Source organism: Phycicoccus sp. Root563, assembly GCF_001427915.1.
Classification (GTDB): Bacteria; Actinomycetota; Actinomycetes; order Actinomycetales; family Dermatophilaceae; genus Pedococcus.
In genome coordinates this window covers 759,763-816,047 of sequence record NZ_LMGM01000001.1, presented here as the reverse complement: position 1 = coordinate 816,047, position 56,285 = coordinate 759,763, and the positions used below count along the sequence as shown (strand labels likewise).

The following is a 56,285-nucleotide window of genomic DNA, read 5'->3' as shown; positions in this document are numbered from 1 at the left end:
CCCTCGACCCGGCGCTCGACGCGACCGAGCTCGACGAGCCGACCGATGCAGCGAACGCCGACGAGTACGGCTCGGCTGACGACGCCGCCGCGGCCCCGGCTGCCAAGGCGGCCCCGGTCGACCGTGAGGGCAACGGCCCGCACGACAGCTCCGAGGTCGACACCACCGACGACGGCAGGCTCGACCTCGGTGCGCTGCGCATCCGCGGCGTCGCCGGCATGGAGCTGCGGCTCGAGGTGGACGAGGCGGCTGACCAGGTCGTCGGTGCCACTGCCGTGATCGGCGACTCGGCCGTCCAGCTGCAGGCCTTCGCCGCACCGAAGACGATGGGCATCTGGGACGAGATCCGTTCGGAGATCGCCGAGTCCATCCTCACCCAGGGCGGCACCGCCGACGAGGTGCACGGCGCCCTCGGCACCGAGCTGCGCACCCGGATGCCGTCCGCCGGACCTGACGGCCGCACGGTCTTCGCCCCCGCCCGGTTCGCCGGCGTCGACGGACCGCGCTGGTTCCTGCGGGCCGTGTTCTCCGGTCGCGCCGCGATCGACGACGAGGCGGCGGCCCCGCTGCTCGAGGTCGTCCGGAGCGTGGTCGTCGTCCGCGGTGACAACGCGATGGCCCCACGGGAGATGCTCACGCTCACGCTGCCGGTCCAGCCCGACGCAGAGTCCGACGGCGACGTCGACCCCGAGGCGTCCGAGGACGCCGACACCACCGTCCACACCGACGACCTCAAGCCGTTCGAGCGTGGCCCCGAGATCACCGAGGTCCGGTAACCACCATGGCCCACGACGTGCAGACCACTCCGCCCCGCGGCACCAAGGGTCCCCAGGGACACCACAAGTCGGCGATCGCGCGGCTCGGTGAGCGCCTCACCAAGTCGGTCACCCAGATGGAGGCCGACGAGCTGCGCGAGGACGCGGCCCGCCTGGGCTGCACCCCGATGTGCGACCTGCTCGACCGTCAGCGGGCCACCGTGTCCGGCACCGTCCGCGCCGTGACGCTGCGCCCGCGCGTCAACGTGCCTGCCCTGGTCATCGACCTCTACGACGGCAGCCGCACCATCAACCTCGTCTGGCTGGGCCGACGGTCGATCGCCGGGATCGAGCCGGGCACCTACCTGCGGGCCCAGGGCCGGGTGACCTACTACCGGGGCATCCCCACGATCTTCAACCCGTCCTACGAGATCGTCCCGCTGCGTGCCCACTGACCGCGAGCTCGGAGCCCACGACGGTGTGACCGGGGTGGACGAACCCGCGCCGACCGGGGCGCCGGTTCCGCCCGCGACCGTCGAGGAGGTCATCCGCCAACGGCTCTCCAAGGCCCTCGGCGGGTGGCGCGGGTCGCTCGAGACGGCCCTGCCGACCGTCGCGTTCGTCGTGGTGTGGACCGCGACCAAGGACGTGCGGACGGCCGTCATCGCTGCCGCGGCCGTCATCGTCGTGCTCGCCGTGGTGCGGCTGGCCCAGCGCCAGAGCCTGCAGTTCGTCGGGTCGGCCGCCCTGGCCACGGCGATCGCCGCGTTCTTCGCGCTGCGCAGCGGCCGGGCCCAGGACGCGTTCCTGCCGGGCATCCTCACGAGCGCGGCATGGGGTGTCGCCGCCCTCGTCTCGGTCGTCAGCCGGTGGCCGCTGGTTGGGTTCATGGTCGGCGCCGGCGACCCCCGCGCTGCCGAGGACCCCTTCTCCTGGCACCGCGACCGGGGCCTGGTCCGCGTCTGCCAGCGCCTGACGATGGTGCTCGTCGTGATGTATGCCGTGCGCGTGGCCATCATGCTCCCGCTCTACTTCGCGGGTGAGGTGGCCTGGCTCGGTGTGGCCAAGGTGGCGCTGGGCTGGCCGTTGTGGCTCGCCGGGCTCGCCGTGATGGGGCTGATGCTCGTGCGCGGCCAGACGCCGCAGGACCTGGAGGGGTCCACCGCCGAGAGCGGCTGAGCTCAGGCCTCGCCGCGGGGGTTGCGGTCGCCGGGGCTGAGCATCGCCTCGAGCTCGTCCTCGAACTCCGGCGTCGAGATGAAGAGCAGCTCGTCGTGCGGCTCCAGCGAGTCGTCGCGGCTGGGGGCGATCGGGTGGTCCTCGCGGATGATGCCGACCAGGACGGTCTCGCCGGGGAAGTCGACGTCGCCGACCCGCTTGCCGGCGTAGGGGCTGTCCGGCGGCAGGGTCAGCTCGACCATCGTCGCCTTGCCCTGCTGGAACTGGAAGATGCGCACGAGGTCGCCGACGCTGACGGCCTCCTCGACGAGGGCGGTCATCAGGCGCGGGGTCGAGACGGCCACGTCGACACCCCAGGCCTCGTCGAACATCCACTCGTTCTTGGGGTTGTTGACGCGGGCCACCGTGCGGGGCACACCGAACTCGGTCTTGGCCAGCAGGGAGACGACGAGGTTGACCTTGTCGTCACCGGTCGCGGCGACGACGACGTCGCACTCGGCCAGGCCGGCCTCGTGCAGGGCCGTGATCTCGCACGCGTCCGCCAGCAGCCAGTTGGCCTCGGGGACGCGGCTGGACTGGATGTCCTTGCGGTCCTTGTCCATGAGGAGGACCTGGTGGCCGTTGTGCAGCAGCTCCCGGGCGATGGAGCGCCCGACGCTCCCGGCCCCGGCGATGACGACGCGCATGTGGTTCCTTCTGCTCAGTGCCCGGACGGGGCGGGCGGGGCGTCGAGGGTGCGCTCCGCGGCCGGGAGCTCGGACGCGAGGGCGGCGACGTGCAGCAGGTCGCCCTCCTGGAACACGGTCTCGGCGGTCGGCAGGATGCCGGAGCCGAGTCGCGTCAGGTAGGCGGTGCGCGTGCCGGTGACGCTCTCGAGCTCGCTGACGAGCCGTCCGACCCACCCGGGGTTCACGGTGACCTCGGCGATGACGACCTTGCCCGACGGGTCCACCAGCTCGGGCACGTGGCCTTGGGGGAGCAGGCGGCGCAGCATCTGGTCGGACGTCCACTTCACGGTGGCGACGGTGGGTATGCCGAGGCGCTGGTAGACCTCGGCGCGGCCGGGGTCGTAGATGCGCGCCACGACGTGCTCGACGCCGAAGGTCTCGCGGGCCACCCGGGCCGCGAGGATGTTGGAGTTGTCACCACTGGACACGGCGGCGAAGGCGTACGCGTCGGAGATGCCGGCCTCGGCCAGGGTGTCGCGGTCGAAACCGACACCGGTGACCCGGCGACCCTCGAACGCGGAGCCCAGGCGTCGGAACGCGGACTCCTCCTGGTCGATCACCGCGACGTCGTGGCCCTGGCTCTCGAGGCTCAGCGCGAGGGACGAGCCCACTCGGCCGCAGCCCATGATCACGAAGTGCACGACGGTGACGCTACACCGCGGCATACCCCCTCGTGCACGCTGCCGCGCAGGTCCGCGGCAGGGTCTCGCACAGCGACCCCGTGCGCCGCCTAGAGTGTTCGCCGTGGCAACTCCCGGACGCGTCCTCAAGCGTGTGCTTGTCGGTCGCGCGATGCGCAGCGACCGCCTCGGCGACACCCTGCTCCCCAAGAAGCTGGCGCTGCCCATCTTCGCCAGCGACGCGTTGTCGTCCGTGGCGTACGCGCCGGACGAGATCTTCCTGACCCTCGGCCTCGCCGGTGGTGCGCTCGCGCTGACGCACTCGTGGCAGATCGGGTTGTGCGTCGTCGCGGTCATGCTCGTCGTCGTCGCGTCCTACCGCCAGAACGTCCACGCCTACCCCTCGGGTGGTGGCGACTACGAGGTGGCCAACACCAACCTCGGTCCCAAGGCCGGCCTGACGGTGGCCTCGGCGCTGCTCGTCGACTACGTCCTCACGGTCGCGGTGTCGATCTCCTCCGGTGTCCAGAACGCCGCTGCTGCACTGCCGTTCATCCGCGGCCACGAGGTGATCGTCGCCGTCGGGCTCGTGGTCCTCCTCACGGCGATGAACCTCCGCGGGGTGCGCGAGTCGGGGCAGGCGTTCGCCGTCCCGGTCTACCTGTTCATGCTCAGCGTCATCGGCATGGGCATCGTCGGCGTCGTCCGCGAGGTCACCGGCAACCTGCCGCAGGCCGAGAGCGCGGGGCTGACCCTCGTGCCGGAGGACGGGTACGGACAGCTCGGCAGCTTCGCGATGCTGTTCCTCCTGCTGCGCGCGTTCTCGTCCGGCTGTGCCGCCCTCACCGGGGTCGAGGCCATCTCCAACGGTGTGCCGGCGTTCAAGAAGCCCAAGAGCCGCAACGCCGCCAGCACGCTGCTGCTCATGGGCGTCATCGCCATCACCATGCTCATGTCGATGCTCACCCTCGCGAAGTGGACCGGCATCAAGTACGCCGAGGACCCGGCGACCCAGCTGCTCCGCGACGGCAAGCCGGTCGGCCCCGGGTACGTGCAGGACACGATCATGGGCCAGGTCGCCAAGGCGGTCTTCCAGGGCTTCCACCCCGGCGTGATCCTCGTGTCGATCGTCGCGGGCCTGATCCTCATCCTCGCCGCCAACACGGCCTTCAACGGCTTCCCGGTGCTCGGCTCGATCCTGGCCAAGGACGGCTACCTCCCGCGCCAGCTGCACACGCGAGGTGACCGGCTCGCCTTCTCCAACGGCATCCTCATCCTCGCCGGGGCGGCTGCCTTCCTCATCGTCCTGTACAACGCCGAGGTCACGAAGCTGATCCAGCTGTACATCGTCGGTGTCTTCGTGTCCTTCACGCTCAGCCAGACGGGGATGATCCGCCACTGGAACCGCCACCTGCGCCTCGAGCGCGACGCCTCCGAGCGGTCGCGGATGAAGCGCAGCCGCGTCATCAACGCCGTCGGCGCCACCATGTCCGGCATCGTCCTGGTCGTCGTGCTGCTGACGAAGTTCACCCACGGCGCCGGTTACGCCATCGCCGCGATGGTCGTCCTGTTCTTCCTCATGCTCGGCATCCACAAGCACTACGAGCGGGTCCGTGCCGAGCTGCGGGTCTCCGACGACGACGTCGACGCGCAGATGCTCCCCAGCCGGGTGCACGCGATCGTGCTGGTCTCCAAGATCCACAAGCCGACGCTGCGGGCCTTGGCCTACGCGCGGGCCACCCGTCCCTCCAAGCTCGAGGCCATCACCGTCAACGTCGAGCCCGACGAGACCAAGGCGCTGCAGGACGAGTGGGACCGCCGCGACATCCCGGTGCCGCTCAAGGCGCTCGACTCGCCCTACCGCGAGATCACCCGTCCCGTCGTCGACTACGTGAAGTCGCTGCGCTCCGGCCACCCCCGCGACGTCGTGGTCGTCTACATCCCCGAGTACGTCCTGGGCAAGTGGTACGAGCAGGTCCTGCACAACCAGAGTGCGTTGCGCCTCAAGGGCCGGCTGTTGTTCACCCCCGGGGTCATGGTCGCGAGCGTGCCGTGGCAGCTCGCGTCCTCCGAGGGCCAGGAGGAGCGGTTCGACGGGCCCACCGCCGGTTCGGTCCGGCTCGGCCAGTGACCGTCACCGAGCAGGCTTCAGGGCAGGCCGACCTGCGGGTCGGCAACGAGGTCGAGGTCGAGGTCGGCCCGATCGCCCACGGCGGCTTCTGCATCGCCCGCCACGAGGGACGCGTCGTCTTCGTCCGGCACGCGCTGCCCGGTGAGCGGGTCCGGGTGCGGGTCACCGAGGCGCGGGACGGCCAGCGGTTCGTCCGCGCCGACTGCGTCGAGGTCCTCGACGCCAGCGAGCACCGCGTCGCCGCCCCCTGCCCGTATGCCGCGCCCGGCCTGTGCGGCGGCTGCGACTTCCAGCACGTCCGGGTCGCGCACCAGCGCGACCTCAAGGCCACCGTGGTCCGCGAACAGTTCTCCCGCATCGCCAAGCTCGACGTCGAGGTCGTCGTCGAGCCGGTGCCCGGGGACCACGACGGGCTCCGGTGGCGCACCCGCGTCGAGTTCGCCGTCGACGAGGTGGGCCGGGCCGGCCTGCGCCAGCACCGGTCCCACGACGTCGTCCCGGTCGACACCTGCCTCATCGCCGACGAGCGCATCCTCGCGACCGAGGTGCTGCGTGGGCACTGGGACGGTGAGGACGCGGTCGACGTCGTCGCCCCCTCGCGAGGGGAGGCCGTCGTCGTCCGCGTGCCGTCCGGCGAGGCCGACGCCCCGACCGTCGTCGAGCACGTCGAGGCCGCGTCGTTCGTCGCCGACTTCGAGGTGTCGGCCCGGGGGTTCTGGCAGGTCCACCCCGGTGCCGCAGCGACCTTCGTCGAGACCGTGCTCGGCATGCTCGGCCCGCGCGAGGGCGAGATCGCCCTCGACCTCTACTCGGGGGTCGGCCTGTTCGCCGCCGCCCTCGGGCGGGCCGTCGGCCCGCAGGGCAAGGTCGTCGCGGTCGAGTCCGACGCGGGTGCCGTCGCCGCCGCGGCCGGCAACCTCGCGGCATACCCGTCGGTCCTGGCGGTGCGGGCGCGGGTCGACGACGCGTTCGGGGTGCCGCGAGCGACGAAGTCGGGTCCCGCCGGCCGTCGCGGCCAGCGGTCACGCAAGCTGCGTCGCCACCCGCTCCTGCCGCTCACCGCCGACCTCGTCGTCCTCGACCCGCCACGGACGGGTGCGGGCAAGGACGTCGTCGGCCAGGTGACCCGGTTGTCCCCGCGCGCCATCGCCTATGTCGCGTGCGACCCGGCGGCGCTGGCCCGGGACACGTCCTACCTGCGCGAGGCCGGCTACGAGCTGAGGGAGCTGCGCGCCTTCGACGCGTTCCCGATGACGCACCACGTCGAGTGCGTCGCCCTGTTCGAACGGTGAGCGGGGGCCCACCTCACGCCACCACGGGGTCGGTGTGGCGGCTGCCGGGCATGCCGGCGCTCGGGATGCTGTCCGTCCTGGGCTTCAGCGGGTACGCCGCCCTGCTCTCCGTCGCCCCGCTGTGGGCCGTCCGCGGCGGCGCCGACGAGGCCGGATCGGGGCTGGTCAACGGTGTCCTGCTCGCAGCCACCGTCCTCACGCAGTTCGCCGTGCCCGCGCTGCTGCGCCGGTTCGGGCACGGCCCGGTCATCGCGGTCGGCGTGGTGCTCATGGGGGTGGCCTCGCCGCTCTACCTGCTGTCGGACGCCCTCTGGTCCGTCCTCGCCCTGTCCGCGGTCCGGGGTGCGGGGTTCGGCATCCTCACGGTCACCGGGTCGGCGGTCGCCGCCCACCTCGTGCCGGCCCACCGGCGGGGCGCGGCCATCGGCGCCTACGGCCTCGCCGTGGCCGTGCCGAACCTCGTGCTCCTGCCCGCCTCCGTCGCCGTCGCCGACCGGTGGGGCTTCGGATGGGTGTTCGCCCTCGGCGGCCTGCCCGTCCTGGCCGCGCCCTTCGCCTTCGCCGTGGCCCGGGCGCTGGGCCCGCTCGACCGGGTCACCGAGCAGGCGCCGCGGCTCGACCGCGCGGGTGTCGTCGCGGTCGCCCGCCCCACCGGCGTGCTGTTCGCCGTGACCATGGCCGGGGGAGGGTTGCTCACCTTCGTGCCCCAGATCGTCCGGTCGGGCACCGCCTCGGCTGCCGTCCTGCTCGTCCTCGGCGTGGGGACGGCCGCCTGCCGCTGGGGCGCCGGTCACCTCTCCGACCGGTATGGCGCCGAGCGCTTCCTCGCGCCGCTGCTCCTCACCGGGGCGGCTGGGCTTGCCGTCTGCGCCTGGGGGGCCGCCAACGGGGGAGACCTGGCGCTCCTGCTCCCCGGTGCCGCACTGGTCGGCGTCGCCTACGGGGCCCTGCAGAACCTCACCCTCGTGGTCGCCTTCGCCCGGGTGGACCCGGCGCACATCCCGGTGGCCAGCGCCGGCTGGAACGTCGGGTTCGACGGTGGGACGGCCGTCGGTGCGGTCCTGGTGGGGGCGATCGCCACGGCGGCCGGGTTCCCGGCCGGGCTGCTGTTCCCCGCAGCCGTCTGTCTCGCCGCGCTCCTGCTCTGCGTGCCGTCCCATCGGTGACGGTCGCAGGGACCCGGCCCGCCGCCACACCTGCCCCTGCGGTGCCGGGCCGTGGGGGTAGGTGACCTAGGCTCGCTCGTCGTGTCGATCCCGCCCGAGCCCCAGACCGAGTCCCAGCGTGAGTCCCAGCGTGAGTCCCACCGCGAGTCCCAGCGTGAGTCCCAGCGTGAGTCCCAGGCCCAACCCCTGAGCGAGCCCCAGGGCGAGCCCCCGACCCAACCTGCGAGCGGGTCCCGGGGCGAGCCTGCCGCCTTCACCCACCACGTGGAGGTGCACTTCTACGAGGTGGACCAGGTCGGGGTGGTGTTCAACGCGTGGTACCTCGCGTGGTGCGACGACGCGAGGCTGGCCTACCTCGCCTCCCGTGGGTACGGGTTGGAGCAGGCCCGTGCGGCCGACGCCCTGCCACTCGTGCGGCACGCCGACATCGAGTGGCTGGCGAGCCTGTCGGCGGGGGACCGGGCGGACATCGTCGTGCGGCCGGTGCGGGTGGGCACGACGAGCTTCACCCTGCGGCACGAGATCCACCGTGCCTCCGACGGCATGCTCTGCGCCGTCCTGACGATCACGTACGTCGCGGCCGGTCTCGCCGAGCGGACCAAACGGGAGCTGCCACTTTCGCTGCGCAGCGCATTGGACGAGGATCGAGTCCGAGCCTGACCACGCGACCACGCACGGCCGACGTGATATCTTGACGTCAAGATAAATCGAGATCGACATCAGAGTGCAACGACGCACACAACTGAGCATCGAAGGAGCAGGCAGTGGCCAGCACGAACAGCTTCAACGCCCACGGTGAACTCACGGTCGGCGACCAGTCCTACGAGGTCTACCGACTGTCCACGGTCGAGGGCAGCGAGACCCTCCCGTACAGCCTGAAGGTGCTCCTGGAGAACCTCCTGCGCACCGAGGACGGCGCCAACATCACGGCCGACCACATCCGTGCCCTCGGTGGCTGGGACGCGAACGCCGAGCCCGACACCGAGATCCAGTTCACGCCGGCGCGCGTCCTCATGCAGGACTTCACCGGTGTCCCGTGCATCGTCGACCTCGCGACCATGCGCGAGGCGGTCAGCGACCTCGGTGGCGACCCGGCCAAGATCAACCCGCTCAGCCCTGCCGAGATGGTCATCGACCACTCCGTGATCATCGACGTGTTCGGGCGCAAGGACGCCTTCGAGCGCAACGTCGAGATCGAGTACCAGCGCAACGGCGAGCGCTACCAGTTCCTGCGCTGGGGCCAGACCGCGTTCGAGGACTTCAAGGTCGTGCCCCCGGGCACCGGCATCGTCCACCAGGTCAACATCGAGCACCTCGCCCGCACCGTCATGGTCCGCGACGGTGTGGCGTACCCCGACACCTGCGTCGGCACCGACTCGCACACGACGATGGTCAACGGCCTCGGCGTGCTCGGCTGGGGCGTCGGCGGCATCGAGGCCGAGGCGGCCATGCTCGGCCAGCCCGTGTCGATGCTCATCCCGCGCGTCGTCGGCTTCAAGCTGTCCGGCTCGATCCCGTCCGGTGCCACCGCGACCGACGTGGTCCTGACGATCACCGAGCAGCTGCGCAACCACGGCGTCGTCGGCAAGTTCGTCGAGTTCTACGGCGAGGGCGTCGCCCAGGTGCCGCTGGCCAACCGCGCCACCATCGGCAACATGAGCCCGGAGTTCGGCTCCACCTGCGCGATCTTCCCGATCGACGACGTGACGCTGGAGTACCTGCGCCTCACCGGTCGCTCGGAGCAGTCGGTCGCGCTCGTCGAGGCCTACGCCAAGGAGCAGGGCATGTGGCTCAAGGCCGGCCCCGACCAGCCCGAGGCGCGCTACTCGGAGTACCTCGAGCTCGACCTGTCCACCGTCGTGCCGTCCATCGCCGGGCCGAAGCGCCCGCAGGACCGCATCGCGCTCACCGACGCCAAGACCTCGTTCCGCAAGGTGCTGCCCACCTACGTCTCCCACGACGAGGGTGACGCCGGTGTCGCCAGCAGCTTCCCCGCCAGCGACCCGTCGCCGCAGGGCGCGACCGACGGCACCAACGGTGGCGACAAGCCGGCCGACCAGGGTGACGGCGCCGGTCGCCCGTCCCGCAGGGTCTCGGTGACCTCGGCCGAGGGCACGACCTTCGAGATCGACCACGGCATCGTGTCCATCGCGTCGATCACCTCGTGCACCAACACCTCGAACCCGTCGGTGATGATGGCGGCGGCCATGCTGGCCAAGAACGCCGTCGACCGCGGCCTCGCCGTGGCGCCGTGGGTGAAGACCTCCATGGCCCCTGGCTCCAAGGTCGTCACCGACTACTACGAGAAGGCCGGCATGTGGCCCTACCTCGAGAAGCTCGGCTTCCACCTCGTGGGCTACGGCTGCACCACCTGCATCGGCAACTCCGGCCCGCTGAGCGACGAGATCTCCAAGGCCATCAACGACAACGACCTCGCGGTCGTGTCGGTGCTGTCGGGCAACCGCAACTTCGAGGGGCGCATCAACCCCGACGTGAAGATGAACTACCTGGCGTCGCCGCCCCTCGTCATCGCGTACGCGCTGGCCGGCACGATGGACTTCGACTTCGAGACCCAGGCCCTGGGCACCGACACGTCCGGCAACGAGGTCTTCCTCAAGGACATCTGGCCCACCCCGGACGACGTCGAGCGCACCATCGCCTCCTCGATCAACCAGGAGATGTTCACCTCCGACTACGCCGACGTCTTCGCCGGTGACGAGCGCTGGCAGTCGCTGCCGACGCCCGAGGGCAAGACCTTCGACTGGGACGCCGAGTCGACCTACGTCCGCAAGCCCCCGTACTTCGACGGCATGTCCATGGACACCACGCCCGTCGAGGACATCACGGGAGCGCGCGTCCTGGCCAAGCTGGGTGACTCGGTCACGACCGACCACATCAGCCCGGCAGGTTCGATCAAGGCCGACAGCCCGGCGGGCAAGTACCTCGCCGAGCACGGCGTGGACCGCAAGGACTTCAACTCCTACGGTTCGCGGCGCGGCAACCACGAGGTCATGATCCGTGGCACCTTCGCCAACATCCGCCTGAAGAACCTGCTGCTCGACGGTGTCGAGGGCGGGTTCACCCGGAACTTCCTGTCCGGCGGCGAGCAGACGACGATCTTCGAGGCGTCGGCCGCCTACCAGGAGGCCGGTGTCCCGCTCGTCATCCTGTCGGGCAAGGAGTACGGCTCGGGCTCGTCGCGCGACTGGGCAGCCAAGGGTACGCGGCTGCTGGGTGTGAAGGCCGTCATCGCCGAGTCGTACGAGCGCATCCACCGCTCGAACCTCATCGGCATGGGTGTCATCCCGCTGCAGTACCCGGCCGGCGAGAACGCCGACTCGCTCGGCCTCGACGGCACCGAGACCTTCGCGGTCTCCGGCATCACCGCCCTCAACGAGGGCACGACGCCGAAGACGGTCAAGGTCACCGCCACCCGCGACGGTGCCGACCCGGTCGAGTTCGACGCGGTCGTCCGCATCGACACCCCCGGCGAGGCGGACTACTACCGCAACGGCGGCATCCTCCAGTACGTCCTGAGGTCGCTCGTCAACAGCTGAGTTCGGTTCTCCCGCAACACGACCGAGGGGTATGCCGCGTGGTCACCACGCGGCATACCCCTCGCGTCATGAAGCACTGGGGGGACACGGCTGCGGCCCCGCCGGGGGCGGGGTATGGGGCGGGATCAGGGTCGTTCGGGGTCCGGTGGGCCGGGCAGGGCGCGAGCGCCCGGGCTCGGGAAGCGCCGGGTGTCGTAGGAGCCGGGCGCCAGGTCCCAGACGACGGTCGGTCCGTGTCGGGTGTCGACCACAGCGCCACGCAGCCGTTCCCGGTGGACGACCGTGTGGTGTGCCCGGCAGAGCAGGGCTGCGTTGTCGATGTCGGTGCGTCCGCCGTCGGCCCAGTGCACGAGATGGTGCGCGTCGGTCCACCGGGCGGGCTTGCTGCACCCCGGGAAGGTGCAGTGCCGGTCGCGCAGCCACAGGTGGCGGATCTGGGCGGTCGTGAACAGCCGCACGGCGGTGCCCTGGTCGAGGACCTCTCCGCGACTGCCGAGCACGACCGGGACGACCTCGGCGTCGCACGCCAGTCGCCGGACGGCGTCGGTGGTCAGGACGTCACCCGTGAGGGTGAGGCCGGCGCCCCGAGCCCGCCGCTGCAGCACCTCGAGCGGGACGGTCACGAGCATCGTGGTCCTGGCCTGGCGCGGCAGCCCGTCAGGGGCCGACACGGCGCGGGTCACCAGGTCGACCAGGGCATCGGCGCGTCGCGCGGCAGGAGTCCGGTGGTCGAGCTCGCCGGTGTCCTCGTCGCGGTGGGGCCGGGCAAGGGCCTCGACGGCCGCGTCGACGACAGCGGCGCCCTCGTCGTCGAGCAGGAGGGTGTAGCGGGACAGCCCGACGGGACCGCGGGCCTTGGTGAGGGAGCGATGCGCCCGGACCGTGTCGGCGTCGCGCTCGACGAGCCCATCAGGGCGCAGCAGGTCACCCGTGCGGCGCAGGCAGATGGCCAGGTCGCGCTCGCTCAGGCCACGAGGACCGGTGGCACCGTCCAGGAGCGTGCCGAGGGCCTCGTCGAGCTGGTCGGGATCTGCCAGCCCGGCGACGGACCGGTGGAAGCGGACGAGCTGGGCCGCCTTGCCGACCGGAAGCACCCCGGTCGCCGTGTCGGGGTCACCGATTTCCCTGGCCGCGGCTGCGGTGGCGGCCTCGACGACCGGACCGAGCCGTGGGTCCCGAGCGGCTCGGGCCACGGTGTCGGCGTCGGTCAGCGTGCGCAGCGGCAGCAGCGGGGCCAGGGACCGGGCCCAGTCCACCGGCCCCCAGCCGTCACCCGTGCCGAGGCCGCGGGCCTTGGCTTCGGCGAGCACGGCGACCAGGTGCGCGTCCACGGTGGCCGACAGCTCCCCGAGCGCCCGGACCGCACCGACCACCTCACCCTCGGACAGCGCCCACAGCCGTTCCGGCTGGGAGTCCGTCAACGCGACGAGGGCTGAGGACAGGGCGCCGAGGACCGGCCGGGCGGGGTGGTCCCCGCCCTGCCCGGCATACTCCTGCGGTGCAACTGCCATGAACTCACTGTAGGTGCGACCACTGACAGTGCCGCAGTGCCAGATACCGCTGAAACCGTTGGTGCGCAACAGCATTCGTGTGACGCCCGAGGTCCGTTCCTCGATGCGCAGGGCCTCAGCCCATCGTCTTCTGGCCGTCCAGCGACTCACGGATGATGTCGGCGTGGCCGGCGTGCTGGGAGGTCTCGGCCAGCAAGTGCAGGACGGCACGGCGCACGGACCAGCGTGCTCCCGGCTCGAACCAGGGCGCCTTGGGCAGCTCGTGGTCCGTGTCGAGGTCCAGGGTCTGGACGAGCTCGTCGGTGTGGCGGGCGATCTCGTCGTAGCGCGCGAGCTGCCCCTCGAGGGTCTCGTCGTCCTTGAGCCGGTGGGAGTCGGCGTAGGCGGCGATCTCCGCCGGCGGGTTGCTCCAGTCGATCGACTCCCAGTCGATGTCCGGGGCGCTGCCGGCGCCCTCCGTCATGAAGGTCGCCCACTGGACCTCCGTGTCGGCCACGTGCTTCACGAGGCCGCCAAGGGTGAGCTCGCTGACCGTGGTGCGCTGCCGGGCCTGCTCGTCGTCGATCCCTCGCACGGCGAAGCGCAGGAAGTCGCGGTGCCTGCGCAGTGCCTGCACGAGGTCGGCGCGCTCACGGCTGGAGGCGGACTGCTGGGTGCTGGACTCTGGTGTCGTGGTCATGACACCAGCCTAGGAAGGGAAGCGGTCAGTTCCTGACCGCTGGGACCTCCGAGGTCGACTCGAGCCACACCCGCTCGGAGAATCCACCACGCACGATGCGCTTGAACGAGGCGGCCTGCTCGACCTCGTCGAGGGTGAACCCCAGCTCGGTCACCACCGTGGTCAGCACCTCCCAGACGTCCGCGAGCTCGTCGAGCTGCCCGCGGGTCGGCGCCATGCGCAGCTCCACGCTCTCCTCGACGAGCTTGTCGAGGAGGGCCGGGGTGAACTCGGCCGGCGCGAGCACCGTGGTCTGCGCCTCCTCGCCCTTCGATCGGATGATGGCGGGGACCCGGTCGCGGACGAGCTTCCGGTGGCGCTTCTCGTGCATGGGAACACCCTAGGTCCTGCCCGACGCGCCGCTGCCCACCGGTCGCCCGTACGGTGATCCCATGCCCCCCAACCCCGCTGCCCGTGCCCTCGACTGGGCCATGGACAAGTCCCTGGTCCTCGGCTACACGCGGCTGGGACCACGGATCCGTCGCTCGTGGTGGCCCGCGGACCCGCGTCCCGCCTGCCTCGCCGGCCGGCACGTCCTCGTGACGGGTGCCAGCGGCGGACTCGGCCTGGCCGCGGCCCAACAGCTCGCCGGCCTGGGCGCGACCGTGCACCTGTTGGGGCGCAACGCCGAACGCCTGGAGTCGGCTCGTGCCGAGCTGGTGGCGGCCGAGCCCTCGGCTCGGGTGGAGATCGCGCCCTGCGACCTCAGCGACCTCGACGCGGTGCGCGAGTTCTGCGCTGACTTCACCAAGCGGGTGCCGGAGCTCCACGCCCTCGTGCACAACGCCGGCGTCCTTCCGCCCGAGCGCCGCACGACCGCGCAGGGGCACGAGCTCACCCTCGCCACCCACGTGCTGGGCCCGCACCTGATGACCGCCCTGCTCGCCGACAGCCTGCGCGGGGGACGGGTCGTGGTCGTGTCCTCCGGCGGCGCCTACGGGCAGAAGCTCGCTGTCGACGACCTCGAGTACGCCGAGGGCGACTACTCCGGGGTCACGGCCTACGCGCGCACCAAGCGCATGCAGCTCGTCATCACCGAGCAGTGGGCCGACCGGCTGCGCGGCCGCGTGTCCGTCCACAGCATGCACCCGGGCTGGGCCGACACCCCGGGCGTCACCGAGTCGCTGCCCGGGTTCAACAAGGTCATGGGCCCGCTGCTGCGCTCACCGGCAGAGGGGGCCGACACGGTCACCTGGCTCGTCGCGACCGACGACCCGATCGGCACCGGTGGCTTCTGGCACGACCGCAGCCGTCGGCCCACCCACTACGCACCGGTCGGGGTCGAGACCGCCCCACAGCGCCAACGGTTCTGGGAGTTCGTCGTCCGAGCCACCGGCGAGAACCTGGCCTGAGCGCGGGGGCCGGCCACGCGGCATACGGGCGATCCGCAAAGGGGTATGCAGCAGGGCTGGCCGCGCGCGCCGTGGCCAGCCCTCCTGCTGCCAGAATCATCGCGCTTCAGCGCGGGTGGTGCGACTCCTGCAGCCCGTAGACGGGGGTCTCGAGACCTTCGTACCGCGCCCTGAGCTGGATGGCGAGGAACTGGCTGTAGTGGCGTGACTGGTGCAGGTTGCCGCCGTGGATCCACAGGTGGTCGACGTTGGTCGGCTTCCACATGTTGCGCAGCTCGCCCTCCCAAGGACCCGGGTCCTTGGGGGTGTCCGAACCGAAGCCCCACACCTTGCCGACGCGGTCGGCGACCTCGGGGGAGATGAGCGTCTCGAGCCAGCCGTTCATCGACTGGTAGCCGGTGGCGTAGACGACCACGTCCGCCGGGAGCTCGGTGCCGTCGGCGAGGACGACCGAGCTCTCCGTGAGGTGGTCGACCTGGCCGTTGACCACGGGGATCCGGCCGTCGATGACGAGCTGGGAGGCGCCGACGTCGATGTAGTAGCCAGAGCCCCGTCGCAGGTACTTCATGAAGAGCCCGGACCCGTCGACGCCGAAGTCGAGGTCGAACCCGGCCTCGCGCAACGCGTCGTAGTAGTCCTTGTCGCGCACCTGCATCTCGTCGTACGCCGGCTTCAGGACGCCGGGCATGATCCGGTAGGGGAGTGAGGCGAAGACCAGGTCAGCCTTCTCCGTCGTCACGCCGTTGGCCAGGGCGCGCTCGGAGTAGAGGTCGCCCAGGGCGAGGTCCATGAGCGACTCGCTGCGCACGATGTGGGTGCTCGACCGCTGCACCATCGTCGGCCTCGCGCCGACCTCCCAGAGGGAGGCACAGATGTCGTGCGCGCTGTTGTTGGAACCGATGACGACGACGTCCTTGCCGGCATACGCGTCGCCACCGGGGTGCTGGGAGGAGTGGTGCTGCTCGCCGCGGAACGTGTCCGCGCCGGGGAAGGCGGGGATGAACGGGTACCCGCTCACGCCGAGCGCGATGACGAGGTGCTTCGGCCGCAGCGTGACGTCCTTGCCGTCACGGTTGACCTTCACCTCCCACTCGCCGGCGGCCTCATCCCATTGCGCCCCAAGACATTCCGACCGCGTCCAGTAGTTCAGCTCCATGAGCGCGGTGTAGTGCTCGAGCCAGTCGCCGATCTTGTCCTTGGCCGCGAAGACCGGCCAGTGGTCGGGGAACTTGAGGTAGGGGAGGTGGTCGTACCAGACCGGGTCGTGCAGGTGCAGCGACTTGTACCGCTTGCGCCACGAGTCACCCGGGCGGTCGTTCTTCTCCAGGATCACGGTCGGTATGCCGTGCCGCTTGAGGCGGGCGCCGAGCCCGATGCCGCCCTGGCCGCCGCCGACCACGACGACGTACGGCTGCTCGGTGTCGCCGAGGGCGGCTTCGTCGGCGGTCTTCTTCTCCAGCCAGCTCTGCCGACCCTGGTGGATCTCGTGCTCGACGCCCTTGACCCGCCGCGGACCACCCGGCTCCTCGAAGCCCTTGAGCTCGGTCATCGTCGTGAGCAGCGTGAACGCCTTGCCGTCCACGAGGCGCAGGTGGCCGTGGCCCCGGGCGTCGGCCGTCTCGAAGTCGATCCACGCCTCGACGGTCCCGTCGGCCTCGGTCGCCGGTTCGGCGAGCGCCCAGCCCTTGGGTTGCACGCGGCCGAGCGTCGCCGTCAGCATGTCGGCGATCTGCTCCCGGCCCTCCATGGTCCTGATGTTCCAGGTGAAGGCCACGAGGTCGCGCCAGTAGCACTCGTCCGCGAACAGGTCCGTGACCGCGTCGACGTCCTGGGACTGCAGGGCCTGGTCGAACGACGTGAGCCACGCCTCGGCGGCGTCGCTGGGGGAGGTGCCCATGGTTGCTCCTTTGCATCCGGGGAGGCCAGTCCACGACACGGGGCGTTGCACCGGCGTTGCACGCAGCCCTGGTGAGCCGGTGAGGGGGACGCGCGGGACTCCCGAAACCGGCGTGTGCGTGCGAGAGTGCAGCCATGGGCCGACGCAGCGTCGCGGGGCTCCGCGAGGCGCACGACCGGGTCCTCGCGGGGGAGGACGACGCGCGCGTCAGCGACCAGATCGCCGCCTCGTGGCGGCGGGCGGTGGCGCAGGGCATCGACCCCGAACGCCAACGCCCCCGCCGGTTCCACGAGGTCGACGACACGGTGCGGCTGCGTGCCGAGCACCCGCTCGCGCCATACATCCCCGTCGTCACGGGTCTGCTCGGGGACTCCTCGATCAGCGACGACCACCTCGTCGTGGTCACCGACGTCTCGGGGGAGGTGCTGTGGCGGATCGGTTCGGCGGCAGCGCTGCGGGTGGCGGAGTCGATCGAGTTCGTCGAGGGGGCGAACTGGTCGGAGGGCGGGATCGGCACCAACGCGATCAGCCAGAGCCTCGTGACGGGTTCGGCGGTGGACCTCGTCGGCGGGCAGCACCTCGTGCACTCCCACCACGGCTGGCTCTGCTCGGCTGCCCCGATCACCGACCCCGGCACCGGTGACATGGTCGCCGTGCTCGACGTGTCGGCGCCGGTCGGGCTTGAGCCTGTCGCCGCAGGGGCGTTGGTGCGCACCGCGGCCCGACTGATCGAAGAGATGATGCGCGGCGACGCGCTCCGGCGACGGGCGCAGTCCCAGCCGGCGCTGCGGGCCGTGGCCCAGATCGGGGTGAACCTGCTCGGCGCCCGGCCCACGGTGCGCGTTGGCGGGGTGGTGCACGAGCTGACCCCGCGCCGCGCCGACATCCTCGCCCTGCTGACGTCGCGCGAGCCGGGCTGGAGCGCCGACGAGCTCGCCGGTGCGCTGTACGGCGACCGCGGGGTGCCCTCGTCGGTCCGCGCCGAGGTGCACCGCCTGCGCGAGGTGCTCGGCCCGCGGCTGGAGTCCTCGCCCTACCGCCTCGGCGGTGACGGGGTGTCCGTCGACGTGTGGAGCGTGCGCCGGGCGCTGGCCGCCGGTGACCTGACCCGCGCCCTGGAGCGGTATGCCGGCCCGCTGCGTCCCGGCTCCGGCTCGCTGGAGGTGGCCCTCCTGCGGGCCGAGCTGCACGAGACGCTGCGCGGGGCGGTGCTGCGGTCGGGGGACGCGGGGCTGCTGGCCCGGTGGGTGGACGGTGGGGGAGCGGACGACGTGGCCGCCCTCGAGGCCCTGCTCGCGGCGCTGCCCGTGGGCAGCCTCGCCAGCTCCCTGTATGCCGCGCGGCTGGCCCGGCTCGACGCGACGTTGCGCTGAGGTAGGGCTCGTCCGCACCACCCTTCATGGCCCCGGAGCCAGGAATGGTCGTAGGTCACCCTCGCTGAGCACCATCCGTGGCCGCGGAGCCACGAACGGTCGCGAGTGGCTGTCCGCACAGCCCGGCATGACCTAGACTCGAACACATGTTCGAACGCGGCGACTCCCACACCCGGTCGTCCGCCACGCCGCCCGGAGCTGGTCGTGCCGAGCCGCGCCCGCCGGGCTGAGGTCCTCGGGGCGGTCCCGCCGGGCTGGCCGCCGCTCGTGCCGCCGCCGGAGAGCCCCGGGTGGCAGGTGCCGGCCGTCTCGTGGCTGCTCGACCACTGCCCGTCGGACTACCGCTCGTATGCGGGGTGGCGCCGCCAGCCGGTGGCCCTCGCCTGGGTGGCGACGCGGCACATCGACGCCCAGCTGGTGGCGATGAGACAGGCGTACCGCGAGGTGCGCGTCGAGCTCGGCGACCACCTCACCAGCGAGGGGCTGACCCAGGTGCTCGCGGACCTGGAGGCTGAGGGCGTGCGGCTGTTGGCGGCCCGCCGCAGCGCCGGGCTCGTGTACGACGCCCTCCAGGGCAAGCGCTACGTCCCTCGGTTGTGAGCCAGCCGCGTTCTCGGTTCGGCCTGCAGCACGTCTGAACAAGCGCACTCTCTCGAGAACCTGCCCCATCCCGCCCAGATAGTCGCGGCCACCGCCGGCCCCGCCCTCCTCCTGCCCCTACTGCCCAACGCCCTGGACCTGCTGGCCCTCCGTCGGATGACCCACCGCGCATTCGGCACCCTGACGGCACTAGAGCCCGCCTTCGGAGTCCTCCTCGGATTGCTCGTATTGCACCAAGGCCCCTCGATAGTCCAGGTCGTCGGTGTCAGCCTGGTCGTCGTCGCAGGTACGGCCGCCCAGCGAGGCGGACAGCGCGAGCCTGATGCGGCCGGTAGCGGGCCTCATGTCCATTCTCGAATGGACCTACGGGGATGACCGTCAGGTAGCTCGACTACAAGTCCGGCTAAGCATCGGCCGTACGGCGGAGCCAGCGCGTGGCTACTGCGCCGGAAGGCCGCGGAACTTGTCATAGCGGTTCTCGAGAGCCGGCTTGGTCCCCTCCAACACCCGGACTGCCCTCGCCGCTGTGTCGACCTGTGAGATCGCACCTGCGGCAAGATGGAAGCTGTCGTCTTCGTAGCGGCACTCAACGACTTGGTCCGCGTCGCCGACGACAGCCAGATTGGCGTTGTGAGTAACGGCGATGATTTGTCGCCGCTTGGACGCTTCGCGCAGAGCCGGAACAACCACACTCGCGACAGTGTCGTTGTCGAGATTCTCCTCCGGCTGGTCTAGTAGTAGGGGAGATCTGCCTCGGTCAATCAGTAGATAGAAGAGCAGGAGCACGAGACCGCGTTGGCCGGGCGAAAGCGTGCTCAGCGGAGCGTCGCCGCTGAGCAACTCGACTCGTTGTCTCACCCACGTCATTCCCAAGACGTCAATCAAGAAGCCTTTGGCCGAGAATCCCGACTTGAAGTTGGTATCCGGGTCGAGTGGAGCTTCGGGGGTTCCGACAGTCAGGTCGACCAGCCTAAGAACTTGGGCCTCCAGCGACCCCCAGTCGTCTACATCGCCGCCCGGGAAATCCAAGGTCGTTGGTAGCAGCGCCGTTGAGCGTCTGCGGTCGATTGAGTCCTGGAGCATGGATAGCCGGGAGGCCGTATCTAAGGAGACGTTCGCCCGGATCTCGATCGCACTAAGACTCTCGTTCTCAGCGGCAAAGCGCTCGACGGGGGCGAACAGTTCACTGACCTGTGCTGACGTGCTCAACAGGTTGGCGTGAATCGCTCTTGAGTGGTTCATCAGTTCAGCACGCATGTCAGCGATCTGGCCGGGCGTTGACTCCCTGCGACGCAACAACGCCTCAAGTCCTCTGAGGGATTGGGGGTCCTCGTCTGCGCCGATGAGACCCGTCAAGTGCGCCTCACGGTCGCGCACCAACTGTCTCGCGCTCTCTCTTGCCGCGTCGATTTGCGCCAGCTCTCGCGATACCTCGGTCAGTTGCTGCTGCAACTCCTCGAGCCGCGCGTCGACGTCGGCCTGACTAGCAGCGAGACGCTCGAGCGCTGTGGTCCGGCGACGCTGCGCTACCTCACGCCAGTCTTCACTCGCGATGAGCTGCAGTACCGGCGACGAGGCAGGAACGATATCGAGAACCCTGTAGACGTCGCTCTGGATACGAGTGTTTATGGAGGCTATCTCTCCTTCAACCCCCTGCACTCGAGCGGCAAGAGCCGCCTCTTCGAGTTCCGTCCCACGAATTGCAGCAAGGGAGGCAACGATCGTGGCCCGTTCTCCCAGAAGCCCAGCTCGCTGAGCCTCAAGGGCGTCTGCACGTTCACGGCGCTCGACAACCTCCATGCCTTCCCGCCCAACCGTTTGGGCGGCAGCGAGCTCTGTGCGCGCCTCAGCCAGCGCGCTCTCAGCCTGAGCAACGGCCGCCTTCTGCCGCTCCACTGCCCCGCGGAGGTTGGCCAGCGGGTTGCGTCGGTGGAATTGCACGACGTCGAGCAGAGTCGCAACATCCTGGCCAAGTTCGCCTCGCAAACTCTGCAGCTCCACTTCAAGAGCAGCCGTTCGCCTCTTCTGCAAGTCCTCGAAATTCAGGGCGCCGGCGCGTTCCTCTTCGCCAATGTGCGAGAACAGAACCTTCTTCAGCTCCGTCTCGAAGTCACGCGCTGCGTCGCTATTGGGCCGGGCCGTACAAACGCGCTCGACGAACGCCTGCGGTAGGTACTCGACTCGCACTTCTCCTGCGAACGGCTCTCGGGCCGTCTTCAAGTTCAGCGACGACGTGGTGCCGTTCTGCCAGGCAATCGTCGAAGTGTACGAACTCGCCTCGTCCGAGTTTCGGGGTGCCAAGAACCGATTCTCATTCAGAAACGCAAACTCCTTCCGGCGCGGGCTGCCCCCGGCAAGTGCGATGCAATCCAGCAGGGCCGACTTGCCCTGGCCCTTGTTTCCAACGATGGCCACAAACTGACTATTCAGCGGAAGAGAGTAGTCGAACTTTTGGTCACCCCCGTCTGTTGAGACGGGACGGATCGAGACTGATTCGATGTACCGATCTGGATACCGATTGACGTTCTGGAGGTGCTGGGGTTGTACTCCAACGAAGACTCGCTCTTTAAACTCCGTAAGGGCGTGGCGCAAACCCGAAAACGAACGTTCCGCATTGATCCAATTTAGGCAGTTGCCGAGGCGAGCGTTATCAGTCGAGGATGCCCAGTTGTGCGCATCGCTACAGTCGAAAAGCTTGGACAGGACGTTCTGCGCTCTTAGTGCCTCGACGCTCGGGGCCCACCGTTCCGGATCGTCGAACGCTGTGAACAGTAGGTCGGCTCGCTCGATCGTGTCCCGCTTGAGGGCGGCGGATTGATTCCACCTCATGGCCGACCACTCAGCCTTGCCGAGCGCTTGAAGCGTGCGGCCCTTGAAGTACGAGGACTTCAACACGTCGTCGATTCGCTCACGGGACATCACCAAGTTCGCGAACCCGACCTGCAACGGTGACGCCATCTGCGCACGCGTTTCCTCGGGGGTTAGAGCGAGGATCTTGGTCCCCAAGTCCTGCAGGGACTCGCGAGTGACCACTCCAGACCAACTTCCCCGGTAGTCGTCCTTCGACAAGTCGAAGCCGGAGGTGAGGGCCGCCAGGAACTGCGCGTCGATGACATCCGGCTCAATCGTGGGATCGAACAAGACATGAAGATTCTGCCGACTGAGTTTGGTCTCAGTCCCACCGAGAATGTCCAATCGCATCTCCACGACAGGAACGATCAGCTCGATGTTCGGAAGGCTGCCCGCCAGCCAAGCCGCGCGCACTCTCCGGTATCCGTCGATGAACCAGTAGTCGTTTATCCCAAGCACGCGGATGCTTGCTGGCAAGTCCGCGAGAGCTTGGAGGTACTTGTCCCAGACCTCGACCTGGTCGCCGCCGTAGTTCTGGATTATCGATGCAGGCGTATGCACGTGTAGGTCCCAAATGGACCATTCACTGCCGCGCTCAACGCTCACCCTTCATCCCCCACCCTGCTGAAGACGGAAACCGTAGGCGGATCGTAACGGCAACACACGTGTGGAGCGGGGCACCACCCGGAGTTTCCTGGGGCCCCGCGGCGGCGCCCGGCGCTGAAAGGTCTGAGTCACGTGACCGCCCCAGCCTGTCGCGCCGGTCCGCATCAAGACATCGCTAGTGAGGCCTTGCCCCGTCTGTCATATCGGCTCCCTTCTGTTGTCAACCGGCTGGTACGAGGCTCTTGGCGGCGCGGGTCTTCCGGGGCGTCGAGGCTGGGCGTAGCGTCGGTATTGCGGGTCCGGGAAGTGGCTGATCCGAAGTGTCGATGAGCGGGGGTAGGTCGACCGCGCTGGATCTTGAGTCGCCCCGCAGTGCCCTCCCGGACCCGCGCACGCTCGCTGTGCCGCATCGATCTGCGCATCTGCGAGGAGCTGCCGGAAGATGGCGTCAGAGATCCTTCGCTTCAAACACCTGATCGCTTCGAGGGGTTTCTTGCCCTCGGCTCGTTTGCGTTGGTACTAGGCGCGGCCATCGGTGTCGAGGCGGATCTGGCTGATCGCGGCGATGTGGATCATGTGGTTCATCCGCCGGTTGCCGGCCCGGGACAAGCGGTGCCGGTTCTGCTCACCGGAGGACGCGTCCAGGGGTGCGGTGCCGGTCCAGGACGCGAAGCGGTTGCGGTCAGCGAACCGGGTGACGTCGCCGACGTCGGCCAGGACCCGGGCCGCGACGACGGGGCCGACGCCGGGCAGGTCCATCAGGTGTGAGCCGCGGGCCAGCACGATGGCTTTGAGCTCGGCGGTGGCCTTCTTGATCTTGGCCTCGACCGCGACCAGCTCCGCGAGTTCCTCGGCGGCGATCCGTCGTCGGGTCTTCCCGGCGATGTCACGCGGCCGAACCGAAGCGAGCATGACCTTGGCCTGACCGGTAGTGATGTCCTTCTTCGCCTGTCCTGGAAGGAGTTCGGCCAACAACGCCTGGAGCCGGTCAACGGTCTGGACCCTGCGCCGGGTCAGTGCCTCACGTCGGTCAGTGAGCATCCGCAAGGCTTCAAGCTCCCCGTCGAGCTGCAGCACCCGCAACGTCGTGGTGCGGACCGCGACGACCGCGATCGAGTGCGCGTCACGGGCATCGGTCTTGCGGTTATGACCGGTGTCGAACAACCGGACCCTGGCGGCGAGCTTCGCGGGGACATCCACGACACGCTCGCCGTCCTCGAGTAGTCGCTGCGCCAACGGTCGGCCGGCGCCGTTGCTGCCCTCGACCGCCCACACCCGGTCCGGCCACCCGGCGACGTACTTGCGCATCGCGGCGTAGCCGGCCCGGTCGGTGGTGAACCGTCCCGAGCCGAGCAACTTCTCGTGATGGTCGACGACCTCGATGGTGGCCGACAGCTTGTGGGGATCGACCCCGATGATGATCTGCTCCGTGTGTTGCATGTGCTACTCCCGCCTGCGCTCGTTCCCGGGGTGGACGGCGAGGTGGGCATTGCTACTACGAGCAGGGCAGTCCCTTCTTGAGCCACGCCTCGGCACGGTGACCGGCGGGCCGCTGACCGATAGAGAGCCACACCAGTTCAGCCGGTGGGCAGCCGCATGGAGAGCTGCCCGCCGATCACCTAGACGAAGTCTGGCCAGACACCGGCCCTGGAGGAATCGTCTAGTAGCCGCAAGGGTCGCGACCGGCCAACTCATGAGTGGTCGGTTGGCGATTCAAGCCCGACCTGCCCCTGACATCGTTTGCCGAGGTCAGCGTCCTACGCGCGTCCCTTCGCCCTCTCGGATCCGCCGCAATCTCGCCCCGGTGGGCATTTGTGGCACATGTGCATCGAGCAGAGCGCAACGGAGTCCAGGTCGTCACCGAATAGCCCGGCGTAGACGTCAAGCATCATGGCGGCCGAAACATGCCCCAACATCCGCTGCACAGGCCTTGACGTGCGCTCCTGCCGCGACGGCCATAGTCACTGCTCGGCAGCACCGGATCTACCGAGTATGGATTTGACACCTTCGGGGGAAGGTCTCAGCGTGAGAAGCCGATGGCATCGACGTAGGCATAAGCGCGGGCGGTCGAGACGGGCGAGAGGACCACTTTGACGGTGTGCTTGCCGTACGTGACGGGCGCACTCCAGAGGGTCTGCCGGTACACCGTGCTCGCTGAGTACAGGTCCACGGTGGCCTTCAGCGAACCATCAACGTAGACCTTCAAGCGACCCGAGTTCGCCGCCTTCATACCGATGACGCTGATGCCGGAGGTCCAGACCGCGCTGGATGACAGTGCCGCGCCCGAGGTCGCGGAGCGCCGGACAGTACCGGCCCACGACGAGCTAGACGTTACGTCCGCCCAAGCGCCGGACTTAGTCAGTGAACGGTCATCGGTGGGCCAGAGCATCGAACTGACAGCGGACCATGATCCGATGCGGCCGAAGTTGTCCTTGGCGCGTACCCGGAACTGACGCACCGAACTCGCCGTGGCGACGTAGGGCTTGCTGGCGGCCGTGCCCGAGCTGAACGCAGTCCAGGCGCCGTAAGTCCGCGTCCCGGTTGATGACACGGTCACCACTCGGGCCTGCACCTCGAACGACGTGGTCGTACCCGGAGCGGGGCTCACCGCCTTCCACGTAACGGGAGCGGTCGTCGTCGCTGACACGCTTGAGGCAAGTGCGGCGTTGGTCATGGCCGCGCTTGGAGCCTGTGTGGCCATCCTGAGCGACCCGGCGATGACCGAAGTGCCGTCGATGCCCACCGGAGAACCAGAACCGTCGCTGGCCACACCCGTGAGCGTCCAGGTGTAGGAGCCGTTGGGCTGCAAAACTCCTGCACCGCTCTTGCCGTCCCAGATGGCAGACCGGATCGAAGCGTTCGTGGTGGTGCCGCCCGTCAGGGTGCGTACAGCAGTGCCAGCGGAGTTCTTGATGACCAGCGACCACGAGGACAGGTTCTTGGTGAGGTCGATCTGCGGCGACCAGGTCGTCGACTGACCGGAGACGTTCGGGGCGAACACGCTCGGCAAACCCATCAGGCCCAGCAGCCGAGGCTTCGACTTTCCAGCGTTCAGGGTCGCTGGAAGCGAGCCGACCCGCGCCTGCTGATCGCTGTTCCCGACCCAGGCGACCTTTGCGCCTTCGACATCCCACGCGAAGGGGTCGGAATCGGTCGTGATCACAACCGGGGCGCTGCCACTGACTCCGTTCCACGCCTTGAGCGTGCTGCCTTCGTTGAAGACGACGATGCCGTCGTCAACCTTCAGAGTGTCGGGCTGCGCGGTCAGGGAGCCGGTGACGGTGCCGGTGCGTGCATCCCGGACCTTGATCGCACTGGCCCCGTCGAAGTACGCCAGCCGGTCACCCCACATGCTCACAGCGCCGGCAGTGTCAGACCACATTCCCAGTGACTTCGGGTTGGTGGCACTCGTCGCAGCTGACAGATCACGAATGTAGAGCTTGCCCGAATAGGAGTAGAGCAGCCGCGAGCCAAACAGCGCCACACTCGATGATCCATCGGGAAGAGTTGCCAGGAGCGCTCCATCTGCGCGCCTGATGGTGTACGCCGAGGGACCCGCCCCGTAGTTCAAGAGCCCGACGTACGGACCGCTGGCCGCAATGATTCCCGAACCGTGAGCCATGTACGTCTTGGTCTGTCCATCGAAGAACGTCACGTCGTACGCGTCCGGTGCTGGGCTGCCCAAGCCTGTCTCGAGGTACGTGCGTCCCGCGGTGGCGAAGTCGAAGCCGTACCAGAATGCGGCCTTGGCGGGGAAGACCGACTCGCTGCCGACCGGCGACGTGAGCGCACGACTCCACACGGTCTCGGGCGCAGCGCCCAGACGCACTGCATCCTGCCGCTGGTCAGCCCCCCATAGGCGACCCGCATTCAGATGCAAGAAGGTGGGACCGACGCTCACTGCCGGGCTCGCCACACGCGGCCCGACGGCTCCCGTTGTGCTCACCGCGTACAGCCCGCTTACACCAACACCGGACCCCCACACCTTGAACCCGGAAGGGCCAGCGGCGATGTAACCAAGAGCCACACCCGATGGCACCGGCACGGACGAAACTGTGTTGCCCGTAATGAGATGCGGCAAAGGACTGTTGACGAGGGTCGCGGTGTCGTTCGCCGCCCACACGGGGTAATCCGGGGTTGGCACGGTGACCTTGCTGAGCGCGCCACCTGATCGAGAGAACCGGTACACAGTTGCCGTGGTGGCGTAGTCCCACGCAAGAAGCACGACGGACGAGGGAGTGACATTGATATGTGGCCTAGAGCCAACCATCGGCACAGTACCCAGCACCGTGGCAGCTCCGCCCTTCGGCGGAACCGAGGTGATGGTGAGGGTCCTGCTGCCGTCGGCGAGAGTCTTGTCCTGGCAGAAGATGATGGCCGTCGCGTCAAGTGCGCACGGTGACGTGTCCGTCGCGCGGTCATGCCGGTACACGACACCGCTCTGGACGTACTCCGAGTAGAGCACGTCCTGGACGCTGTCGTACTGGCCCAAGAGGTAACCGTCGTCGCTGACGAAGTCGAGCGCGCCATCGCGCAGCAACTCTGACGTCTTCGCTCCTGTCAGCGGATCGAGACGGGTGAGCTGGTTAGTCGCTCCGTCTACTGAGTACAGCTTCGTGCCCGACGACGCCCACCCCGGGTCACTGGTCGCGAACGAAGTCAAGGGTCCGCCATCCACGCTTCTGTACAGCTGCGACCCCGCAACGATGGTCGTCCCGCCAGAAACGAGTACGGGAATCATGCTCGTCGACGTGGCCGCAGCCTGAGCAACCGCGACCGTGTCCGGTGGGTCCGCCACTGCGGGGGTCGCGACTAGCCCGAGGGCGGCGGCTACCGCCGCCGCCGTAAAGAAAACCGTCGCCCGCCGTGCCCGATTCACAATGACTCCGATCAGAACGCTCGCCCCGCCTCGGGACCAGATCGCGTTCAACTTGGCGAGATATATCAGCACACTGGTCGCGCGCGCCCGCACCTTCGAGAAACCGCAACATAATCTCAAATTGCGGCATCAATCACGCTGCCAGCGACCGGCGCGGACTAGATGCTCTCCTCCGAAATGACGAGATGCTCGACGAGGCCTAGCACCGCGGCGGGGCGCTCCTATGGGGGCAGGCGGTCCATCAAAACGGCAACCATGTCGGGTCCCTTCATCAGACCTGCTCACCTACCCAGGCCACGGGGACATCCTGCCGGAAGAGTGCACAAGCATTTGAGTTGCCTCAGAGGAACTGACGTCTTACCGCCGCGTGCCGCTCAACTCGACGTGCCGCCCTGGAGCCGAATGGTCGGCTTGCCCCGGAGGCCGCTCTGTTCAGCCGCCTTCAATGCCATCACATCGGCTACGATGAAGCGTGAACTGGGCTGGCCTTGGCCAACTGATCGGATGGGCTCCGGGGGCTACTGTTGGCGCCCTAATCGGTGGGCTGGCCGGCGTCTTCTCATTCGATTCCCTATGCCAGGTGTGTAGTTCCATCACGAGTGACACGGTCCTCGGTAAGTCCACGCTCAACTTGCAGTGCGTCCATACCGTCGTAGGCGATTTCTATTCGGGGACAGCCTTTGCTGCCATGACCGCGGTCGTTGGCGCGGTTCTGGGTATAGGGGTCTCTCTCGTTCGAGGGGCGGGCGCCCCAACCACGTAGCTGCCACGGCACGCGGATTCTGAGCGAGGTCCCACCGTTTCGGAGGTGAGTCCCTCCGCCGCCACTGCCCGTCTGCAGGGCTCGTTAGGGCCACGCAAGGACCGTCCCAATCGCGGTGCCGACCATGAGGGCGCTCCATCCCCACGCGTTCCATTGCTCCCGCAGCTTCACTCGCCGCTTCTCGTTGCGAAACTCTGCGCTCGCCAGCTCATCGCGTTCCGTCACGGCCGAATGACGGGCAGCCAGGACGAACTGAATCGAGGAACCAGCTAGAAGAAGGACAGATGAGACGAAGGGCCAATAGCGAGTCACCTGGCTGAGCATTCCACGCATGCATGTCAGAGCCGTGGGGATGGTCGTGACTCAGCACCGGTGTGGTTACGTCAGCAGAGACGGTGCGTCTAACCGCCGCATTCGGCTCTCTACACCTGGGCAGCACAATTGAGACTCGGCGGAAACGGCGACTTAGGTCGTCACCATCTCAACCCGAACTAGTTGGTCAGTAGGATGGCGACCACCAGTAGGAGAGCGGTGGCAACCGTCAGCACGATCAGAATGCCGGGGATAAGGGCCCACGGCTTCTTGCCCGGGTTGTTCACAATCCTTCACGCTACTCCTGCGAGGCCGCTGCCCCGTCGTGCGAGTTGCCTCGCCGCGTTGCTCAAGGCGCCCTTTGTCCGCAGGCCAGCTCGCCCCACCGATCAGGAGCCGCGTCACGTCGCCGCGCTGGGGATTGCGGCTCAAACACCGGGACTTGCCGCCTGCGTTCGCCTGTCGCCCGCTCAGGGTCACGAGAGCGATCGAGCGGCTGCTTTCTCAGCCCTGTTCGGGGCGCTTGCGACTCGGTAACGTGCCGTCGATGAAGATCCGCGAAGTTGGGCGCAGGGCCTATGTGGTGGTCTTGATCGCGGTGGCCTTCGGTTGCGTCTTGTTGGGCATCGCGGTTGCCAACTTGGCCTGGGATTGGTGGGGTGAGCCATGCAACTGCTCGGACCTCGGCCCACTCGGCACATTCTGCATCGATACGTGCATCTCGGTTGGTCCTTTGTCTGTCAGCCACGTCTGGGGTGCCCCTCTGCTTCTGTTCGGACTGCCGGCGTTGGGTTCCGCCCTGGCGGGGGCATTGATGCAAAGGGCTGAACGCGCCAGCGCCCCGGAGGGCTGACCCCCGGCTCCCAAATGTCGGCTGACTCGCTCAGCTGAAGAAATGGGGGGTAGGTGCATAGGGTCCAGAAGCGTGAGCTACTTGGGCGCTGCTGATGGTCCGACGTTCCGCCGCGTCGTGGGCGACTGCGTTTACCGGATCCGCCAATGAGCGGAGGTCCCACACTTCGCTGCGTCGGGGCAAGTTGACGTCCCCTCATAGCCGATGAGCGATCAACGAAAAAGGGGGCGGCACAGAGCCGTTGACATCGTCGGGCAGACCGGAGGCGAACGTACCGTATCGACGTTCGAGATATGGCGCGTGCTCCCACTGTTCCTCTGGGGTTGGCAGCGTGCCGGTGGCTCTGCCCTCGGCCAAATTAGGGCGGCCGGCCTGGGATCCTCACTGCTCTCGCGCCGAGGTTCGCGATTGCTCCTTGACGTGCTACCGGTGCCAGTAGTGGTCCGTTCCGTTCCGTGAACCGCTTTCGTTCGGCCGACCGACCCGAAGGACCTGCTCAGCTGCTCGCTGCCGGCCCTCCGGGTCAGGACCGCGCTGACTACTCATGGCCTAGGGACTCCACTTACCTGCCGTCTCCAGGACGACGAATGCGACGGGTGCCAGGCTGACTCCCACGTAGGTGAGGATGCGACGGGCTCTGCTCATCAGGTTCACCCCCTCCGGGGGGTCTTGAGGCGGTCTTTTCGAGGGGCCGTGGTCCTATGCGAACCAGTCCCGGAATCGGGACCTTCAGGGGCTGTTCTTGCCGGCCGTCTCCAGGATGAGGAACGCGACGGGTGCCAGGCTGACCCCCACGTAGGTGAGGATGCGACGGGCTTTGCTCATGATGTTCACCTCCTTCCTTGCTGCGGGCTGGAATCTGCTGTTCGACCATCGGTGCATGGGACCTTGGGCCGGTCCGTGCGCCCGGCGGCCGCGGTGCCCGCTTCAGCCGGTCCTGATCCTCGGCGCGGTCTCCAGAAGGGCTAGCAGCGCAGCCCCGCACGAAACGGTTGCCACGGCTGCAATCCTGCGGATGCGCTCAGACATGAACATCACCTCCTCCCCCGACTGGGGATGGCGTCGTGGGGTCGGGTATCGACTGCGACCCGCCGCCATGCGAGCACTGCAGCGACCATGCCCACCACGACCGCGATGTCCGCGACGTTGAGCACCACCGGGCCTGCCGGGATGAAGTCCCGCACGGACCCGTTCAGCGCCCGGTCCACCAGGTTCCCCCCGGCACCGCCGAGCACGAGCGCGACCGGCCACCAAGACACGCGGCCCGCTGCAATGGCCCGGCAGCTCACCACTGCGGCAACGCCTACCCCGAGCGCCATCAGCAGGACCAGTACCGCCGCGGCGCCACCAGCTACACCCAGGCTCAGTTCGTCGTTGGTCAGAACCGAAGGCGTTGGCAGGCGCCGCTGGGCGACAGCTTTAGTCAGCAGGTCCATACCGGCGACGGCCCCGCTACCCAGCCCTGCCCACAACAAGGAGGTGCGAAACGTGCGCGGCTGCGTGACAGTTGCGGGCATCGAAGTGGCCTCCCCTGCAGTGGGCTGTGCACACCATCCCAGCGCAGCGCACATGTCCAGCACCCGCGTTTGTCCTACGTCACGTCGGCGGCCATGTAGAGCCCGGACTCCAACTCCGCCAAAGAGCCTGGCCGATCCGATCCGAATCGGATGCACGGGCGGCGCCCCGCTGCTCTCGACCGCAGCCCCTAGGCGGGTGTGCTACTTAAACGCAGGTGCGCGGGCACGCGAAGCCAGCCGGGGCCCAAATCATCCCAGTTGTTTAGCATCTTCTACGTCATACCGCCGCGAACCGGGCTGTCTGCCGCGGGGAGTTCTTGGGGGTCGTCCGGCTGGTGTGAGCGGCCGGGGCGCCGGACGCCGCGTGGGTCCTCAAGGGGCTCAGCCGTCATACCCCGGCTTGGCGACAAGGACGGACTCGAAGTACCGGCCCTCAGGGTCCTCCGCGCTCTCTGGCACCGTCGGGCGCCAGAGAGCGATGTGCAGGCTCGGCGCGGTGACCGAGTGCCCGCCATCGGTGACGTTCACTTCCGCGTGCGGATCCAGAGCCTCGATGACCTCGTCTGCGGGCGTGCCGAAGACATCGATGCCGAGGAAGGTCACGCTCTCGCCGTTGTCGGGACGGCCGAGCTCTACGGCGTTGACCCTGTCGGCGTCATCGAAATAGACGAAAATGGTCGGTCCCGATCTCGCTCGCACCATCAGGGACGGGACGGTCTCATCACCGCGGTGGAAGGTCTCGGGGTCCCCGTGGACGGCGCACTGTCGGGCTGCCTCCGCCCGCCCGACGCCGATGTGGACGCCCGCCGCTGCGGTCGGCGGCTCCAGCACGATGCCCATGCAGGAGTACACCACGCACCGTCGGTTCCCGGCCAGCATCAGCTCACACCGTCTCGGCCTCAACGTCCGAGGCGACTGGGCACCGTTCTGGTGTTGGATGTTGATCGTTAGCACTCGCCTCGAGCAGGTCCATCCCGACGTCGCGGCTCGGTTTCGCAGCCTCTCGCCTGACCGGCAGTCGGAGCTCGTCGGTCGGATCGCACTCGAAGCGGTCAGGAAGACGGACCTGTCACTGCCGCCTCGGGAAACCGACCTCACCGCGTGGTCGGCGGCCGTGGATTCGCAAGGATGGTCTCGGGACGCCGAGGGGGAGCCGCTCCAGGATGAGTCTGATTTCGCTCGTGCGCGTGCGGCCTTCGCCCTACGCGATGCTACTGAGGGCAACTCCCGAGCAGACGCAGCCGAGGACTCCCTCTACGAGAGCATCGCGGCATTGGGGCTCGACGTGGTCCGGGACTTGCTAGGCCCAACAACGTAGCCGCAGCCCAGGGTAAGCGCGGCCGCGATATGTGAGGGCTGCCCGCGACTGCGTCACACCGCCGCCTTCCGACCCTGCCAGTCTTCACGGCTCTGCTGATGGTTTGTCGCCATGAGTACTGGCGTGTTGCTTCGTGTCCTCCTATCTTCGAGTAATGAGCCGATTCAGTTTCGGCAAAGGGCCGCAGGACCCTCACGCCGACGCGGCCGTCGCACCCGAGGACCCCGTGGTGCGCCAGTACCGCTACCTTTTGCGCACGGCCCCGGTCGACGCGCTCGAAGCCGCCCATCTCGAAGCGATACCGCTGCTGTCGGAAGCTGACCAAGAGGCGCTGGTAGCGTCCCTTCGAAGCAGCTTCCTCGTGGGTGATCACCTGACCGCCCGCGACCACTTGAAGATCGCCCACCTGGTGACCAGCGGTGAGCGCCGGTCCCCCGGGCAGCTGCGGATGGGCCTGCCGCCGGACACGCTCCAGAACTTGGCCGCACGCGTGCTGAGGTCCGAGTCCTGCTTCGGGCTGTTCGGCGGCTACGCCTACTGGGACGGTGCCGAGCCGCAGCCCGAAGACGACTCCCTGTGGGCAGACGGGGGTTTCGACCCCAAGGTGGGCCGGTGGGCGGCGAGCAGCGACCCGAGGGTCGCATACGGCCTCGACGGCGAGGGCATCGGCGGAAACCACTGACCAGGACAAGTGGAGCAGCCGCACAGCAAGCAGTTCTGCAGGGAATCGGGACGCCGACGCTGTCCCATGGACTCTAGGAGGACGACATGACGCCATCGAGCAGGTCCCTGTTGTGCAAGACGAATTTCCACCACCACTGGGAGTACGCGCGAACCCCGGATGGAGTGCGCTACGAGCGCTGTGCCCATTGCCTCAAGGAACGGCGTGACGGCATCAGCCCCGGGACGAACGCCGGGATGGGCATTGCTGGTGGCTTCATGGGCGGCGGCGGGGGATAGCCGGCCGACACCGGTATGTCCGTCCGGCGCCGTGTCCCTCAGCCGCCGACGGCGGGCACGATGGCGTCCGCGATCAGACCGCGCACGTGTTCCCAGCGCATGTTGGGGTCGATAGCTTCGGTGGCCATCACGACGACCAGACGCAGGTCGGGGACGACTTCGACCACCTGGCCCCCAAACCCGAAGGCGGCATACGCGGGATGCCCCTTCTCCTGGGTAACCCACCACTGGTACCCGTAGCTCTCGGCGAGGGCGCCATGGGCACTCTGGGTGGCTACCTGGGCGGTGGTGGACGCCTCCACCCATTGCGCCGGGACGACCTGGCGCCCGTTCCACCGGCCGCCGTCGAGGTAGAGCTGGCCCAGCTTGGCCATGTCGCGTGGCGCCATCTTCAACGCGCCGAAGCCGAGCTGGATGCCGCGGGGGTCCTTCGGCCACGCGAAGTCCGCCTTGTCGTATGCGGCGATGGCAGCCTTGTCCGCGGTACGTGGCTCCACCGCGTTGCGGGTGTTGATGCCGAGGGGGTCGAAGAGGTGCGGTCGGGCGTAGTCCAGGGCGGATTTGCCTGTGGCGTGGGTGAGGATGGCCGAGAGCAGGTGCGACCCGGCGCTGGAGTATGCGAAGGACCGGCCCGGAGGTGCAACGGTGCCGGTGCGCAGGATGTTGCCCACCCAGTCCGCTCCCGACAATGATGTTGGTGGGTCGCCGTTGGGCTGGTCCGGGGGTAGGCCGGCGGTCATGGTGAGGAGTTGGCGAAGGGTGATGGAGCCAACCGTGGAGTTCATCTCGCCGGAGTGCTGGGGAAGCATTGTCGCAAGAGTGTCATCGAGCGAGTGCAGCCGACCTTCGGACAGGGCGATCCCGATGAGGGTGGCGATGACGCTCTTGGTGACCGAGTGCACGTCGTGGGCCTCCGCCGGGTTGCTGGAGCGGTAGAGCTGCACGAGCGGTTTGCGATCGACGGTGACCAGGACGGCGCGGACGTTCGAGATCGCCGGCGACAAGATGTTGGACAGGTACTTGTCGGTGGCGGAGGTGACTTGGTCCGCGTTTGGCGGACTCGAAAGGGCCGCGGACGCTTGGTTCGAAGGCGTCGGTCCCGGGTCGCCCGAGCTGTTGTTGCCCGCGCAACCGCCGATCATCATCACTGCAGCCAGCGAAGTAGCCGTGAGGACTCCCACAAGTTGGGATGTGGGTGTGACGTGAGAATCAGAAGACTGTTGGCGCGAACTCATGCGCACCTCCGGGTACGACTCGAGTGTCCCCCAAAGGAAGTCAACTGAGAAGGGTCACGACGTGCGCTTGCCGCTCATGGCTGGACGGGCCACCCCCGTGAGAGGAGCCTTAAGGCACAGGAACGCAGCGCCGCCATCTCGGATTCCACACAACCCGAAAGTCGGGTGCTGCGCCCAGGGAGGAAGCCATGTCCGGTCGTTGGCGGTGCTTGCTGGGCTTGCACAAATGGGCCAGGAAGCGAACCGCGGACAACAAGCCGTACGAGGCATGCCTTCGGTGCGGTAAGGAGAACACCGCCGGAGAGGGACGAACTCCAGGCTTGCCATGAAATGCAGAAGCGCGCACTTGCACTGAAGGAGCACCTGAGCGACATCGGCATGAATGCGACTAGGCCGCGACACCTCGAGGAGGTTGAGGCACATCGCCGCCTGACGACCAAGGCATCGGTTCAGAGCGGTGCTCTGAGGGCAGGCGCCTTGGCGTCATCGTTGCCGAAGCGCTCCGCGTCATCGCTGGCGAGGCGCTCCGCGCTCCCACCAGTCGGCTATCGGACGCTCACGCACGAGGTCCGCAGCGAACTCGGGATCGCCAAAGTTGCAGAACTTCCACGTTCCTTCGCCGCCCGCGAGTATTGAAAGAGGACCTGATCAACCTCGAAGGCGTCGAGCTCGCCGGTGCGGAAGCGTTCGAGCGCAGCTCGCACGCGCTCCTGCAGTGAAGCCAACTGATTCTCGTGGTACTTCACCATCGCTTCTCGCGCGGCTTGTCGGTCGGACTTCGCGGACACAGATCGAGGTTGGCCCGAGACCTCACATCCGCGCGACGAGCGGCATGTGCGGATGATGCCTAGCCTCCTTCGCGGACTGGCAGCGGCGCCCCCTCCAGAAACGCTTCGTAGGCATCACGGGCGTCGTTGTCGATCGTGGGCTTGATGCCGCTGTACCGGGTGTCGCGGCCGTCGCGGTGAGGCCCCGAAATCCAGTACTCCTCCTCCGTCGCCGTGTCGTAGAAGTTGGCGTCAAACATCCCCGTCCAGCGATGCAGGGTCTTGCCGTGCCAGCGCGCGGTCTTCCATGAGCGGTTGAACGAGACGACGCTGATCCACGCGGGGCCCTTGTCCGTGTTATGGCCCGTCTTCAACTGGACGAACATGACGCGATCGGGCATGTGGACAGCATCCCGTGGCCTGGTCACTCCGCGCACCTGGTTTCGCGCAGCGCCGCAGATCCGGTTGTCCTACTCGATGTAGCCGGAGGTGGGATCGACCTGGCTTGGACAGTTGCGAATAGCGTCCGCGAGCTCAACGTCAGTTTGACCCTCACCACCGCAGGTCGACGTCGCGAAACCGTAGTCCGCGTTTGGGCCCGAGACCCATCGAAGCTCGTAGACGCTTGGCTCGCTGACGCGCTCGGTGACGTCGAAGTGCTCCCCGTCAACCGCGATCCGCTTCACGAGGTGAGGCTATCTATCCGCGGCATGAGCGGATGTTTGGCATACGTCGCCCCCGCGCGCCTCAAGGTCAACCGCAGACGTGATTCACGGTGCGCTGGACCACCTACGGGCGTCGCCTCGACTCCGCCGGCGCTGAAGTGCCGAAATCACCGTTGGCCGACTTGACCCAGCTCTACAGTCGACGCATGGGGAACTGGTTGACCACGAGAACCGTGGTCTTGATCTGGATCGTGGCCGCCTGGCTGACAGCCAGCGCGGTGTGGGCGGCGGCGGGCCTCAGCCCAGGCATGACGCACAGCTCTCTGATCGGCGAGATCCTCGCGGCGATCGTCAGCACTGGTGTCGCGGGCTGGGCGACCGCATTTCGCTCCCGCCATCGTGACGCGACCGAGACAATCGAGTCGTAGCTCAGCGGCTCCGGCGAACGCCGACTTGCCGCCGAGCCCGACGCGATGCCCCGGCTGGGCTCACCTCGTCCACCTGTGACCGCGCGGATCGCGGCATGAGCGGACGGTCGTCGATTTCGCCCGCCGACCCCGCACGGCCAAACCGCCAAGCATGTTCAGCGGGACTTGCGGGAAACCCATACGTGGGCAAACCGGGCCATCTAAGGTTTCCGTGTGGTGACTCCTCGGACGATGACTCGGCTCAGCACTGCAGCCGTCTTCGGTAAGGCGCTGATCGCACTCATGGGTGCAGCCGTCGTGCTGAGCGGGTGCACGAAGAGTTCGGAACCGGGCTTCGCGGCTACCTCGATCCCCTCGCTCACCATGGATACGACGGGCGGAGGAATCGTCGAGCCTGGTGCCGACCAACGGACCGGAGACGACCAGGTGACCTTGGCAGCCTGCCTCGCCCTCGTGGACAACATCGCCGCCTTAAGTGAGTTGGCATCAGCGAAGCTGACGGTCCCCGGTGCAACCGACGACGCGGCAAAGCCCGCTCGCGCGGTCTACCCCCACCATCCCGAACTTGCCGAGAGAATCGTCGCCATCGGAGGGAAGTTAAGCGCGGAAGCACTCAGCGCCGAGGAAGAGGCGAAACGCAACGGCCAGCCGTCACAGTCGGTAAGCGCGCGCGTGGAGACGACATCTGCCGCCCCTTGCCGCGCCATCGCGGAAGAGTTCGCCTCGCAGGGCACCAAGTCCGTCACGTCGACGACGAAGTAGCACCTTGGGTAAGGACCCTGCTCGTCGTACGGTGTTTAATCCTTCGTGACACCTGCCCGTGGTGCGTCCCCACATCGGCTGCTTGTTTCATTGACGCAGGATCGGTGCCTGGCAAGGCTCGGTTCCAGGCGTCCGGGCTGTCGCTCTCACATCGGCTGCTCGCCTACGGGTGTGGCTCTCATTTGGCCTGCGCAGTCCCGGGCGTCGCCAGGGCCGGGAGAGGCTCAAGAGGGGTGTGCCCAAGCTCAAAGCAGCGTTGCCCTCCCAGCTCGATAACCGGTTCGGTTCGAGCAGAGGAGAGCACCGTGGAAGAGCAACGAACCAGTCGCGTGGTGATCGGGATGGACCCGCACAAACGCTCGGTCACGATCGAGGTGATGCGCCCGGATGAGTCGGTCGCAGTGGGTGGGCGCTTCGCCACCGATCAGGGCGGCTACGCAGCCATGCTCGAGGTAGCGCGGGCCTGGCCCGAGCGGGTGTGGGCGGTGGAGGGCTGCAACGGGATCGGTCGTCACGTCGCGGTGCGGCTGATCGCTGACGGTGAGCAGGTCATCGACGTTCCGCCGCGGCTGTCCGCGCGGGTGCGGATGTTCGCCACCGGGCAGGGCCGCAAGACCGACGCCACGGACGCGCACTCCATCGCGTTGGTCGGGGTCCGGATGGCTGGGCTGCGCCCAGTTGTGGACGACGAGCAGCTCGCCGTCCTACGGGTGCTGGTGGATCGACGCCGGGCCCTTGGGGAGGACCACACCCGGATGGTTTCGCAACTGCATCACCTTTTGCTGGAGCTGATTCCGGGCGGTGCGAAGAAGGACTTGTCCGCCGCGCAGGCCAAGAAGCTGCTCGCGACGGTGCGCCCTCGCGACCTCGCCGGCAGGGCCCGCCGTCGGGTCGCGGCCGAACTGATCAGCGACCTCGAACGGATCTATGCGCGCAAGAAGGCGGCGAACAAGGAACTGTCGCAGCTGCTCACCGCGACCGGCACGAGCTTGACCGGGCTGCACGGCATCGGACCCTCCGGCGCCGCGCGGCTGCTCGTCGAGGTCGGGGACATCACCCGCTTCCCGGACAACAACCACTTCGCGTCCTGGACCGGCACCGCCCCGATCGACGCCTCGTCCGGGGACCACGTGCGCCACCGGCTATCGCGCGGCGGGAACCGTCAGATCAACCGGGTGCTGCACATCATGGCCACTGTGCAGCTGCGCAATCCGACCGAAGGGCGAGCGTTCTTCGACCGCACCAAGGCGCGCGGCAAGACGTCCAACGAAGCCATGCGACTGCTCAAACGCCGGTTGTCGGACATCGTGTTCCGCACGATGCTGGCCGACGCGGCCCGGCAGATGGCGACGGGCCCGGGAGGGCAACAGGGTGACGACTCTGACTCCAGCGCGGCCGGCTCACAACCCCACACCAGCTCTTCGGACAAGCCACTTCCCGGACCCGCCACCACCCACCCTAGAACCGGGCTTGCCGCCGCGTCTTGACACAGAGGGGAGCCATGAGAGTGCGGATCAGGTGCGTCTTTTCGCCGCGTATGCCGTGAAACGATCGGCGGATTCTTCCTTCCGGTCGGACGATCGGCTTGTGGTGGCCAAGCCCGCCGGATCTGCTTGGGATAGCGTCGCGGGGTGACGCTGAACCATGTTCGACGCGGAAGCGGAAGCCCGTTGCTACTCGTGCACGGTCTGGGCGCAGGGTGGCAGTCCTGGGCTCCGATCATCGACGACCTAGCCGAGCACCGTGAGGTCATCGCCGTCGACCTTCCGGGGTTCGGTGAGACACCTTCGCTGACCGGTGAGGTATCGATCGCGACCTTGACCGACTCCGTCGCGGACTTCATCCGGGAACAGGGGCTTGACGGGGTCTCCACCGTTGGCCAGTCGATGGGCGGTCGCATCGTGCTCGAGCTCGCGCGGCGGGGAGTCGGCGGCGACACCGTGGCGTTGGACCCGGGCGGCTTCTGGAGCGACCGCGAGCTGGTGGCCTTCGGTGCCACCCTGCGGCCGTCGATCGCTCTGGTCAGGGCACTGCGGGGCGTGCTGCCATCACTGCTCGGCAACCCGGTCGCCAGGACCGTGCTGCTGGCGCAGCTGTCGGCGCGGCCCTGGGCGCTCTCGCGCGACACGGTGCTGCCAGACGTGCGCGGCCTGGCCGACTCCCCGGCGACCGCAGCGGCCATGGACGCCCTGACGAAGGGGCCCAAGCAACGGGGCGCCCCGGCTGGCACAGTGCCCGGCCGGGTCACGATCGGGTGGGGGCGCCGTGACTTGGTGACCGTGCCGAGACAAGCCGCACGCGCCACGGAGCTGTTTCCCGACGCGGTGCTGCACTGGTTCGAGCGGTGCGGTCACTTTCCGCAATGGGATGCACCGCACGAAGCGGTGCGACTCATTCTCGACAGCACCAGCTGAGAGCAGTTGCTCTCCCCAGCCAGGCGACATCCGTTGCCGTAGGCGGATGGCGCGGCGGCCATCGCTGTGACTGTGGCACCGCGCCACCGTTCGTCGCACCGGTCAACTCCGTGCCCTGGGGTGTGGTTTGGCTGGGTCGGCCGTGCGACGCTTGTCAGGGCGGGCGAAGGCTGAGGAGAGGGACGTGGCAGCAACCGGTATGGAGGTCATCCGGCAGATGGTCGAGCGGACCAACGCCCACGACCTCGAGGGCATGGCGGCACTGATCCATGAGGACTACCAGAGCGAGCAGCCCTTTCATCCGGCCCGAGGCTTCGGCGGACGGGCGCAGATGAAGGCGAACTGGGGCGCGATTCTCACTGGGGTGCCGGATCTGCGCGCCGAGGTTCCGGCTTCGGTGCAGGACGGCGATGTGGTGTGGAGTGAGTGGCACTGGTGGGGCACGACCGAGCAGGGTGAGCCGTTCGACCTGCGCGCGATCACTCAGTTCACAGTGCGGGAAGGTCTCGTCGTGCGTGGGCGGCTCTTCGCGGAGCTCGTCGAGCAGGGTGGAGCCGACATCAACGACTCGGTGCAGGCCCAGTCGGGCCACCGCCCTCAACTGCAGGACTGAGCCGGAATCCACCTGCAAGGCGATTCAGCTGGGTAGGGCAGCGACTGCCGCGATCGTGCGGTGCGCCATCCCGCCTGAGGCCGAGCGCGCGATGGCCGCCAGGGCAAGGGCGCACACCGTCGAGATCAGAAGCTCGCACGTCGCGATGATCAGCCACCCGGTGGTCGTCACGAACCTCATCCTCAACGCCATCAAGAGCACCCGCTCCTGACTCAGCGACGCAGTCGGTGCCCGATCGGTCGCCCGGTCGGGCACCGACTGCGTCGTTAGCCTGATGGCTAATGCTCCAACACCTGAGCTGGGGCAGCTGCGCCGGGTCATGGCGACCTGGGCGTCCTGGTGACCGCTCAGCGCACGTTCGTATCCAGACTGCGAAGCTCTCTGGCCGACTGGGTCGCATTCGTCGGGGAGGCGGCCATGCTTCGGCTAGGAGGTCGAGAAATGCCCCGCCAAACCGGTCGAAATGAGCACGGCGCCACCGGCACGGTGGGGGGACGCCCCTTCGTGGGCGCTCCAAACCGCAAGGACCGCTGGAGCGTCGGTCCTCAGACCCGGGGGCCCGGGGCGCTCGCTCGGTGAGGAGCCCGAACCACAACGGAGGCAGAACGCACCATGAGGTCGACCCAGGACAGCCTTCCTGCCTCAGCCCAACCGGTCGACCCAGCCGCTCTTCAGGCGCTGATGTGCCGCTCCGGGCTTGCTGTCGCAGTCCTCGGCGGGTCCGGATGGTTGTCGATGCTGAGTCCGGGCCTCGAGCACCTGCTGCATCAGCCGTTCGCAGCCGTGCGGGCCGAGTCGTTGGCGGAGGTGTTCCACCTCTACACCGAGGGCGGTGACCGGGTCCTCCAACCGCATGAGGTGCCGATCGTGCGGGCCTCGAGAGGAGAGGTGGTCGAAGACGCCACCGTCACGGTGAGGGCTCCGGGGCAGCCGGTCCGTCACCTTCGGGTCAACGCCACGCCGATAGTGGGGCTCGACGGCGAGCAGCAGGGCGCTTGGGCGGTCATCACCGACGTCACCAGCCTGGTGGCGGCCGCCCGCGGAGAGCTGAACCGGTCCATGGCCGAGACCGTGAACCACAACCTTCGGACACCACTGACCACGATCCTGGGTCACGCCGAGTTGCTGATCGACCAGCAGGACGAATTCCCCCCGGGAGCCGCTCGTTCCCTTGAGGCGGTGTGGCGGGCGGGTCACCACCTCAAAGACGTGGTGACCTCGATCTCCGAATGGATCGACCTCGCCTACCCATCTGAGGGCGAGGGCGAAGCAGTCGACTTCGCCGAGTACGTGGATCGAAAGGTGCACCCGTAGTCCCGACACCCGCGCCATCGACACTCAGGCGAGACCCGACGGACATGGCTCGTCATCGAGAGAAATGATGGCTCCCCACCGGCCGTGTCGCGGGTACGTCAAGGCCGCTCCCACCATCCCACCCCCCGCGCGATGTCGTGGTCGCATTAGCAAGGAAGGCTGCACAGTGACGACGTTGGAGCAGGACCACGCCCGAGTCGCCGAACTCGCGAACTACCAGGTGATCGAGCAGCCAGCTCGCAGCGACCTGGTCGCCGTCGAGGTGGCGGCGCAGATGGCCGACATGCCGATGGCGGCAATCAACCTGTTCACCGACATCGAGGAACATCCGGTCGCGACGCACGGCTACGCCGCCGGGGCCGGCGCCCGGGAGAACTCGATGTGCAACGTGCTGCTGGATCTCGAGCACCCGGTGGTCGTGCCGGATGCCAGTAAGGACGAGCGTTTCAAGAACAGTCCCAACGTCGACGGCACCACCGGTGCAGTCCGGTTCTATGCCGCCCATCCGCTGATCACCCCGCAGGGGGTCACGATCGGGGCGTTGTGCGTCTTCGATACGAAGCCGCGCACCATGAGCGGCGAGCAGGCGCAGGCCCTGGGAGGCTTGGCTGAGCGGGTGGTCGACCTGCTCGAACTGGATTTGCGCACCCGCAGGCTGAGCGAAACGGTGGCAGAGCTCGAGTCGGCTCAGGCGGAACTGCGCCGCTCGAACGAGCGGCTGACCGCCTTCGCGGGCCAGGTGAGCCACGACCTGCGCAATCCGTTGACAGCGGTGTCGATGGCGCTGCGAATGATCGATGAGGCAATCGGCAGCGATGGGCTTGCAGGCGACGCCCTTCAAGACATCGGGTGGTTACTGCATCGCGCGATCAGCGGCTCGAACAGGATGCAGCGCCTGATCGACGACCTGCTGGCCTTCGCTCGTCTGGGGGGTGAACTCGTCCGGGTCCCGGTCGATCTTTCTGCGGTGGCGAGGGGGGTGGTCGAAGACCTGGCGGTCGCCTTGATGGGCGCTACGGTCGAGGTGCGTGACCTCCCCAGGGTCACCGGTGACCCTGTTCAGTTGGGGGCCGTGGTACAGAATCTGGTGGCGAACGCGGCCAAGTTCACCCGGCCTGGGGAGAAGGCGAACGTGGAGGTCGCTGCCCATCGAATCGCCGGTGGGTGGCGGGTCGAGGTGTCCGATCGTGGACCGGGGATCGCGGAGGCAGATCGCGAACGGGTCTTCGAGCCGCTGGCGCGGGTCGATCCTGACGTTGAGGGTTCGGGGATCGGTCTGACGACGTGTCGGCGCATCGTCGAGGCGCACGGAGGTCGGATCGGTGTGAAGCCTTCTCCGTGGGGTGGCACCACGGCGTGGTTCGAGCTGCCGGACTAGCTGGTCAGCGTTTGAGGGCGCGAGGGGAGCCCCCCGGCAGCTCGGTCACCGGCACCTTGTCGGCGTTGATGACGTCGGGATCGATCGCTTCGCTCGAGATGCGCCTGCGCCGGGGTGCTGGAGCGGTACAGCTGCACCAGCGGCTTCCCTTCGACGGTGACCAGAACGGCTCGGACGTTCGTGATCGCCGGCGACAAGAGGTTGGACAGATACCTGTCGGTGACGGAGGTGAGTGTGCTTGCGGCTGGTGGACTGGTCGCGCGGCAGATGCCGGTTCGGCGTCGACGCGCGACCGCTGGAAGGGTCGTTCCCTGCGCAACCGCTGACCATCATCACAGCAGCCAGCGCGGCAGCCATGACCACAGCCCGACGCCGGGTCACCTCACACGTGTCTGTAGGGACGTCAGGAGCAGAAGGCTGCGGGCGCGAGATCATGCGCACCTCCGGGGTACGACCCGAGATTCCCCCGAGCAGGCCGACTGGGAAGGGCCACGAGCCCGCGATGACAGGGTCCATTCGTTTCGATTCGCACGATGAACTGATCGGGGGAAGAGAAGATCCGATTCCCAAGGAGGGACGGTCATGCTCAGGAACGAGCTCGGCGAGAACCACGGCAGCAGGTCAGCCAAGGAAGTGGTGTCGCCCGCCTCTTGACGGATCACCCGGGTACGAGAAGCGTTGGTATCTCACCAGCGAGGCATCAGTGTCTGCGGTGTGAAGGGGGGCCCGCGCCGACAGAGTGGGCGGACGCGTCGTACCAGCGCAGCACCCGCAGCGCCCTCAAGGTGTTCCACCGGCTAGGTCCGCCGTCGGGTTCCTCGAACCGGAAGTGGACTTCGCCGGGATGGGTGTTCTCGAGCAGCCAACGTCCGTCGGGCTGGCGCTTGGCGCGGACGTGTTCGACCGCTTCGTCCACCCGCGGATCCGGAGTGCCCCCACGCCGCGCGAAGTACTCCGTGGCCTTGAGCAGGTCGTAGTACCAGCGTGGGGGGTAGGAGAACAGTCCCCACTGCGGGTTGACCACCTCGCCCGTGCGCAATGACCGGAGGAGGTTGCGCCGGAGCAGGTACTCCTCTCCCGCCTGGCGAGCTCGACGGACCTCTTCGGATCCGCCCGTCTGGCGCTCCCACCGCAGCAGAGCGTCGATCACATCCAGGGTGCTGGCGAAAGATGACGGCGATGGGCGTGTCGTGGCCCAGCAGTTCCAGCCACCATCAGGCATCTGGTCAGCCACGAGCCGATGCACCGGCCGGTCGACGTTGACGCGCAGGTAGGTACCGATCAGGATCGTGCCCGCGTTGATGCAGCAGTCCACCTCACCGTCGAAGAACGGCAGCCCGTCATACTCCCAGCGGCAGTTACGAGCCACCAAGCGCGCGGTCTCCTGCATCACCGGACTGCTGGGTGGTGCGCCCAGGTGGCACAGGTCGAGAAGCACCGGGTACGTCGCGGTCCAAGGCTGGCCCGGCTCGGCACCAGACCCGTCGCTCGGTACCTCGGCCGGCTCCGCGTCGGTGGACGGGAAGGGCGGCGGCGGCTCACCGGCAGCCAGGGCCTGCGCGGTGGCCTCTGCGAATGTCGCGGTACCGGGAAAGCATGCCCCGTTCGCCCACTGGCCATCAGGTGCCCGCAAGGCCAGCAGCCGGGCGCCCCAGCCCTCGTGCCCGACACGCGCGCGCTCGGTCGCCACCACGGTCTCGGAGGCATCCACGAGGTCACGCAGCACCTGCCAGCGGATCGCTGGATCTCCCCGCAGCAGCCACTGCACCACCGGATCGTCCTCGGACAGCGGCGCCGCTCGCGGTTGATAAGAGCGTTGGTGCTCCATCGGCCCCATCCCGCAACCCCTCCTACGTGACGTCTGTCCTTCGGAAGATAGCAATGCGTCAACGCGGGAGACATCCACTCAGACCACTACTAGTGCGGCGGGTGAACAGTCAGCGCACAGATACCGGATCGTGCAGCATGTGGGGATGGCTTTGGATCCGAGTCGCTTCCTGACCGCCCACGACGAACGCAGCACCTACGCGACGGCGCTGGCTGAACTGCGCGCGGGGCGCAAGCTCAGTCATTGGATGTGGTTCGTCTTTCCACAGGTCGCCGGGCTCGGCCACAGCCCGACGTCGCAGTTCTACGCGATCTCAGGACTCGACCAGGCCCGGGCCTACCTCGATCACGCGGTCCTGGGCCCACGGCTGGTCGAGTGCGCCAACGCGCTGCGGGACCTACCCGGCGACGATCCCTCAGTGGTCCTGGGCGACGTCGACGCCCAGAAGCTCCGTTCATCGATGACCCTCTTCAAGCATGCAGCGGAAAGCGACGAGGAACGCGCGGTGTTCTGCGCTGTCCTCGAGCAGTACTTCGGTGGCCACGAAGACCCGGAAACGGTCAGCCGACTTTGAGGTTCGTTGGTTCAGCATGAAACCCATTGCGTCGCAGAGCAATCCAGGTCGACTCGGAGCCTGGTTCGGACACTTGAAGCAGGTGGTCGGCAGGTTGAATCTGTCGAGCACCGCCACGTTGTCTGACTTCGCCTGATGCTCGACATTGGTCTCGAGTCAAAGCCTGACAGTTCGGGTGATGGTCGACAGTTACTTCGACCGATACCCGTCACTCATCCCGACCACGGACCGAGCCATCCACGGAGCCGCGCCAGGTGATCAACTCAGGGGACCCACGCTCCCGAGGCGACCGTGCGTCTTACCGCCGCGAGCGGACCGTCCTGGGCCAAGTGGGCGGTGCATTTCCCATCACCCACCTGGCCGCCTCCCGGTTCGCCATCTGAGCGACTCAGGTGTCGGCGGACGCGGCTAGCGTGTTGCGCATGGCAACCCTGCTGCCCGAGCTGCTCGTGACTGACCGGGCCGCGTTGCGAGCATGGCTGGAAGAACACCACGCGACTTCGCTCGGCGTGCGGTTGGTGCTGACCAAGAAGGGCGGCTCGGACACCACGATCACGTGGGCGAGCGCGGTCGAGGAGTTGCTCTGCTTTGGCTGGATCGATGGCCAGACTGGCAAGCGCGACGAGCACAGCTACACCGTGCGCATCACTCCGCGCCGGTCCAAGGGCAGCTGGTCCCAGCGAAACGTCGCGCTCGTGACGAAGCTCGAGGAGCAGGGACGGATGACCGACGCCGGTCGCGCGGTGGTCGAGGCCGCGCGCACCGATGGGCGGTGGGACGCGGCGTACGCCGGACCGGCGACCCGCCAGGCGCCAGACGACCTAGTGAAGGCGATAGCGGCGGCGCCGGACGCGCAGGCGATGTTCGACGTGCTCACGAGCGCCAACCGGTTCGCGCTGATCCATCGCGTCGAGAGCATGAAGCGCCCTGAGAGCCGCACCCGCAAGATCACCGAGATGGTGGAGATGCTGGCGCGCGGCGAGACGCTCCATCCGCAGAAGGCAGGTCACCCCGGGCGGGCAGGCCAACACGTGACGCCCGTCAATGGGGTCGCCCATGACCGAGCGGAAGTTCCTGACGACGTCGATTCGAGGTAGCTGGCGGAAGCCGCGGCGAGTGAGTTCAGGTCGGCCTGCGTCACGTCGCCGCTAGGGGGGTACGCCTGGGGGGCGGACCCTCCAGCGTCGATGTCTGCTGCTGACTCAGGTGGTCGTTGCACTGAGGGATTCGGCGTTCCACCATCGGAGTGTGAGCGATGAGGTGCAGGACCCGGCCCTCGAAGCTGAGAGGGCGCTCATGGGTGCGCTCTTCAGCCCGGACGGACGGAGCGACCCGGCGGCCACGGCGCGTTCGGTGCCGGTGGCCGGATGCAGTTATGCCTTCGTGACGGAGGCACTCCACGACCGGCGACTGATGGCGACACCCATACCCCCGTCGGACGATCTGATGTTCCAGGTCGCCGCACGGTTCATGTCGCGCGTCGACGGCGAGCGTCACACGGCGTCTCGAAAGGCGTTCAGCGGCCTGTTCTCGCCACGACGAGTTGAGCGGTACCGCGCACAGATCCAAGCCACCGCCGCCGAGCTGCTCGAGGCTCTGCCAGCCACCGGGCCAGTGGACATCGTGACCACGTTCGCTCACCCCCTCCCGTTCGCCGTCATCTGTCAGGTCCTTGGCGTGCCGAAAAGCCAGCAGCCCTGGCTGGCCGAACGCATGGACACGTTCGGTCGGGGAGTGGCGGGCCAACGCGACCGGGCCAACATCGACGCCGGAAATGCGGCGGCATCAGAGATGCTCGCCTTCTTCGACGACCTCCTGGGCCACCGCCAACTTCATCCCGAAGGCGACTTGCTCACCCTGCTCGGGGCCAGCGCAGCATCGGACGGGGCCCACGAGTACCTGCTCGCCAACTGCATCTTCTTCGTCCTCGCCGGACACGCAACCACCACAAGCCTGCTGACTGCCGGGGTTCACGTCCTGTCGTCGCACCCCCACCACGTCACTGACCTCCAAGAAGACCCTGCGGGCTGGATGCCGGCGGTCGAAGAGCTCCTGCGCCTCGTCTCACCAACGACCTTGACAGGTGTCACCGCAACTGCCGACGTGCAGATCGCCAGCTGTGAGGTCCCCGCCGGCGCCAACCGTGCCGTGGTCTTCGCCGCCGCCAACCGAGATCCGAGCACGTTCACAGACCCCGACACCTTCGACCCGACACGAACCCCGAACCCGCACGTGTCGTTCTCCGCCGGCGTCCACTACTGCTTGGGCGCACCGCTGGCTCGCCTCCACGCAGAAGTCGCCCTCCCCATGCTGTTCGGCTGCCTCCCAGGCCTGCGCACGATCGGCGACCCGACATGGTTGGGCAGCGTGCCCATCCGACAGGTTGCCAGCCTCGAGATCGACTGGGACGCGCACCGACAGGCACCGGCTGCTAGCCCGCTGCGTCCCGGATGACCTCCTGCAGGGCCTGGCGCACTTCCTGGGGATCGACGGTCATGGCGTTCTCACCGACGGTGACCTCGAACCGGCTGCACCTCGGCGACGTGGTGGGCCGCGGGTAGAGGAAGAGCTCGAGTCCCCGGCGCTCGACGAATCGCTGGTGTGCTGCCGCCAGTGCCTCGGGCGGCACTGGAACGATGACGTGGAAAAGAGGGGTCTGCGGCGGGTCAGGGACGACCTCGACGCCGGGGATGTCCTGGAGTGCCGCAGCGAGCTCGGCGGCTCGCTCCCAGAAGGCAGGCATCCTGGACACGAGCGTGTCGAGTCCGATTTCCGCGGACACCGCCAGCGGCCACGCGTGGTGGAGCTGCCCGCCCAGCCGAGCCCGCCACTGCCGAGCCTGGTCGATGAGGTCTGACCGCCCCGCGAGCACCGCCCCGGAAAGACCTTCAAGCCCCTTGTACAGGGAGACGTAGACCGTGTCGAAGAGGTCGGCGATCTCGGCGTGCGGACGCCCGTAGTACGGCTGCGCCTCCCACAGCCGCGCGCCGTCGAGATGGGCCGCGATGCCTCGGGCACGCAGCCAGGACGTCTGGGCGGTCAGCTCCTCCCACGAGGGGAGGCGCCCGCCGAGGTCGCGCTGGGGCAGCTCGAGGAGCACGGCGGCCAACGGCTCGCGGACAGCCTCCAGATCCTGCACGGTGACGAGGCGGTCGTGATCGCCGAGCAGCATTCCGTGCAGCTGGTGGACGATCTCGTACCCCTTGTGCTCGTGCACCTCGATGTGCGCCCTGGGGTGGAACCCGATCGTGCGACACGTGCGGGCGTCGGCGTGCAGCCTGAGGGCGACCTGCGAGGCCATCGCACCCGTGGGCATGAAGACCGCCGCCTCCTTGCCAAGCATCTCGGCGACGCGTCCCTCCAGCCGGGCCACCGCTCCACCCCGACCATAGGTGTCCTGGTCGCCGTCCTCGATGCGCGACAGGAACTGCTGCAGTCGGCGGGTCGGGGCTCGGCGCTGCTGCCCGTGCACGGAGAGCGATCTCGTCAACTGTTCAGGGGCGCTGGGGGTGGCGTGGGACTCCATGGGTCCATCCTGACCCACACACCGTCGGAGTTCGTCGCAGCCGTCTGCGGCCATCCGCTCGGTAGGCCATCCCGACGGATTCGTGTGCGGTACACCGCCGCGTCGAGGGGAGTAGGCGCGCATCGGTGCTGGGGGCGAACATTGAGCCCATGACGCCCACTGAGTCCCCAGCCCACCCCCTGCATCCCGTCACGCGGGCGCTCACCGCCCAGCGCGCCGAGAACCTCCAACTGATGATTGCGGATCGCATCACCGCCTTCGCTGGATCGATGCCGTTCGTCTACCTCCACGCCGGAGCCTTCGCGGGCTGGATGCTGCTCGTCGAGAAGAGCCCGTGGCCGACGCTCACGCTCATCGTCTCCTTGGAAGCGATCTTCCTGTCGACGTTCGTGATGATCGGCCAGAACCGGCAGGCCGCCTTTCAACAGGCCAAGGCCGACCATGACTTCGTCGAGTCAGAGATCGAGCTGAAGACCAACACCGACCTCACCCGGCAGATCCACGCGCTGACGACCGAACTGCATCGGAGAGTTGTCACAGAAGGCAGAAGCTGAGTGAGGTGACAGGCTGAGGACCCGGCGTGGGCGCGGAGGTACCGCCATCCAGCGTCGAGAGCGGATGGTGTCTTCCACACCACCGATTCACGACCTCGGATCTCCGCGCAACCAGCGAAGGGCCTTCTGACCCGGCCCTTCCGACGGAGAAGCGATCGTGCCTGCCAAGGCCTGCGGATCGGGTCGACCTCCCTGTTCGTAGTAGTGGAAGGTCTCGATCACCTGCTCGAGGAACTCATCGACTTCCTGCTCGTCATACCCGCGCCGAAGCTTGGTTGACGTGAAACGGTGCCCTGGGGTCGGAGAGGCAGGCGCCCCTGGCCCGGGTCGACCTCCCGCCTCGTAGTAGCGCAAGGCGTTCGCAACCTCGTCCAGCAGGTCGTCGACCTCGCGCTCGTCATACCCGGCGTGAAACTGCGTCGGCGTGAGCGTCTTGTCCATGACGTCCTTCGAGGTGAGCACGGGGCCATCATGCGCCCCACCGAGGCGGTGACCTTGGAACTTGCCGAAGACCCACCGGTCGGACACGTCTGGACACCCGCTCGTCAAGGTCGTCGTGACCCACCCGACACGGGTGAGTTGCCGATCGGCCTGTGCCGGCAAGGGCTACGAGTGCTTGCCCAGCTCTCGACGGACGACGCGTCGGCGCAGGGTGGGCGAGGCCACGACCTCGTACCCGGCTTCGACGAAGACCTGCAGCAGCCCGACCGACGCCTCGTCCCAGATCACGGTCTTCCCCGGTGGCGGCTCGATCGGGTAGCCCTCGAGGACGCGGGCACCGACCTGCTCGCCGTACTCGATGGTGGCGGCGGCGAGCTCGTAGGTCAGCCCGGCTTGGCGAAAGCCCTTGCGCACGACGAAGCAGGTGACCGACCAGACGCCTTCGAGCTCGGGGTCCATCCGCATCCACGGCTGCTTCCGGCTCCACAGCCTGGGGTAGTTCTCGCGCGGCTCGATCGCGACCCAGCCGGCCGCCTCGCCGTCGACGTACCCGATCAGCCCGGAGGTCGGTCCCGGAGTGCCGCACGCGGTCTGCTCCACCAGGGCGGCGTCCCTCTGCTCCTGCGTGGTGTCGCGCCAGATCCAGCCGGGCACCTTCATCGCCTGGCACCGGCACTTGTGCGCGCCACCCGAGGCGAACACCGCATCGACGTCCTGGATCGCCGCCTGGTTCGCTGGGAGCCACGTGAAGTCAGGCACGCGCTTCTCCTGTCTCGAGTCACCGTGCAAAGGGACTGCCCCAGTGGACGCGGTCGGCTTCGACCACCTCGTCAGGCTCCCATGGGACGACCCGCTCCTGCGACGACTTGGCAGCAGAAAGCGGTCATTCCGTCGCGAGCCGGCAGTAGGGTCAGCGACGTGGGGGTGCGCAAGCTGCTCGGGTCGCTGGGGTTGGTCCTGCTCTGCGCGGCATGGGGTGTGTTGCTGTTCGGTCTGTTCGGCCTTCCCGCATCCGACGACCCGATGGTCGAACTCGAGGCGGGGCCGTCGTTCGCCATCAACCTCGAGGTCTACCTGCCCGCGATCGTGCTGACCCTCGTCCTGCTCCTGGCGGTCCTGGCCGTGCTGAAGGACCGGGCTGCTACCGCGGTCGGGATCGGCGCGGCCCTGGTGGCCGGAGCGTTCGCGGCATTGGTGCTGAACGAGGAGCCGTTGCTCGACTACCTCCCGCAGCTGCGAAGCACCCTGCTGTTCTCCGGGGGACTGAGCATGCTGTCGCTGCTGCTCTTCCTCGGCCGATCGGCAGTGACCCTCGAACCGCAGGCACGCTCCACCGACCCCTCGATTTCTCCGACATGGGCGCCCCCGCGGTTCTAGCGTGAGCGCATGGCGCACTACGAGCGGGACCTGACCGGGAACGTGGACGACCTCGTCGCCCACCTGGACCGCGCCATCCCGCAGGGGAGCATCAGCGCGAAGTACGAGGCGGGATCGGACCACCGGGTCGGTGACGCGCGGATGCTGGTGCGGGCGTACGAGCGCTACAGCGCCCTGGGTGGCAACCGGGTGAGCCTGTGCATCAGCGTCCTCGCGGTGGGTGAGGAGATGTCGCTCTCGATGGTGAGCGCGGGTGGCAGCGAAGCCGTGTTCTTCAAGGTCAACACCTTCGGCGAGGAGGCCTTCCTCGAACGCGCCATCCAGGCACTCGAGGCCTACCCGGGCTGAGGCGCGACTTCCATGGACATGACATCGTCGCCGGACCCGCTGATCGACGCCACCCCTCGGCTCCCTGCCACCGGTGAGCGGGCACTGGTCCTCGGCGGTGCCGGCTCGGCGGCTCGACGGCGCAGCGCTGGCGGGCCGTCGCCACCGGGTACGCGCGGGTGCTGGTGCCCTCACCGCGACCACCCGTCGCTGCCGGACAGGCTCGGATCCTGTTGCACCACAGGCGTATCAACAGCAGCTCCGGGCCCTCCTTGCTGACAGAGGGGTTGGACGTCCTGCCCGGCCCACGGTTGGAGGTCGTCATGCGCGACACATTCACCGCCCGGATCTCGAGCCTGGCAGTCATCGTGGCTGCTCTCTCGACCCTGGGAGCCGTGATCTACCTGTCGGTGCGGGGCCAACAGGTCAACGAGTACCTGGCAGGCCTGGCCGGTCTGACCATCGGCGCGCTCCTGCCGTCGCCCCTGTCTCCATCAGGAGCGACGACCGGAGCGACGGGAACGTCGTCCGGAGCGACGTCCGGAGCGACGTCCGGAGCGGTGACCACTGCCACGCCGGGTGCCACACCCGCGGGGTCACCCGGAGTGGCCACCGGGGTGGCCAACGGGGGGAGCCGGGGCAGTGCCGACGTGGCGCGCTGAGCCGGCGCAGCACGGCATACCAGGTGGCTCCATGCCTTGGCTGGGAGGGGAGGGGCGCGGACAATGACGGCCATGAACACACGCGTGCGGTCATGAGCAGCGCAGGCGGTCCCGAGGGCCGGCCGCAGCTCGACGACCTCGTCGAGCGGGCCCGCGCCGGACTGCGCGACTGGACGGACCGGACCGACCACGACCCGGGCGTGGCGCTCCTGGACCTGTTCGCGTTCGTGGGGGAGCTGCTCGCGAGCCACGCGGACCGCATCGCTGACGAGGCCTACCTCGGCGAGGAGGGACGGGCCGGGCTCGACATCGGTGACGGTGTGCACGGTCGTCGGCCGCCAGGGGGTCGCTCGATCAGCGCGCGCTACCGGCAGGGTGGTGGGTACGTCGCGGTGCGCCAGCAACAGGGCCGGGTGCCACTCGACGGCGACGTCGTGGAGGAGCCGCCGCGCCCCGCCATCGGCGTGCACCGGGCGGTCGTCGTGAACAACATCGACCCGCTCCTGCGCAGCCGCCTGCTGGTGTCGGTCCCCGACGTGACCGTGGAGGACGGACCGGTATGGGCCGTGGCCTGCCTTCCTGCCACCGTCCCCTCCGCCGAGGGCGGGGAACCACCCGTTCCTGCGGTCGGCGACGGGGTGTGGGTGGCGTTCGAGGGTGGCGACCCGTCATTTCCCGTCTGGCTGGGGCGCAACGGCGGCTGAGGGGTCGTCGAGGACGTCGCGCCACGAGTGCCGGGGCGCGTACCCGAGGAGGTCGCGCGCCTTGTCGATGGAGTAGAACGTCTCGTCGCGGCCCATCTCCCGTCGCTGCTCGACCCCGGCGTAGAAGCGCTCGCGGACCTCGTCGGTCGTCACGGCGACTGACATGTCGGCGTTGGCGACGTTGAAGACCTCGTACCCCAGTCCGTCGACCTCGAGGCAGCGCTGGACCAGCTGGCCCAGGTCGCGGGTGTCGATGTAGGCGAAGATGTTCCGCCGCCGCAGGGAGGGGTCCGCCAGGAACGCCGGGAACAGCTCGGCGTACTCGTGCGGCTCGATGACGTTGTTGATGCGCAGGCCGTAGACGTCGGTGCCGGTCCGGGCCTGGAACGACCGCGCGGTCACCTCGCCCGCCACCTTGGACATCGCGTAGGAGTCCTCCGGGACGGTGGGGTGGTCCTCGTCGACCGGGACGTACAGCGGACGCCGGTCGCCTTGCGCGAAGCAGATCCCGTACGTCGTCTCGGACGAGGCGAAGACGACCTTGCGGATGCCGAGGCGGGTCGCGGCCTCGAGCACGTTGTAGGTGCTGAGCACGTTCGTCGCGTAGGTCGCCGCGTCGGTCGTGAGGAGGATCCGGGGGACCGCGGCGAAGTGCACCACGGCGTCGTACGCGGGCTTCTCCGCGAGCTCCAGCTCCTCCATCCGAGCCAGGCCCGCCATGGCGGAGTAGGTCTCACCGATGTCGGTGAGGTCGACCCGCAGGTCGGCGACGTCGGGATGGCCCAGGGGGACGAGGTCGGCGTTCGTCACGTCGTGACCCTGCTCGGCCAGGTGGGCCGCGACGTGCTTGCCGGCCTTGCCGCTGCCGCCGGTGAAGAAGATGCGCATGTCCTGATCCAACCATCGTGGGGGCGGGCGGGCGCGCGGGCCGGGTCCGGGCGTGACGGGACTAGTCTCGGGAGGTGAAGATCGAGGAGCTGGACTTCGGCGACACCCCTTGGGGCGAGATCAGCCTTCGGCGGCGCTGGGACCGCGTCACCGAGCGCGACGTGCACGAGGTCAAGCTCGGCGACGACTTCCTCATGTCCAGCCAGTTCACCGTGGGTGAGCAGGAGCTGTCGCGCATCGGGCTGGCAGCCACGCCCGGCACCTCGCTCACGGTCCTCGTCGGCGGCCTGGGCCTCGGGTACACGGCGGCCGCCGCCCTCGAGGACGACCGCGTCGCCGAGCTGACCGTCATCGAGGCGCTCGAGGCCGTCATCTCCTGGCACGAGCGAGACCTGTTCCCGGACACCCGTGGGCTGGCGGCGGACCCCCGCGTGCGCCTGGTCCGCGACGACTTCTTCGACGTGGTGCGGACCGGCCGCGCCGACCGCACGTACGACGCGGTGCTGGTGGACATCGACCACGCGCCGGACTGGCTGCTGCGTGACGACCACGGTGACCTATACACCGTCGAGGGCTTCGCCCGGGTGGGCGCGATGCTCGTCGACGGTGGGGTGTTCGCGCTGTGGTCCGACGAGCCGCCGGAGCCCGAGGTGGTGCGACGCATGGGCGAGGCCTTCGAGCGGGCCGACGCCCACGTGGTCCCGTTCCCCAACCCCCTCACCGGCGGCGAGTCCGCCAACACCGTCTACCTCGCCGTCAGCCCGAGGCGCTGAGCGCCACCGCCTCGACGCTCACCCTGCCGTATGCCGCAGGGTGAGCGGACCGGGTACGTCCCCACCGGCCCGCTCACGGTTCGTGGCCCCCGGTGACCTACTCCTTGACGCCGCCCTCCAGCGAGCCGGAGATGATCCGCTTCTGGAAGATGAAGAACATCACGGCGACCGGGATCGTCATGAGCACCGCCGCCGCCAGCTTCAGGGGATAGCGGTTGCCGGCCCCGAGGGCCCCGGTCAGCAGTCCGGCGACACCGGTGGTCAGGGTGTTGAGGTTGGGGTCCTGCCGCGAGACCAGGAAGTGCGGCAGCTCGTTCCACGAGGACTGGAACGAGATGATCGTGATGGTGATCAGGGCCGGCCGGGCGATCGGCAGGACGACCGACCAGAAGGTGCGGAACGGGCCGCAGCCGTCGAGCCGTGCCGCCTCCTCGAGGCTGACCGGGACCGTCTCGAAGAACTGCTTCATGATGAAGACACCGGCTGCGTCGGCGAGCAGGGGGATGATCATGCCCGCGTAGGAGTCGTAGATCCCGAACTGCTTGATCACGAGGAACTTCGGGATGAGCAGCACCACGCCGGGGACCGCCATCGTCGCGATCAGTGCGGTCGTGACGAACCCGCGACCGCGGAACTTCATGCGCGCCAACGCATACCCGGCGAGGCTGTCGAAGAACACGCGGCCGGTGGTCACGAGGACGGTGACGATGACCGAGTTCTGGGCCCACAGCGCGAAGTTCTGCTGGAACAGCTGGCGGTACGCGGCCGTGGAGAAGTTCGACGGGAACGGGTTGAGCGGTGCCGCGGTCGCATCCGGGTCGGTCTTGAAGCTGGTGCCCACCTGGATGATGAACGGGAAGAGGTACAGCAGGGCGAACAGCGTGAGCAGCGTGTACCCGAGAGCCTTGAGCACCATCCCGCGACGGGCGTGCGGCGTGGCGGGGGAGGCCGTCGTCGCGGTGGTGTCCTTGCTGGGCCGCGTGGTGGTGGTGGTCATGAGGACATCCCTGCCGTCGACGAGTTGGTGGCGTTGCCGATGGTGGCCCGGGCGACCGCACGTCGACCCTGCTCGCGCTTGCGCTGGCTGCGAGGGGTGTCACGGTCGCGCAGGAACAGCCACTGGATGCCGGTCAGCACGAGGATGATCGCGAAGAGGATGAACGACATCGCCGTGCCTTGGCCCCACTGGCCGTTGTTGATCGAGCTGTCGTAGGCGAGGAACGCCGGGGTCAGGGTCGTCTTGCCGGGGTTGCCCTTGGACATGATGTAGATCTGGTCGAACACCTGCCAGGTGCCGATCAACCCGAGGGTCAGCACGGTGAAGAGCGTGGGCCGCAGCTGGGGGATGACAACCGACCAGTTGGTGCGGATCGGGCCGGCGCCGTCGATGGCGGCGGCCTCGTACACGTCGCCCGGGATGCTCTGCAGGGCGGCAAGGAACAGCAGCATGTAGCCACCGGCCGAGACCCAGATGACCAGAGCGATGATCGTGCACATCGCGATCGAGGGACCAGACACCCAGTCCCACCAGGTGAGGCTGAAGAAGCTGTGGTTCTCCATCGCGGAGGGGCCCTGCCCGTCCTTGCCGATCCCCAGCCCGTTGAGGACGAGGTGGCCGATGCCGCGCGGGTCGGCGAACCAGTTCGGTCCCTTGATGCCGACGAACGACAGCAACGCGTTGACGCTGCCCGCCCCGGCGAACAGGAACAGGAACACCGACGCGATTGCGACCGAGCTCGTCACCGAGGGAAAGTAGTAGGCGGTCCGGAAGAAGCTCAGGCCCTTGAGCCGACGCTGGTTGAGCAGCAGGGCGAGGCCGAGCGCGAGCACGGTCTGGATCGGCACGACGAGCAGCACGTAGTAGAAGTTGTTGCGGATCGACGTCGCGAAGTCGCTGCGCGCCAGGGAGTCGGCACCGAGCAGCTGCTTGTAGTTGTCGGTGCCGACGAAGTTCACCGCGCCGGACAGGGGCGATCCGCGCCCTGCCCAGTCGCTCAGGCTCACCCAGAACGCGATGACGATGGGGAAGACCAGGAAGAGACCGAGGACGACGATCACCGGGGTGATGAACAGCCATCCGGATCGTGCCTCGGCGGCCTTGGCCGAGTTGAAGCCGCG

At 68.2% G+C, this 56,285-nt stretch carries 51 protein-coding genes; 29 read left to right on the top strand and 22 right to left on the bottom strand.

All coding sequences use genetic code 11. The features are described 5' to 3' along the window. The 3 genes from ASD62_RS03890 to ASD62_RS03880 form a co-directional block, all read left to right on the top strand. A partial coding sequence (locus ASD62_RS03890; protein WP_056917148.1) for a DUF3710 domain-containing protein occupies nt 1–776 on the top strand: 776 nt, incomplete at its 5' end. A 116-nt stretch (nt 777–892) separates the two neighbouring features. Beyond that, nucleotides 893–1,210 carry an OB-fold nucleic acid binding domain-containing protein gene (locus ASD62_RS03885; RefSeq protein WP_056917147.1) on the top strand — a complete coding sequence of 106 codons (318 nt, stop codon included), beginning with the start codon at nt 893–895 and terminating at the stop codon, nt 1,208–1,210. Then, entirely contained in the window at nt 1,200–1,934 is a 735-nt protein-coding gene (locus ASD62_RS03880; protein WP_235529029.1) for a DUF3159 domain-containing protein, read from the top strand. Before ASD62_RS03885 ends, ASD62_RS03880 begins: the two co-directional genes overlap by 11 nt. 2 nt (nt 1,935–1,936) lie before the next feature. On the opposite strand, the gene ASD62_RS03875 is transcribed toward ASD62_RS03880, so the two are convergent. Next, nucleotides 1,937–2,620, bottom strand: a complete 684-nt coding sequence (locus tag ASD62_RS03875) for a TrkA family potassium uptake protein (protein WP_056914834.1) — start codon at nt 2,618–2,620, stop codon at nt 1,937–1,939. Nucleotides 2,621–2,634: 14 nt separating this feature from the next. Next, nucleotides 2,635–3,303, bottom strand: coding sequence for a TrkA family potassium uptake protein (locus ASD62_RS03870; protein ID WP_056917145.1), 669 nt, complete (start codon nt 3,301–3,303; stop codon nt 2,635–2,637). A 151-nt stretch (nt 3,304–3,454) separates the two neighbouring features. Between ASD62_RS03870 and ASD62_RS03865 the strand changes: the two genes are divergently transcribed. The 5 genes from ASD62_RS03865 (at nt 3,455) to acnA (ending at nt 11,428) form a co-directional block, all read left to right on the top strand. After that, nucleotides 3,455–5,413, top strand: a complete 1,959-nt coding sequence (locus ASD62_RS03865) for an APC family permease (protein ID WP_157581555.1) — start codon at nt 3,455–3,457, stop codon at nt 5,411–5,413. After that, on the top strand, nt 5,410–6,705 hold the full coding sequence (locus ASD62_RS03860; RefSeq protein WP_056914833.1) for a class I SAM-dependent RNA methyltransferase: 1,296 nt from the start codon (nt 5,410–5,412) through the stop codon (nt 6,703–6,705). Before ASD62_RS03865 ends, ASD62_RS03860 begins: the two co-directional genes overlap by 4 nt. Before the next feature lie 50 nt (nt 6,706–6,755). Next, nucleotides 6,756–7,871 carry an MFS transporter gene (locus ASD62_RS03855; RefSeq protein ID WP_056917143.1) on the top strand — a complete coding sequence of 372 codons (1,116 nt, stop codon included), beginning with the start codon at nt 6,756–6,758 and terminating at the stop codon, nt 7,869–7,871. Between the two features lie 81 nt (nt 7,872–7,952). Next, complete coding sequence (locus ASD62_RS03850; protein WP_056914832.1) at nt 7,953–8,531, top strand: thioesterase family protein; 579 nt, start codon at nt 7,953–7,955, stop codon at nt 8,529–8,531. Between the two features lie 104 nt (nt 8,532–8,635). After that, the gene (gene acnA / locus ASD62_RS03845; RefSeq protein WP_056914831.1) at nt 8,636–11,428 is read left to right on the top strand and encodes an aconitate hydratase AcnA; all 2,793 of its coding nucleotides are present in this window, start codon (nt 8,636–8,638) and stop codon (nt 11,426–11,428) included. Nucleotides 11,429–11,553: 125 nt separating this feature from the next. Here the strand turns inward: acnA and ASD62_RS03840 are convergent, their stop codons facing one another. The 3 genes from ASD62_RS03840 to ASD62_RS03830 form a co-directional block, all read right to left on the bottom strand. Beyond that, nucleotides 11,554–12,939: an HNH endonuclease signature motif containing protein gene (locus tag ASD62_RS03840; protein ID WP_162254751.1), complete on the bottom strand. Its 1,386-nt coding sequence runs from the start codon at nt 12,937–12,939 to the stop codon at nt 11,554–11,556. Between the two features lie 115 nt (nt 12,940–13,054). Continuing rightward, nucleotides 13,055–13,618, bottom strand: coding sequence for a DinB family protein (locus tag ASD62_RS03835; protein ID WP_056914829.1), 564 nt, complete (start codon nt 13,616–13,618; stop codon nt 13,055–13,057). Between the two features lie 25 nt (nt 13,619–13,643). After that, the gene (locus tag ASD62_RS03830; protein WP_056914828.1) at nt 13,644–13,988 is read right to left on the bottom strand and encodes a nucleoside triphosphate pyrophosphohydrolase; all 345 of its coding nucleotides are present in this window, start codon (nt 13,986–13,988) and stop codon (nt 13,644–13,646) included. A 61-nt stretch (nt 13,989–14,049) separates the two neighbouring features. On the opposite strand from ASD62_RS03830, the gene ASD62_RS03825 reads away from it, so the two are divergent. After that, a complete protein-coding gene (locus tag ASD62_RS03825; RefSeq protein ID WP_056914827.1) occupies nt 14,050–15,009 on the top strand; it encodes an SDR family NAD(P)-dependent oxidoreductase in 960 nt (319 codons plus the stop codon). Between the two features lie 106 nt (nt 15,010–15,115). On the opposite strand, the gene ASD62_RS03820 is transcribed toward ASD62_RS03825, so the two are convergent. Beyond that, nucleotides 15,116–16,906, bottom strand: a complete 1,791-nt coding sequence (locus ASD62_RS03820) for an NAD(P)/FAD-dependent oxidoreductase (RefSeq protein WP_056914826.1) — start codon at nt 16,904–16,906, stop codon at nt 15,116–15,118. A 134-nt stretch (nt 16,907–17,040) separates the two neighbouring features. Between ASD62_RS03820 and ASD62_RS03815 the strand changes: the two genes are divergently transcribed. Together ASD62_RS03815 and ASD62_RS03810 are read left to right on the top strand one after the other, a co-directional pair. Continuing rightward, on the top strand, nt 17,041–18,279 hold the full coding sequence (locus tag ASD62_RS03815) for a helix-turn-helix domain-containing protein (RefSeq protein WP_056914825.1): 1,239 nt from the start codon (nt 17,041–17,043) through the stop codon (nt 18,277–18,279). A gap of 204 nt (nt 18,280–18,483) precedes the next feature. Continuing rightward, nucleotides 18,484–18,879 (top strand): hypothetical protein, encoded by a 396-nt coding sequence (locus tag ASD62_RS03810; protein ID WP_235529028.1) that lies wholly within the window; start codon nt 18,484–18,486, stop codon nt 18,877–18,879. A 438-nt stretch (nt 18,880–19,317) separates the two neighbouring features. On the opposite strand, the gene ASD62_RS03805 is transcribed toward ASD62_RS03810, so the two are convergent. The 3 genes from ASD62_RS03805 to ASD62_RS03795 form a co-directional block, all read right to left on the bottom strand. Beyond that, a complete protein-coding gene (locus ASD62_RS03805; RefSeq protein ID WP_157581318.1) occupies nt 19,318–22,335 on the bottom strand; it encodes a TrlF family AAA-like ATPase in 3,018 nt (1,005 codons plus the stop codon). A 519-nt stretch (nt 22,336–22,854) separates the two neighbouring features. Continuing rightward, the gene (locus tag ASD62_RS03800; protein WP_369818747.1) at nt 22,855–23,775 is read right to left on the bottom strand and encodes an IS110 family transposase; all 921 of its coding nucleotides are present in this window, start codon (nt 23,773–23,775) and stop codon (nt 22,855–22,857) included. Nucleotides 23,776–24,355: 580 nt separating this feature from the next. Then, nucleotides 24,356–26,998, bottom strand: a complete 2,643-nt coding sequence (locus ASD62_RS03795) for a FlgD immunoglobulin-like domain containing protein (RefSeq protein WP_162254750.1) — start codon at nt 26,996–26,998, stop codon at nt 24,356–24,358. A gap of 1,838 nt (nt 26,999–28,836) precedes the next feature. Here ASD62_RS03795 and ASD62_RS03785 point away from each other — a divergent pair. Next, nucleotides 28,837–29,142 carry a hypothetical protein gene (locus tag ASD62_RS03785; protein WP_056914821.1) on the top strand — a complete coding sequence of 102 codons (306 nt, stop codon included), beginning with the start codon at nt 28,837–28,839 and terminating at the stop codon, nt 29,140–29,142. A gap of 1,034 nt (nt 29,143–30,176) precedes the next feature. Here the strand turns inward: ASD62_RS03785 and ASD62_RS03780 are convergent. Together ASD62_RS03780 and ASD62_RS03775 are read right to left on the bottom strand one after the other, a co-directional pair. Next, complete coding sequence (locus ASD62_RS03780; RefSeq protein ID WP_056914820.1) at nt 30,177–30,659, bottom strand: signal peptidase II; 483 nt, start codon at nt 30,657–30,659, stop codon at nt 30,177–30,179. Nucleotides 30,660–31,040: 381 nt separating this feature from the next. Next, nucleotides 31,041–31,499, bottom strand: a complete 459-nt coding sequence (locus ASD62_RS03775; RefSeq protein WP_056914819.1) for a hypothetical protein — start codon at nt 31,497–31,499, stop codon at nt 31,041–31,043. Between the two features lie 707 nt (nt 31,500–32,206). Between ASD62_RS03775 and ASD62_RS03765 the strand changes: the two genes are divergently transcribed. Further along, nucleotides 32,207–32,659 (top strand): hypothetical protein, encoded by a 453-nt coding sequence (locus ASD62_RS03765; RefSeq protein ID WP_056914817.1) that lies wholly within the window; start codon nt 32,207–32,209, stop codon nt 32,657–32,659. A 316-nt stretch (nt 32,660–32,975) separates the two neighbouring features. Here the strand turns inward: ASD62_RS03765 and ASD62_RS03760 are convergent, their stop codons facing one another. From ASD62_RS03760 to ASD62_RS03745, 4 genes are all read right to left on the bottom strand, one after another. Then, a complete protein-coding gene (locus ASD62_RS03760; RefSeq protein ID WP_082580557.1) occupies nt 32,976–34,172 on the bottom strand; it encodes a serine hydrolase in 1,197 nt (398 codons plus the stop codon). 545 nt (nt 34,173–34,717) lie between these two features. After that, a complete protein-coding gene (locus tag ASD62_RS19620) occupies nt 34,718–34,918 on the bottom strand; it encodes a hypothetical protein (protein WP_157581312.1) in 201 nt (66 codons plus the stop codon). Between the two features lie 101 nt (nt 34,919–35,019). Further along, the gene (locus ASD62_RS03750) at nt 35,020–35,340 is read right to left on the bottom strand and encodes a hypothetical protein (protein WP_056914814.1); all 321 of its coding nucleotides are present in this window, start codon (nt 35,338–35,340) and stop codon (nt 35,020–35,022) included. 69 nt (nt 35,341–35,409) lie between these two features. Beyond that, the gene (locus tag ASD62_RS03745; protein WP_056914813.1) at nt 35,410–35,625 is read right to left on the bottom strand and encodes a hypothetical protein; all 216 of its coding nucleotides are present in this window, start codon (nt 35,623–35,625) and stop codon (nt 35,410–35,412) included. A gap of 185 nt (nt 35,626–35,810) precedes the next feature. Here ASD62_RS03745 and ASD62_RS03740 point away from each other — a divergent pair, with 185 nt between their 5' ends. The 7 genes from ASD62_RS03740 (at nt 35,811) to ASD62_RS03710 (ending at nt 42,513) form a co-directional block, all read left to right on the top strand. Beyond that, nucleotides 35,811–36,032 (top strand): hypothetical protein, encoded by a 222-nt coding sequence (locus ASD62_RS03740; protein WP_157581310.1) that lies wholly within the window; start codon nt 35,811–35,813, stop codon nt 36,030–36,032. Nucleotides 36,033–36,263: 231 nt separating this feature from the next. After that, on the top strand, nt 36,264–36,794 hold the full coding sequence (locus ASD62_RS03735) for a hypothetical protein (RefSeq protein ID WP_056914811.1): 531 nt from the start codon (nt 36,264–36,266) through the stop codon (nt 36,792–36,794). Nucleotides 36,795–37,099: 305 nt separating this feature from the next. After that, on the top strand, nt 37,100–38,281 hold the full coding sequence (locus ASD62_RS03730; RefSeq protein ID WP_235530619.1) for an IS110 family transposase: 1,182 nt from the start codon (nt 37,100–37,102) through the stop codon (nt 38,279–38,281). A 144-nt stretch (nt 38,282–38,425) separates the two neighbouring features. Next, complete coding sequence (locus ASD62_RS03725) at nt 38,426–39,208, top strand: alpha/beta fold hydrolase (RefSeq protein WP_056914810.1); 783 nt, start codon at nt 38,426–38,428, stop codon at nt 39,206–39,208. Between the two features lie 184 nt (nt 39,209–39,392). Continuing rightward, a complete protein-coding gene (locus ASD62_RS03720; protein WP_157581308.1) occupies nt 39,393–39,821 on the top strand; it encodes a nuclear transport factor 2 family protein in 429 nt (142 codons plus the stop codon). A gap of 612 nt (nt 39,822–40,433) precedes the next feature. After that, entirely contained in the window at nt 40,434–41,135 is a 702-nt protein-coding gene (locus ASD62_RS03715) for a histidine kinase dimerization/phospho-acceptor domain-containing protein (RefSeq protein WP_056914808.1), read from the top strand. A 166-nt stretch (nt 41,136–41,301) separates the two neighbouring features. Further along, nucleotides 41,302–42,513, top strand: a complete 1,212-nt coding sequence (locus ASD62_RS03710) for a GAF domain-containing sensor histidine kinase (RefSeq protein WP_056914807.1) — start codon at nt 41,302–41,304, stop codon at nt 42,511–42,513. 700 nt (nt 42,514–43,213) lie between these two features. Here ASD62_RS03710 and ASD62_RS03705 read toward each other — a convergent pair. Beyond that, nucleotides 43,214–44,341 (bottom strand): hypothetical protein, encoded by a 1,128-nt coding sequence (locus ASD62_RS03705; RefSeq protein ID WP_056917140.1) that lies wholly within the window; start codon nt 44,339–44,341, stop codon nt 43,214–43,216. A 145-nt stretch (nt 44,342–44,486) separates the two neighbouring features. Between ASD62_RS03705 and ASD62_RS03700 the strand changes: the two genes are divergently transcribed. From ASD62_RS03700 to ASD62_RS03690, 3 genes are all read left to right on the top strand, one after another. After that, entirely contained in the window at nt 44,487–44,915 is a 429-nt protein-coding gene (locus ASD62_RS03700; protein ID WP_056917139.1) for a DUF1810 domain-containing protein, read from the top strand. A 422-nt stretch (nt 44,916–45,337) separates the two neighbouring features. After that, complete coding sequence (locus ASD62_RS03695) at nt 45,338–46,012, top strand: YdeI family protein (RefSeq protein ID WP_082580949.1); 675 nt, start codon at nt 45,338–45,340, stop codon at nt 46,010–46,012. A gap of 151 nt (nt 46,013–46,163) precedes the next feature. Continuing rightward, nucleotides 46,164–47,369, top strand: a complete 1,206-nt coding sequence (locus ASD62_RS03690; protein ID WP_056914806.1) for a cytochrome P450 — start codon at nt 46,164–46,166, stop codon at nt 47,367–47,369. Here the strand turns inward: ASD62_RS03690 and ASD62_RS03685 are convergent. Next, a complete protein-coding gene (locus tag ASD62_RS03685) occupies nt 47,347–48,441 on the bottom strand; it encodes a low specificity L-threonine aldolase (protein ID WP_056914805.1) in 1,095 nt (364 codons plus the stop codon). The genes ASD62_RS03690 and ASD62_RS03685 overlap by 23 nt on opposite strands. A 149-nt stretch (nt 48,442–48,590) precedes the next feature. On the opposite strand from ASD62_RS03685, the gene ASD62_RS03680 reads away from it, so the two are divergent. Further along, nucleotides 48,591–48,995: a DUF1003 domain-containing protein gene (locus ASD62_RS03680; protein WP_056917138.1), complete on the top strand. Its 405-nt coding sequence runs from the start codon at nt 48,591–48,593 to the stop codon at nt 48,993–48,995. An 87-nt stretch (nt 48,996–49,082) separates the two neighbouring features. On the opposite strand, the gene ASD62_RS03675 is transcribed toward ASD62_RS03680, so the two are convergent. Together ASD62_RS03675 and ASD62_RS03670 are read right to left on the bottom strand one after the other, a co-directional pair. Further along, complete coding sequence (locus tag ASD62_RS03675) at nt 49,083–49,457, bottom strand: DivIVA domain-containing protein (RefSeq protein ID WP_157581304.1); 375 nt, start codon at nt 49,455–49,457, stop codon at nt 49,083–49,085. Nucleotides 49,458–49,601: 144 nt separating this feature from the next. Continuing rightward, nucleotides 49,602–50,195: a hypothetical protein gene (locus tag ASD62_RS03670; RefSeq protein WP_056914803.1), complete on the bottom strand. Its 594-nt coding sequence runs from the start codon at nt 50,193–50,195 to the stop codon at nt 49,602–49,604. Nucleotides 50,196–50,354: 159 nt separating this feature from the next. On the opposite strand from ASD62_RS03670, the gene ASD62_RS03665 reads away from it, so the two are divergent. The 4 genes from ASD62_RS03665 (at nt 50,355) to ASD62_RS03650 (ending at nt 52,506) form a co-directional block, all read left to right on the top strand. Next, a complete protein-coding gene (locus tag ASD62_RS03665; RefSeq protein ID WP_056914802.1) occupies nt 50,355–50,813 on the top strand; it encodes a hypothetical protein in 459 nt (152 codons plus the stop codon). 9 nt (nt 50,814–50,822) lie between these two features. Next, nucleotides 50,823–51,161: a DUF6054 family protein gene (locus tag ASD62_RS03660; protein WP_056914801.1), complete on the top strand. Its 339-nt coding sequence runs from the start codon at nt 50,823–50,825 to the stop codon at nt 51,159–51,161. Between the two features lie 302 nt (nt 51,162–51,463). Continuing rightward, nucleotides 51,464–51,802 carry a hypothetical protein gene (locus ASD62_RS03655; RefSeq protein ID WP_056914800.1) on the top strand — a complete coding sequence of 113 codons (339 nt, stop codon included), beginning with the start codon at nt 51,464–51,466 and terminating at the stop codon, nt 51,800–51,802. A gap of 92 nt (nt 51,803–51,894) precedes the next feature. Next, complete coding sequence (locus ASD62_RS03650; protein ID WP_056914799.1) at nt 51,895–52,506, top strand: phage baseplate assembly protein V; 612 nt, start codon at nt 51,895–51,897, stop codon at nt 52,504–52,506. Here ASD62_RS03650 and ASD62_RS03645 read toward each other — a convergent pair. After that, nucleotides 52,471–53,394: an NAD(P)-dependent oxidoreductase gene (locus ASD62_RS03645; protein ID WP_056914798.1), complete on the bottom strand. Its 924-nt coding sequence runs from the start codon at nt 53,392–53,394 to the stop codon at nt 52,471–52,473. The two genes, ASD62_RS03650 and ASD62_RS03645, sit on opposite strands and share 36 nt — an antisense overlap. Nucleotides 53,395–53,468: 74 nt before the next feature. Here ASD62_RS03645 and ASD62_RS03640 point away from each other — a divergent pair, with 74 nt between their 5' ends. After that, complete coding sequence (locus tag ASD62_RS03640) at nt 53,469–54,167, top strand: spermidine synthase (protein WP_056914797.1); 699 nt, start codon at nt 53,469–53,471, stop codon at nt 54,165–54,167. A gap of 97 nt (nt 54,168–54,264) precedes the next feature. Here ASD62_RS03640 and ASD62_RS03635 read toward each other — a convergent pair whose 3' ends face one another. Continuing rightward, nucleotides 54,265–55,164, bottom strand: a complete 900-nt coding sequence (locus tag ASD62_RS03635) for a carbohydrate ABC transporter permease (RefSeq protein ID WP_056914796.1) — start codon at nt 55,162–55,164, stop codon at nt 54,265–54,267. Beyond that, nucleotides 55,161–55,997: a carbohydrate ABC transporter permease gene (locus tag ASD62_RS03630; RefSeq protein ID WP_235530750.1), complete on the bottom strand. Its 837-nt coding sequence runs from the start codon at nt 55,995–55,997 to the stop codon at nt 55,161–55,163. Before ASD62_RS03630 ends, ASD62_RS03635 begins: the two co-directional genes overlap by 4 nt. Nucleotides 55,998–56,285: the final 288 nt, after the last annotated feature.

What these genes read in the sequence shown, in the direction of transcription:
- ASD62_RS03660 (WP_056914801.1), top strand. Translation starts at nt 50,823, where the DNA reads ATGGCGCACTACGAGCGGGACCTGACCGGGAACGTGGACGACCTCGTC.
- ASD62_RS03825 (WP_056914827.1), top strand. Translation starts at nt 14,050, where the DNA reads ATGCCCCCCAACCCCGCTGCCCGTGCCCTCGACTGGGCCATGGACAAG.
- ASD62_RS03735 (WP_056914811.1), top strand. Translation starts at nt 36,264, where the DNA reads ATGACTCGGCTCAGCACTGCAGCCGTCTTCGGTAAGGCGCTGATCGCA.
- ASD62_RS03775 (WP_056914819.1), bottom strand. Translation starts at nt 31,499, where the DNA reads ATGGGCATCGTGCTGGAGCCGCCGACCGCAGCGGCGGGCGTCCACATC.
- ASD62_RS03815 (WP_056914825.1), top strand. Translation starts at nt 17,041, where the DNA reads ATGGGCCGACGCAGCGTCGCGGGGCTCCGCGAGGCGCACGACCGGGTC.
- ASD62_RS03780 (WP_056914820.1), bottom strand. Translation starts at nt 30,659, where the DNA reads ATGCCCGCAACTGTCACGCAGCCGCGCACGTTTCGCACCTCCTTGTTG.
- ASD62_RS03655 (WP_056914800.1), top strand. Translation starts at nt 51,464, where the DNA reads ATGCGCGACACATTCACCGCCCGGATCTCGAGCCTGGCAGTCATCGTG.
- ASD62_RS03705 (WP_056917140.1), bottom strand. Translation starts at nt 44,341, where the DNA reads ATGGAGCACCAACGCTCTTATCAACCGCGAGCGGCGCCGCTGTCCGAG.
- ASD62_RS03750 (WP_056914814.1), bottom strand. Translation starts at nt 35,340, where the DNA reads ATGCCCGATCGCGTCATGTTCGTCCAGTTGAAGACGGGCCATAACACG.
- ASD62_RS03840 (WP_162254751.1), bottom strand. Translation starts at nt 12,939, where the DNA reads ATGGCAGTTGCACCGCAGGAGTATGCCGGGCAGGGCGGGGACCACCCC.
- ASD62_RS03740 (WP_157581310.1), top strand. Translation starts at nt 35,811, where the DNA reads ATGGGGAACTGGTTGACCACGAGAACCGTGGTCTTGATCTGGATCGTG.
- ASD62_RS03680 (WP_056917138.1), top strand. Translation starts at nt 48,591, where the DNA reads ATGACGCCCACTGAGTCCCCAGCCCACCCCCTGCATCCCGTCACGCGG.
- ASD62_RS03875 (WP_056914834.1), bottom strand. Translation starts at nt 2,620, where the DNA reads ATGCGCGTCGTCATCGCCGGGGCCGGGAGCGTCGGGCGCTCCATCGCC.
- ASD62_RS03835 (WP_056914829.1), bottom strand. Translation starts at nt 13,618, where the DNA reads ATGACCACGACACCAGAGTCCAGCACCCAGCAGTCCGCCTCCAGCCGT.
- ASD62_RS03695 (WP_082580949.1), top strand. Translation starts at nt 45,338, where the DNA reads ATGGCAACCCTGCTGCCCGAGCTGCTCGTGACTGACCGGGCCGCGTTG.
- ASD62_RS03865 (WP_157581555.1), top strand. Translation starts at nt 3,455, where the DNA reads ATGCGCAGCGACCGCCTCGGCGACACCCTGCTCCCCAAGAAGCTGGCG.
- ASD62_RS03885 (WP_056917147.1), top strand. Translation starts at nt 893, where the DNA reads ATGGAGGCCGACGAGCTGCGCGAGGACGCGGCCCGCCTGGGCTGCACC.
- ASD62_RS03700 (WP_056917139.1), top strand. Translation starts at nt 44,487, where the DNA reads ATGGCTTTGGATCCGAGTCGCTTCCTGACCGCCCACGACGAACGCAGC.
- ASD62_RS03685 (WP_056914805.1), bottom strand. Translation starts at nt 48,441, where the DNA reads ATGGAGTCCCACGCCACCCCCAGCGCCCCTGAACAGTTGACGAGATCG.
- ASD62_RS03830 (WP_056914828.1), bottom strand. Translation starts at nt 13,988, where the DNA reads ATGCACGAGAAGCGCCACCGGAAGCTCGTCCGCGACCGGGTCCCCGCC.
- ASD62_RS03785 (WP_056914821.1), top strand. Translation starts at nt 28,837, where the DNA reads ATGAAGATCCGCGAAGTTGGGCGCAGGGCCTATGTGGTGGTCTTGATC.
- ASD62_RS03650 (WP_056914799.1), top strand. Translation starts at nt 51,895, where the DNA reads ATGAGCAGCGCAGGCGGTCCCGAGGGCCGGCCGCAGCTCGACGACCTC.
- ASD62_RS03855 (WP_056917143.1), top strand. Translation starts at nt 6,756, where the DNA reads ATGCCGGCGCTCGGGATGCTGTCCGTCCTGGGCTTCAGCGGGTACGCC.
- ASD62_RS03820 (WP_056914826.1), bottom strand. Translation starts at nt 16,906, where the DNA reads ATGGGCACCTCCCCCAGCGACGCCGCCGAGGCGTGGCTCACGTCGTTC.
- ASD62_RS03715 (WP_056914808.1), top strand. Translation starts at nt 40,434, where the DNA reads ATGAGGTCGACCCAGGACAGCCTTCCTGCCTCAGCCCAACCGGTCGAC.
- ASD62_RS03645 (WP_056914798.1), bottom strand. Translation starts at nt 53,394, where the DNA reads ATGCGCATCTTCTTCACCGGCGGCAGCGGCAAGGCCGGCAAGCACGTC.
- ASD62_RS03635 (WP_056914796.1), bottom strand. Translation starts at nt 55,164, where the DNA reads ATGACCACCACCACCACGCGGCCCAGCAAGGACACCACCGCGACGACG.
- ASD62_RS03760 (WP_082580557.1), bottom strand. Translation starts at nt 34,172, where the DNA reads ATGAGTTCGCGCCAACAGTCTTCTGATTCTCACGTCACACCCACATCC.
- ASD62_RS03800 (WP_369818747.1), bottom strand. Translation starts at nt 23,775, where the DNA reads ATGCAACACACGGAGCAGATCATCATCGGGGTCGATCCCCACAAGCTG.